Source organism: Exiguobacterium sp. s142, assembly GCF_018618455.1.
Classification (GTDB): Bacteria; Bacillota; Bacilli; order Exiguobacteriales; family Exiguobacteriaceae; genus Exiguobacterium; species Exiguobacterium aurantiacum_A.
The window spans coordinates 1-57,406 of the sequence record NZ_JACSMB010000007.1 but is presented as its reverse complement, the minus strand read 5'-3'; the positions used below and the strand labels follow the sequence as shown (position 1 = coordinate 57,406).

Here is a 57,406-nt window from a genome sequence, read left to right as displayed (position 1 = left end):
AGGGATGAAAGTCGGAGACGTCGTCGTCTCGACGGAAGTCCGCCACCACGATGTCGACGTGACAGCGTTCGGCTATGAGTACGGCCAAGTCCCGGGCATGCCTGCTGCGTATAAAGCGGACGCGCACTTGATGGACGTCTGTAAGGAAGTCATTGAGAGCTTGCACGATGTGAACGTCCACACCGGGCTGATCGTCACAGGGGACTCGTTCATCAACGATTCGAAACGGGTCGCGGAAATTTTAGGACACTTTGATGGTGTCGCAGCCGTTGAAATGGAAGCGGCCCCGATCGCCCAGACGTGCCACCAGTTCGGAGTGCCGTTCGTCGTCACACGTTCAATCTCAGACAGCGCCGACGAAGAGGCGAACTTGTCGTTCGATGAATTTTTAGAGACGGCATCGATCAACTCGGCGAAAATGGTCATGGCAGTCACGAAACGGCTCGGACAAAGTGAATAATTCGAGAGGGATGCGTTGACATCCCTTTTTCATTCCCTTATATTAGTACCAGATACTAAGAATAGGGGTTATAGCTATGAACATTGGAATCATCGGCATCGGTTCGTTCCTTCCGGATAACCGGGTCACGAACGTCGATTTGGAAAAACGTATGGATACGAGCGACGAATGGATTCGGACCCGGACCGGGATCGAGGCGCGTCATTTGGCCGATGCGGACATGTCGGTAGCGGACATGGCGACTCGGGCCGCTAAACGGGCGCTTGCGAGCGCAGGGGTTGTGATCGAGGACATCGACGCGATCGTCTGCGCGACGGCGACGGCACCATCATTCCCGGCGACAGCTTGTCTCGTCCAAGCGAACTTAGGCGCGAAACGCGCCGTCGCATTTGACGTCAGCGCCGCCTGCAGCGGCTTCATCTTCGCGATGGATACGGCGAAGAGCTTGATGCAGTCGAAAGGCTTTAAACGTACACTCGTCATCGGAGCCGAAAAGATGGGCAATTTGATCGATTGGGACGACCGCTCGACCGCCGTCTTGTTCGGTGATGGCGCAGGTGCTGTCGTATTAGGGGAAGATGACGTCGCGGCAATCGACTCGATCGTTCTTGGGAGCGATGGTACGGGTGGGAAGTTCTTATATGAGAATGCAGATGGTAAAATCGTCATGAACGGGCGCGAAGTGTTCAAGTTCGCGGTCCGGAAAATGCCGGACATCGTGTTAGAGGCGCTTCATCAAGCTGGTAAAGACATTGCCGACATGGACGTCTTAGTCCCGCATCAAGCGAACCGCCGCATCATTGACGCGGCGATTGAGCGGTTAGGGCTCGCTGAAGACAAAGTAGTCGTCACGATTCAAGACCATGCGAACACATCGGCCGCCTCGATTCCGCTCGCGCTTGCTGAAGCGGTTAAAATCGGGAAGGTCACGGCCGGACAAACGGTCGTCATTGCCGGCTTTGGTGCCGGGCTCACTTGGGGAGCGAGCTGTCTCACATGGAATAACGCTAAAATCACGGAGGAGATTTGTTCATGAAACGAGTAGTCATTACAGGGTTAGGTGTCGTATCACCGTTAGGCAATGATGTCACAGAAATGTGGGGTCGGTTATTGAACGGGGACAATGCGGTCGATACGTTGACGAAGATTGATATTAGCCAGTACCCGGCAAAAGTCGGCGCTGAAGTCAAAGAATGGAATATCGAGCATTTGGTTGAGCCAAAAGAAGCTCGGAAGATGGACTCGTTCATCCAATACTCAATTTTAGCAGCGGACGCCGCACATCGGGATAGCGGTCTAGATGTGACAGCGATGGCGGACAAAGTCGGGACGTGGATCGGGAGCGGCATCGGCGGCGTCGAGACGATCGATAAACAAGCGAGCATCTTGCATGAACGCGGACCGCGCCGAATCAGCCCGTTCTTCATTCCGATGATGATCCCGAACATGGCGAGCGGCCAAGTCTCGATCTACCTCGGGGCGAAAGGACCGAGCAACTGCTCGGTGACGGCTTGTGCTTCGGGCACGAACTCAATCGGCGAAGCGTTCCGGGTCATTCAACGCGGCGATGCGCTCGCGATGTTCGCAGGCGGGGCCGAAGCACCAATCACTCCGTTGTCGTTTTCAGGGTTCTGTGCCAATAAGGCGCTATCGACGAACCCAGATCCGGCGACGGCATGCCGTCCGTTCGATGCAAATCGTGACGGGTTCATCATGGGCGAAGGCGCAGGCGTCCTCGTTCTCGAAGAATATGAGCACGCGAAAGCGCGCGGTGCCAAAATGTATGCCGAAGTCGTCGGATACGGGATGAGCTCGGACGCCTACCATATCACGGCACCGTCACCGGAAGCGGAAGGCGGGTCGAAAGCGATGAGTGAAGCGATGCGTGACGCCGGAATCGCGCCGGAAGACGTCCAGTACATTAACGCCCACGGGACGAGCACACCACTAAACGATATGTTAGAAACGAAAGCGATCCGCAACGTGTTCGGGGAACATGCTGATCAGCTCGCCGTCAACTCGTCGAAATCGATGATCGGGCATTTGCTCGGTGCTGCGGGCGGCGTCGAAGCGGTCATCACGGCGTTGTCGATTCATGAGGGTCAGATTCATCCGACGATCAACTGTGACGAACCGGCAGAAAACTGTGACCTTGATTATGTTCGAGAAGGAAAGCGAGAACTTGATATTCAGTACGCACTGAGCAATTCACTCGGCTTCGGGGGCCATAATGCGACACTCGCATTCGCAAAAGTGACAGGCTGATTGTAGAAAAATAGGTTGAAAACGGGTAGGGTATAAGGGTTGGTCTAACAGAAGGGAGAATGCCGAATGAAACGTTTTATCATCGGTGCCGCCTTGTTGGGTTCAGTCCTTATACTTTTTTTGATCATTTGGAACGGACAACGCGAGCAGGCACGTGAACTAGTACCGCAAGAAGAACAAGTCGTGACGATCCACGGGGAGACGTTACCGGAGCAACCGAACACGTTACTCGCCATCGACCCGAGTTCCCAGACGATATTGTCTCATGTCTATGAGGGATTGTATCGCTTCGGGGCGGACGGTGAAATTGAACCGGGTCTCGTCGAGAAATTGACCCGGTCAGAGGACGGTGCGACGTACACGTTCTCGCTAAAACCGAGTCAGACGGTGGGCGGTAAGGCGGTGACCGCCGAGACGTTCGTCGACCATTTCAGAAAACTCGCGGATGACGATACGAACTCACCGTTTAGTTTCTTACTTGAAGATGTTAAAAATGGAAAAGAAATCAGTCTCGGAACAGCCGAGCCGGAGACGCTCGGTGTCAAGGCGGTCGATGCGCAGACACTCGAATTGACGCTCGAACGACCGATGGAAGGGTTCGAGGAGATTTTGGCAATGCCGGCGTTTCTTCCGCAAACAGCCATCGGGGCTTGGCCAGAACTCGATGCGAACGGACCGTTTCAAATCGAATCGATCGATGCGGCCCAAGTGACGCTGACGAAAAACGAATCTTATCACGACGCTGATAATGTCACGCTCGAGCGCATCATCATGTGGGCGGACGAAGCGCTCGGGACGGAAGCAACGGGCATTCACCCGCTTCCTTATGGGACGGAAGAAAGCGTGATCGATTCACTTGAAAGTGAAATCATCGATGTACCTCGGAGCGGTGTCTTCTATTTGAAATCGAACGTCGATGAATATCCGTTCGATGACCCTGACTTCCGCCGGTCGCTCGCGATTGCGCTCGATCGCGAGTCGTTCACCGATGCACTCGCCCGCGCCGAACAAACGACGGACCGGTTGCTAGTCACAGACGGCAGTGCGCAAGACGTCTCGTTTGAAGAAGATGCGTCTTCGTTGTTCGAGTCGGTCAAAGAGCGCTACGAAGAAGAAACGATTGACATCGAATTACTCAGCTTTGTCGATGAAGAAGCGAGACAAATCGCCGAGACGATTGAAACCGAACTTGAAAAACTTCCGGGGCTGTCTGTTTCTATCACGGAACTGCCGCTCGGTGACAAAGTTAGGAAAGAAGTCGCAGGTGACTATGCGCTGTCGCTGTCTGGTTGGCAACCGGATTATCCGGCGTTCAGTGCTTATTTGACTCAATTTGAAACAGGAAATTATTTGAATTCGAGTGGTTATAAAGACGAGACGTTCGATCGGCTGATGGAGGAGGCACGCTCGACTGAGGTACTCGAGGCGCGGAACGAAGCGTATCGTCAAGCCGAAAAACGCTTGTTGGAAGAGGCAGTCGTTATTCCAATCTACCAAGCTGGAAGAACTTACGCGGTCGATTCCACCTATGCGGAAATTGGATTTCCGGTCATCGGTCCTTCGTACGTCCTAACTTTTTCAAAAGTTTATAAAAAATGAGCTAAAAGCCCGTCTCCCTAGGCGGGCTTTTAGCCTATGGTAAAAATTTTTTAGAAAAATCAAAATAAATACTTTGCAAAATTATCAGAATATTGTATTATTGCATCAACGGGATTGTGGTAACAAATTTTGTAAAGTTAACTTTCAGAATTTTCTACCATCGTTCATTTCGTTAAAACGAAAATAATCAGGGGGTCATCGTAATGAATAAGAAAAAAGGTTTTGCATTAGCAACGTCGGTAACGCTTCTATCTAGCGCGTTCCTAGCAGCTTGCTCGGGTGGGGAAGAAGAAACAACGACAACAAACGGAGACGGAGGTTCAGAAGGTAGTGCAGATGAAGCGCAAGTCCTCAACTTGCTCGACAGTGCAGACATTCCTTCACTTAACCCAACTCTCGCGACTGATGCAGTATCATTCAACGTCTTGAACAACGTTAACGAAGGTCTCTATCGTATGGACGAAAAAGACAACCCAACACCAGGGATGGCTGAGTCACACGAAGTTTCTGAAGACGGTAAAACGTACACGTTCAAAATCCGTGAAGGCGCAACTTGGTCTAACGGTGAGCCTGTAACGGCAAACGACTTCGAATATGCTTGGAAAGAAGTTCTTAATCCGGACAACGGATCACAATATGCTTACGTGTTTTCAATCATCGAAGGTGCTGAAGCTTATAATACGGGCGAAGGAGAGCGTGACGCGGTCGGCGTTACAGCAACTGACGATCAGACACTTGAAGTTAAATTGACAGCACCAGCTGAATACTTCCTTGGTCTCACAAGCTTCGGCGTATTTATGCCTAAACTTGAAGCGTTCGACGCAGAACAAGGCGAGAACTTCGGTACGTCTGCAGAGACGACGCTCTACAACGGACCGTTCAAACTCGAAAGCTGGGAGCGCGAGCAAGGCTGGAAAATGGTCAAAAACGACGACTACTGGGATGCTGAAGCCGTCAAACTCGACGAAATCGACGTTAAAGTCGTTAAAGAAGTTTCAACGGGCGTCAACTTGTACGAAAACGGCGACGTTGACCGCACTGGTTTGACTTCTGAACTCGTTGCTCAATACCAAGACAGCGAAGAATTCTCGACTGTCGTTGAACCGACACTCTTCTACCTCCAGTTCAACACTGAAGTTGAAGCGTTCGACAACCAAAATATCCGTAACGCGATCGACCGTGCTTACGATAAAGCAGCAATCTCTGAAACGCTTCTCGCGAACGGTTCAGTACCTGCGAACTACTTCGTACCGAAAGACTTCGTAACAGGTCCAGACGGAAAAGATTTCCGTGACGCGAACGGCGACATCGGTGGTTACAACGTTGAAGAAGCACAAAAACTTTGGGAAGCAGGACTTGAAGAGCTCGGGACAGACACTGTCGAAATCGAACTCCTCAACTACGACTCAGAGTCTGCGAAGCAAATCGGTGAGTTCATCAAAGGTGAACTTGAGAAAAACCTCCCAGGCATGACGCTTACAATCAAGCAACAACCGTTCAACAACAAACTCGACCTCGAGAACAAAGGTGACTTTGAGCTTACATTCGCAGGCTGGGGACCTGACTACCAGGATCCAATGACGTTTGTTGACCTCTTCGTAACTGACGGACCATACAACCGTGGTAAGTGGTCGAACGAAGAATTCGATGCCCTCATCGAATCTGCGAAAGCGAACACAGACGCTGAAGCACGTTGGAAAGAGCTTCAAGATGCAGAGAAAATCATTCTTGAAGAAAGTGTTGTCTCACCAGTTTATCAACGCGGAACAGCTCGTCTCACGAAGCCGTACGTTAAAGGAATCGTTGAACACGGATTCGGCGCTGACTACTCGTACAAGTGGGCATTCATCGAAGGCAAAGAGCAATAAGCAACATTCACCAGAAAGAGACAGGGACGCCTGTTTCTTTCTTTTTTTGTGTTCTTCCATAAAAAAGCCGCCCAACGCATGCGTTGGGCGGCTCTGGCTTATTTTTTCACTTTGGCACGTTTCCGGCTCAAGCCCATCGCTTTCTCGATCTTGGCGAGATTCTTGTTCGCGACCGCTTCGGCTTTCTCACGTCCCGAGTCAAGGATCGCATCAAGCTCTGGCGAGTCGACGAGTTCGTGATAGCGCGCTTGAATCGGTTCGAGCATAGCGACGACCGCTTCGGCGACGTCTTGCTTGAACGTTCCGTAGTTCGAGTCTGCGTATTGAGTCACGAGATCTGTTATCGAAGTACCAGTCGATAACGAGTAAATCTCGAGTAAGTTCGAGATGCCCGGCTTATTCTCCCGGTCGAAGCTGATGACGCCGCTCGAGTCCGTGACGGCGCTCTTGATTTTTTTACGGATGACGTTCGGTTCGTCAAGCATCGAGATGAAGCCTTTAATGTTCGCGTCCGATTTCGACATCTTCTTCTCGGGGTTCGTCAAACTCATGATCCGAGCCCCTTCTTTTTGAATGAGCGGCTCAGGAATCTTGAACGTCTCATAATAGCGTTTGTTGAATCGTTCGGCCAAGTCGCGCGTCAGTTCGATATGTTGTTTTTGATCGTCACCGACCGGCACGAGCTCTGTCCCATAAAGTAGAATGTCCGCCGCCATGAGTGTCGGATAGATGAACAGCCCGGCCCCGACGTTATCGCTGCCTTGCGATTTATCTTTGTACTGCGTCATCCGACCGAGTTCGCCCATCCCAGCGATACACGTCAACATCCATCCGAGTTGGGCGTGCGCTTTTACTTCTGACTGGACGAAGATCGTTGCCTTCTCAGGATCAAGTCCGCAGGCGAGATAGAGCGCCGCCAGCTTGCGAGTGTTGTCCATCAGCTCGACGCGGTCAAGTTGGACCGTGATCGAGTGAAGATCGACGATACAATAGTACGCGTCATGTTCTTCTTGAAGATCGACGAATTGTTTCATCGCCCCTAAGTAGTTACCGAGCGTCACGACGCCGGTCGGTTTAATGCCTGAAAATATCGTTGCCATGCCTACACCTCCATAAAATATAAAAAACCGCAGTTCTCCGCCCGAAAAATCGGGACGAATAACCGCGGTGCCACCCAAATTTGCATGAAATCATGCCACTTGATCGCGTTAACGGGCGTAACCGTCTCACCGTACTACCATTCAGGTGAGCCACTCTGAAGTCCATTCGCTTGAACGCTCTCCGTCTACTCGCAGCAACGTAGACTCTCTGGGGGAGAGGGAGTTCGAGGTACTTGTCTTCTTCCTTGTGTTTCCTATGTTCTGCATTTAGTTTAGCATATTGGTGGAAAAACAAAAAGGTCAAACGAGGGTGATGACGTATGACAGGATGACACTACCGACCCCGACGTATACCCAACGCCAAGCCGACTGTTTACGGGCGGAACGTTCTTCTTTCATCTCGTCGTCGTCTTTTTCGTCTTCTTCATAATCGGAATCGATTTCCTTTAGTTTGGCGCGGCGATTTCGTTTAAACCCGTACATGATCCCGTCGAACAATCCTGAAGCGCTCATCTGTGAGAACATCCCGTACGCGAAGACGATCATGCCGGCGACGAACAAGCCGCCACTCAAATGAAACGCGAACGATTCCGCGCGGTAATACGATACGTACGACCAAACCGTATAGGCAATTGTGACAATTCCCCAAACGATTAATATACTTCTAAAATTTTTCAATGTGACAAACTCCTTTCAACGTGATGACGCCAATTTATCACGTTTGCTTATGGTTCTATGATACGCGTAGTCCCGCTATTATGGCGAGAAGGAAGTTTTTTTAAATGACAGCGGTTTATTCCATAGTTGACAGTTTGATTAAAAATTTTTTACAATAGCCCTAACGTTCTTTCGTCGGATACTTTATGTAATATTCAGAAAATTAAAGAAAAAGAGTAAGATGTTAGTCCGACGGAATGCTAAGCTTCACGAGATTAGAAAGGGGACATCGCAATGAAGAAAAAATCGATTTTGCTAATGATGACACTCATCTTAGCGCTCGGTTCAGTGCTCGCCGCTTGCTCGACTGGCGGAGACTCTGACGGCGGTTCGTCTTCGAACGGAGAGAAAGTACTTCGTTTGACGGACACGTCTGACATTACTACAGCCGACCCGGCGCTCGCAACGGACGCAGTCGCGTTCAACTTGATCGCCAACACAATGGAAGGTCTTTACCGTCTTGATCAAGAAGGGCAAGCCGTTCCAGCCATCGCTGAAGGAGAGCCGGAATTGAACGAAGACGAAACTGTCTACACGTTCACGCTTCGTGACGCCGAATGGTCGAACGGTGAGCCGGTCACAGCGAATGACTTCGTTTACGCTTGGCAACGTGCCGTGGACCCAGAAACTGGTTCGCAATATGCGTATATCATGAACACGGTAAAAAATGCCGAAGCGATCAACACGGGTGACCTTCCTAAAGAAGAACTCGGTGTGAAAGCAATCGATGAGAAAACGCTAGAAGTTACACTCGAGCGTCCGGACCCATCGTTCGTCTCACTCACATCGTTCGGTACGTTCACACCGATCAATGAAGCGTTCGCAACTGAGCAAGGAGCGGACTTCGCAAAAAACACAGAGAACCTTCTCTACAACGGTCCGTTCACATGGTCAGAGTGGGATCGTGAACAAGGCTATGTCTTGACGAAAAACGATACGTACTGGGATGCCGACAACGTCGCTCTCAACAAAGTCGACGTTCGCGTCGTCAAAGATACGTCAACGGTCGTCAACTTGTATGAAGCAGGCGATGTTGATTACGCAGGCCTCGCGTCTGAGCAAGTCGCTGCTTTCCAAGAAGACGAAGACTACAACACAGGACTTCGTTCAACGGTCGGTTACTTCAAGTTCAATCATGAAGATGAAGTATTCGCTGATGTGAACGCACGTAAAGCAATCGCTCGTGCCGTTGACCCGGCCGGTATTGTCGACCAACTGTTGAACAACGGTTCAATCGCAACGACTTCGTTCATCCCGAAAGAATTCATCAAGTATGAAGACGGAACGGATTATACGGAAGGCGTCCAACACTTCGAGACGAATGCTGACGAAGCAGCAACGCTTTGGGAAGAAGCAACTGGTGGCGAAGCGATCACAATCGAATTGCTTTCATTCGATAGTGAAGTTTCAAAACAAATCTCAGAGTACATGAAAGGCCAAATCGAGTCGAACTTGCCGAACGTAACGGTCAACATCTCGCAACAACCGTTCAACAACAAGCTCGAACGCGAAGCGAACGGGGACTACCAAATGTCATTCGCCCTTTGGGGACCTGACTATCAAGACCCGCTCACAAACCTTGGCATCTTCACGTCAGACAACGGTCAAAACGATATCAAGTACAAGTCGGCAGCTTACGACAAGTTGATCGATGAAGCTTCGGCTGAAACAGAAATCGATGCTCGTTACGACAAATTCAAAGAAGCGGAAACGCTCTTGATCGAACAAGATCAAGCGATCATGCCGATCTATCAGGCCGGTGTCGCTTACTTGATCCGTCCGAACGTTGAGAACTTCAACCGTCAACTTTTCGGTGCTGATTACCAGTACAAATACGTTGATATCAACTAAATAGGCGAGGGGACATGCGCAAGCATGTCCCCACTTTTCTAAAAAAAATATCGAATTGAGAGAAAATACTATTCAAATGTTTTGTTGGTAAAGTATAATGGAGTAACAGTGAAAATTCAGAATACTTCAGAAACTGAGGGTTTTGTGATTTTCATATGCTGTGCTAAGAGCCTTGAGATGACGTTTGACCTATTCTTTCAGAAAATTCCTTTCATTTTGTGAATTCAAGAAAAGGGAAATATGTCATAGTGACGCTGTTGGTGCAAGCATAGACACAATTAGAAAAACAGGGGGTTTTTATTATGGGACGTTATATTCTTCAGCGGCTGGTTTACGGCCTCATCACGTTCTTCTTGATTGCGACGTTCACATTTTTCCTGATGGACCTGCTTCCAGGTTCACCGTATCAGAACCAGGAAAAATTGACGGACACGCAAATTCAGATCTTGAACGATCGTTACGGACTCAATGATCCGCTTCCAGTTCGTTATGCGACTTACTTAGGGAACCTTGTCCAAGGCGACCTCGGCGTATCGTTCCGTACGGCCAACCGGCCAGTGACGGAGTTGATCATGGAACGAATCGGACCATCGGCCCAGTTAGGTATTCAGGCATTAGTGCTTGGTACGCTGACAGGACTATTGCTCGGGATCGTTGCAGCGATTCGCCATAACACGTACATCGATTATGGTTCAATGTTCGTGTCGGTAATCGGGATCTCTGTCCCGTCGTTCGTCTTTGCGGCCCTCCTTCAATACTACGTTGGGGTAAAATGGGGCGTATTGCCTGTCGCGTTCTGGGACTCGCCGGCGCATACGATCCTTCCGACCATCTCGTTGTCGCTCGGGGTCACCGCGTCGATCGCCCGTTTCGTACGGACCGAGATGCTAGAAGTGACCGGACAAGACTATGTCACGCTCGCGAAAGCGAAAGGATTAACCGGGAATGCAATCGTGTGGAAACATATGGTGCGTAACGCGATGATTCCGGCAATCACAATCCTTGGACCGATGACGGCTGCGCTACTCACAGGTACGTTCGTTATCGAGAAAATCTTTGCTGTTCCAGGACTTGGTGAATTGTTTGTAACGTCGATTACGTTGAATGACTATTCAGTCATCATGGGTACGACGCTCTTCTTCTCGGCTCTGTTCATTTTAATTATTTTACTTGTTGACTTGCTCTACGGAGTCGTTGACCCACGTATTCGTCTTGGGGGGGATAACTGATGATTGAAAATAAAAAAGATTTCGAGCAGTTCGACCAAGACATGTTCCAACGTGTCGAGATGAACGAACAGCTCGGTGAACGAATTGCCGGGAAAAGTTTGAACTTCTGGCAAGATGCATGGCTTCGTCTCAAGAAAAACAAAGCAGCCATCTTCTCGCTGTCTATTATTTTGATTCTCGTATTGCTCGCGTTGTTCGGTCCGATGCTTTCAGCCCGTGACGCCTATGAACAAAATATCTCACAAGCGAAACTACCGCCTAAAGTCACAGGACTTGAGTGGGCCGGATTTGACGGCATGGCCAACCTCGGTGGGCGTGACATCAACTTCTATGAACAGAAAAACGTCGAAGAGAATTTCTGGTTCGGTACCGATTACCTCGGGCGTGATCTTTGGTCGCGTGTTTGGGAAGGAACTCGTATCTCGCTCTTCATCGGTTTGATGGCCGCAATCATCGATACGGTCATCGGTGTCGCTTACGGCGGCGTCTCGGCTTACTTCGGTGGCCGCATTGACAACATCATGCAACGGATCGTCGAGATTTTGACTGGCGTTCCTAACTTGATCTTGATCATCTTGTTCATCTTGATCTTTGACCCAGGTGTCTTCACCATTATCTTGGCGATGGCCATCACCGGCTGGATCGGGATGAGTCGACTCGTCCGCGGTCAGATTTTGAAACTGAAAAACCAAGAGTTTGTGTTGGCTGCCCGTACGCTCGGTGCTTCAAGTAACCGTTTGATTTTCAAACACTTGATCCCGAACACGCTCGGTGCGATCATCATCACACTCATGTTCACGATTCCATCTGCCATCTTCTTCGAGGCGTTCCTCAGCTTCATCGGGATCGGACTTCAACCGCCACAAGCGTCACTTGGTACGTTGATCAACGACGGATACAAAGAGCTACGGACGTTCCCGTACTTGCTCGTCATTCCGTCAATCATCATCGTCTTGCTCATGGTCAGCTTCAACTTGCTCGCCGATGGCTTGCGTGATGCGTTCGACCCGAAAATGCGTAAATAATTTAAACAGAGGGGGACTCGTGCATGGAAACGATTTTATCTGTCCGAGACTTAGCGGTCTCGTTCCATACGTATGCCGGAACGGTACAAGCCGTCCGCAACGTATCGTTTGATTTGAAAAAAGGCGAGACGCTCGCAATCGTTGGTGAATCGGGTTCTGGTAAATCCGTCACATCGAAAGCGATCATGCGTCTCATTCCGAACCCGCCAGGTGAGATCACGAACGGAGAAATTTTGTTCGAAGGAAAAGACTTGGCGAAGTTGTCAGAAAAAGAAATGTTGAAAATCCGCGGGCGCGACATCGCGATGATCTTCCAAGATCCAATGACGTCACTCAACCCGACGATGACAATCTTCAAACAGATTGCCGAAGGATTGAAGCAACACCAAGGATTGACGGGTGAAGATGCGAAGAAGCGTACGCTCGAATTGCTCACACTCGTCGGGATTCCGAACCCAGAGGCACGTCTTAAGCAATATCCGCACCAACTTTCAGGCGGTATGCGTCAACGGATCGTCATCGCGATCGCGCTCGCATGTAACCCGAAAGTGTTGATTGCCGATGAGCCGACGACGGCACTCGACGTGACGATCCAAGCCCAAATTTTAGAATTGTTGAAAGACATTCAGCAAAAAACGGGTACTGCTATCATCTTCATCACGCACGACCTCGGTGTCGTCGCGAACATGGCTGACCGTGTCGCCGTCATGTACGCCGGTAAAATCGTCGAAAGAGGAACGGTCGATGAGATCTTCTATGAGCCGCGTCACCCGTACGCTTGGGGACTGCTCGGGTCGATGCCGCGTCCGACCGATGATCCGAACGAAGCGCTCCCGGCCATCCCGGGCACGCCGCCTAACTTGCTTGACCCGCCGAAAGGTGACGCGTTCGCACCGCGTAATCCGTATGCGATGAAGATTGATTTCGAGAAAGAACCGCCGATGTTCCAAATTAGCGATACACACTATGCAGCGAGCTGGCTCTTGCACCCACAAGCACCGCAAGTGACGCCGCCGCGAGCGATCCGTGATCTCGCGCTCAAGTATCGTCCTGACAGCGCGTTCGCGAAATCGATTTTGAAAGGTGGTGCTGAATAATGGAACGTGAGAAATTATTAGAAGTACGAGACCTGAAGCAGCACTTTAACATTGGCCGAGGCCGCGTCGTCAAAGCGGTCGACGGCATCTCGTTCGATATTTACAAAGGTGAAGTGCTCGGTCTCGTTGGAGAGTCGGGTTGCGGTAAATCGACGACAGGTCGTACGATCATCGGCCTTTACGATGCAACCGACGGCGATGTTCTTTTCAAAGGTGAGAACGTCCACGGGAAAAAAAATAAGGCTGAGAAGTTGAAATTCAACCGGGCTATGCAGATGATCTTCCAAGATCCGTATGCGTCGCTCAACCCGCGGATGACGGTCGCTGACATCATCGCTGAAGGCATCGATATCCACAGCCTTGCCAAGACGAAAGAAGACCGGATGAACCGTGTGTACGACCTTCTCGAGACGGTCGGCCTCACGAAAGAGCATGCGAGCCGTTACCCGCACGAATTCTCAGGCGGACAGCGTCAGCGGATCGGGATTGCCCGGGCGCTCGCTGTTGAACCGGACTTCATCATCGCCGATGAGCCGATCTCAGCACTCGACGTGTCGATCCAAGCTCAAGTCGTCAACTTGATGAAAGAGTTGCAACGTGACCGTGATCTCACGTACTTGTTCATCGCCCACGATTTGTCGATGGTCAAGTATATCTCGGACAGGATCGGCGTTATGTACCAAGGTCACCTCGTCGAGCTTGCACCGGCAGAGCGCCTGTACGAGAACCCGATTCACGCTTATACGAAATCGCTCCTGTCTGCAATCCCGCTTCCGGATCCAGAACATGAACGGACACGTAAGCGGATCGTCTACGAGTCTGGCTCACTTGGTGCTGTCGGACGGTCGGATGAAGATTCGAGCATCCCTGCGCTTCGCGAAGTCGAACCAGGTCACTATGTTTCGCTCACAGACGCAGAATATGAGGCGTATAAAGCCCAGCTCGTCTAATACGAAAAGCCCCAAAAATCCAATTGGATTTTGGGGCTTTTTTGCTCAAACGAAAACACCGTGGGAGACCCGGACGGTGTTAGGCGTTTGAGATGCGCGGCAAGTTCGAGAGACGCTCGACGACGGCATCGATTAAACGGACGCGAGCGAGCGCGTCTTCAATCTCCATCGTCTCGTAGTGGTGGAGGCCGCCCGGCTGTTCGACGAACGTATCGGCGTCATGGACGAGCTGTTGGAGCGGGGTCCGTTGGATGCGGTTAGGCGGAAGGTAAGAATCCGTATGAAGCAGGATCATGACGGAAATTTCCTTGGCCCGAGCCGGATCTTCTCCGAGCCGGATCAACAGTTTATGTGCTCGTTCCGCGCCTTTGATGGCGTGGATATCGTTTTGGCGATACAAGTCGTAGTTCCACTTGCCTTCGGTGTACCATTCGTAATGACCGATGTCGTGGAGCAGTGCAGCCTTCGTTGCTAGATCGGTGTCGAGCCCTCGTCGTGTCGCCAATTCGAGAGCGCGTTCACAGACGTCAACGGCATGTTTTAATCCAGATCGTGTCAAGTATTTCTGGGTGACGTGATGCTGCATGATCGTTTCTAACGTGATTCTCATTCGTGCTCTCCTCCTTGGTGATTTCAAAGATTATTTCTATTAACTATACGGGAATGGATAAGTAAATGCAAATTTGGAACATGTGAAATCATGATTTTTTACGAGATTGTTCAACATTTTTCAATAGGATGTGCTATAATTTAACTATAGATTAATGCAACTTTAAGATTTTCAGATACAGTAATGGTTGGTTTTTTCCTTTCGTCCATGGGGGTGAGAGACCATGAAAGAGCGTGACAAAGTACTGCAACAGAAAAAGAAACTGTTAAAAGAAGTGCTCAAGAAGAAATTGAAAGACTTGCAAGTGAAGCCAGGGAAGGAAACGGTGTCACAACCGGTTTCTCGGATTCCAGCTTCGTAGAACGGTCGATCAAGGTCGCATTCTTCTGAATGCGTCCTCTTTTCTTACCCGGATGAGAAAGAATATCATTGAAGTTTCAATAAATAAGAATTATTATAATTACGTGAACGAGATTTTGGGTATACAAGAAGAGTCACTAAAAAAATGGACGAACATTTGATCAGGGAGGAACGAAAATGGTCACACTTTATACGTCTCCGAGCTGTACATCGTGCCGAAAAGCACGAGCTTGGCTCGAAGAGCATGATATCCCATTTACAGAACGAAACATATTCTCAGAACCACTCTCACTCAATGAGATTAAACAGATTTTACGCATGACAGAAGACGGCACAGATGAGATCATCTCGACCCGCTCAAAAGTTTTCTCGAAAATCGATGTATCGGTCGACGCACTTTCGCTTCAGCAGTTGTACGATTTGATTCAAGAATATCCGGGCCTCCTTCGCCGTCCGATTTTGATTGATGAAAAACGCCTTCAAGTCGGATATAACGAAGATGAGATTCGTCGATTCTTGCCTCGCAAAGTTCGTACGTTCCAACTTCAAGAAGCGCAGCGACTCGTCAACGAGTGAGGAAGCATACTGTCTAAGCAGTGTGCTTTTTATTATCTCGTTTTTCCGATAAAATAGTGGTACACACCCCATCATCAATAGATTGACAGGTCAAAAAAAGGGTACTATGATAACAAGACAATTTCCCCTCTCCTCCTTAAGAAGTAGGAGTGAGGTCAGAAGGGAGTGGACAATCGTGAAAATTGAGCGCATCAATGACAATACCGTCAAGTTTTTCATCACTTATGTCGATATCGAGAAACGCGGATTCGCCCGGGATGAAATTTGGTACAACCGAGAACGTGGTGAGCAGCTGTTCTGGCAGATGATGGACGAAGCGCACGAACGGGAAGATATCTCGTTCGATGGTCCACTATGGATACAAGTACAAGCGTTTGAAAAAGGACTTGAAGTGACCGTCACGATCGCGAAAAATGTGATCGACACAGAAGACGACGCAGAACTCGGGTCGCTCTTGCGCAACGCAATCGACGAAGCGCGTGATCAACAGTCTGTCCTCGACCAGTTGAGTGAACTCGATGAAGTCGAAGCTGAACCGGAGGCGTGGGCTCCGTTAGCTATGGATACGGATGACTTTGAGGCGATTATCGCTCTGAGCAAACGGGCCGGTGATACGCTGAGTAACGTGACCCTCAAGTTATTCCATTATGAAAACCGTTACTACTTGTGGATCGACTTCCCGGACGAGATGGAGCCGGAAGAAGAAGAGAACGTCCTCAGTCTTTTAGCCGAATATTTGTCGTTCAGTACGCAAACCCTCGCTATGCTCGAGGAGTACGGTAAACCGATTCTCGACGGCGACGTGTTCTCTAAAGTACGTCACTATTTTTAAACTCGAATCGCCTGTTCAAGCGGACAGGCGATTTTTTTACTAATCTATACATATTGAAGAGGTGACTTGATGCTCAAACGTTTACAATTGACGTTGTCAGACAGTACGTGGTTCGTCCCGTTTTTGTATGGGACCGGCGGTATCGTATTAACGTTTCTGACGCAGTATTTCGGTAGTTTTTTCCGCGAACTGTTGCCAGAAATCATTTATTTGGATCAGGATTCAGCCGCTTCCGTCCTTTCGTCGTCGTTCACGAGTCTCATGACGATGATGACGTTCAGTTTTTCGACGATTTTAGTCGTGCTGACGACGTATTCATCTCAATTCTCGCCCCGTACGATCAATAACTTTTTAACGAACTCGGCTTCGAAACATACGCTCGGTATTTTCATCATGGCGACCGTGTACGGCATCACGAATTTATTTCTCATTCGGACTTCGGAAGAGGACGCCGTCCTCGCCTCAGGTGTCAGCGTCGTATTGGTCGTCAGTTCGATTTGGGCGTTCGTCAAGTTCATTCAGACGATCAGCGTCTCGATTCAAGCTGAACGCCTGTTATCGTCCTTACATCGAGAGGCACTGTCCGTCATCGAAAAACAGAAGCAAGCGGTCGAAGATGGGAAGGTGAGCATCGTGCTGAAGCGATCGGTCCATACGTTCGAAGCAGGGCAGGCGGTGTACGCCTCACGGACCGGCTATGTTCAACTGTTCTCGAGCGAGAAACAAGAAGATCACGACATCAGTTTCGAATCGGTCGTCGCGGTCGGCGACTTTGTGGCGGAAGGAGATATTCTCGGGTATTGGCTAGGGGATGACGCTCTCGACAAAGACGTGTTTCAAATCGGCGAGATCCGTTCATCGATTCAAGACCCGGCCTTCGTCATCGAAAAATTGAGTGAGATCGCCCTTAAAGGAGTGTCACCGGGAATTAATGACCCGAATACGGCGATTCATGCGATTCACTATATCGGGGACATCTTACGGGAATTAAGTGAACTTCCGGAAGGGGATTTCGTCTTCTCAAACGGCAAGAGTGATTGGCACATCAAACGGAAAGCGATGGAAGCGACGTTGTTCGAGGCGTTAGCACCGATCAAGACGTACGCGAGCCATGACATTTTCGTGATGGCGTCGATTTTCGAGGCGATCCGAATCGGACGCCTGCGCGCTCATCCAACGCATCACGACACGTTTGAAGAGTTCGTCGATTACATTGAAGACGTGCTCGCATGGGACGACTTACATCCGCGCGAAAAGGCGTTCTTGACGACCCAGATGATGCAAGCGAGGAAGATCAAGGCATAATATACAGCTGTTCGCACAAAAGTGAAAAGGGGGCCGTCTAATTCGTAGACGACCCCCTTTTCGCGTTCAAGATAGGCTGTAGCCACCGTCGATGGTGATGGCTTGGCCGTTAATATAGCTCGACGCATCACTCAATAAAAACGTGACGACCGGTGCGACTTCTTCCGGTGAAGCGGCATTCCCACGGAAATGATGGCTCATCGCGTCTTTGAATTTTGCCTCGCCGCCGTACAGCTTATGGCTGAGCGGCGTATCGACCGGTCCGAAACAGACGGCGTTGAAACGAATCTTTCCTTTCATCCGATGGGCGAACGTCTTCGTCAACGCGATGACGGCCGCTTTCGAAGCGGCGTATGGACCGAGCATCGGCGGGAACTTGACGTGTCCGACGATCGCTGCGTTGTTGACCACGCTTGAACCGGTCGCGAGGAGCGGAATCGCGCGTTGAATGAGGCGGTTTGTCGCCAACACGTTCAGTTCGAACACTTCGTCAAAAGCAGAGGCCGGCAACCGTTCAGGCGTACCGGGACGACCGAACGTCGCGGCGTTATTGAATACTCCGTGCAGGACGACTTGATCGGCTACGAGGCGGTCCATGAGCGCCTCGACCTCGTCAGCTTGAGATAAATCACATTTCAGGAACGTGATCGTGTTATCCGATTCGAGTTCGAGTGCCGCACCTCTCGTCTCATCACGTCCGACGCCTAAGACGTCGTGTCCTTCTTCCGTTAACCGTAAGGCGACCGCACGACCGATGCCGCTCGTCGCCCCCGTCACTAGAAAAGTCCCCATATTTTCTCCACTCCCCTCAAAAAGATATCGTTCCGATGTATAATTAATGATAATACATGACAGAAACGGGGTCAGCTTATAATATGTTGCGACGCATACAAGTACTATTATCCCTTCTTTTGCTCGCAGGGCTCATTGCCGTATTATCTTATTACTGGAGCTCGCAAGTGATTGGGCTGTTCACGATCCTCGTCTTTCTGACGACGTTTAGCATCCTGCTCGTCATCTTGCTCGAGAACCGTAATCCGCAACGAACGCTCATCTGGGCAATCGTCATGCTCGGATTTCCGGTCGTCGGTTTATTCGCATACTTCGTCTTCGGTCAAAACTATCGGCGGAGACGCATGTTCAATGAGAAGGCGATGTTGGATGAAGAAACGTATCTCGCTTATCGGCAAAAAGCGATGACACTTTCGCCATCGCTCATGTTTCCGCACGATGATTATGAGAAGTTGCTCCACTTAACGTCTTCATTGAATCAATTACCCGTCTCGTCGAACACGTATACACAAATCCTCACGAACGGAAAAGAAAAGTTTTCGAAACTATTGCCAGCCTTGAACGGGGCGACGCGTCACATTCACCTCGAGTACTACATTTTCCGGGAAGATCGTATTTCTCGGGAAATTCAACGGATTTTGATTGAAAAAGCGCGGTCAGGGGTCGAGGTCCGGTTTTTGTACGATGCGGTCGGGTCGATCCATACGAGCAGTTCTTTTTTCGAAGAGATGCGACAAGCTGGTGTCCACGTCCAGGCGTTCTTTCCCGTCGTCTTACCGCTCGTCTCGAGCAAGACGAACTACCGGAACCACCGGAAGATTGTCGTCATCGACGGGACCGAAGCGTTCACAGGCGGTTTGAACGTCGGGGACGAGTATTTAGGAGAGCATACGAAGTTCGGATTTTGGCGTGACACGCATCTATACGTCAGAGGGGAAGGGGTATCGGAACTGCAGCTGATCTTCCTGCAAGACTGGTACTATATGACGGGTGAGCGCTTGTTCACGCCGTTCTACCTAGAGCCGCTCGAGACGGTACGGAGCGCGAGCGGCGGTGTCCAAATCGTCGCCAGCGGACCGGACGAGCCGTACGAGACGATGAAGTCGATTTATTTCGCACTTATCAATGCCGCCAAAAAATCGGTGTACATCTCGTCACCGTACTTGATTCCTGACGAGGATATTATGAGTGCGTTGAAGACAGCTTCTTTGTCGGGGATCGACGTCCGCATCGTCTTACCGAGCTTCCCGGACCATAAAATCGTCTTCTATGCGAGCCGATCTTATTATGAGGAGTTGCTCAGCTCTGGCGTCAAGATTTATTTGTACGAGGAAGGATTCATGCACTCGAAAGTCATCGTCATCGATGACGGCCTGGCGACGATCGGGACGGCGAACATGGACTTCCGCAGTTTTCATCTCAATTTTGAAGTGAACGCACTGCTGTACAACACGAACTCGGTTCATCAACTCAAGCAAGACATCTACAAAGATTTTGAAGGGTCTCATGAGTTGGAGTTGGGCGCGTTCGCAGAACGATCTTATTTCATCAAACTCGTTGAATCTTTGGCACGAATGTTTTCACCATTATTATGAGGGGGAAGCGGGATGCGATTCGCAATCGATCAGACAGGGGAGTACGTCGATGCCCATACGTTGAGTCGGAGGCAAATCGAACCGGCTGCCCCTTTTTCATGTCCACAGTGCGGAGAACGGGTCATTGTAAAACGAGGAGCGAAACGACGGCTCCATTTTTCTCACGTTCAAACGTGTGGGCGCGGAGAGTCGGCTGGTCACCGAACCGATAAATGGGGCGTCAGACAATGGCTGCAGGCGAGCGGATATGATGTCGAGCAAGAAGTGGATCTGAACGGGAGACGGGCTGACTTGGTCGCGACAAAAGCCGGGGCGTCGTTCGTCGTCGAAATACAGGCCTCACCGTTAGCAGTCGATTCTTACGTAGAACGGACGAGACACTATGAGCAAAACGGTTTTGCCGTCATCTGGATCGCGAGCGGATTACGTCTTGAACCGGTGCCGTCCTTCTCACCGTGGATGAGGTACGAGATCGCACGGCGGCGTACGTTGATCGTTCCGGTCAAGAACGCGTTGTACCGGTTCGTCGGGTGTCCAATCTCGCTCAGACGGGCACAAGGCGCGTGGGTGCCAGCGACATCTTTTGACGTCTCGCCGTTTGAGCCGTTTTATCGGTTTGATGCGCACCGATGGATTCAACTCGTGCGGCGTAAGCGCATGACGCCGCCTTATCCGACGCCGCTCTACAGACGGCTGATCTTGAATCGTCTCTATCCGCTCGGCATGTTACCGTCACTGTTGCCGACGGTCTGTTATTTGCCGCTCCCGGCGCTGTGGGGTGTTCATGTTCATCCGTTCGAATTTCAAACGGTCTTGTATTTAAATCGATGGGAAGCGCCCAAGGATTCGCTCGCTTTTAGCATCGAGAAGACATGCCGCCAGTTCAACGCGACCCCGACAAGCGACTTTGTTTCTTCGTTTCAGTTACAATGGAGACAACTCTTGAACGTATTCGGCTTGTCAGAGTATGTCATCGATTGGCAAGTCCCGGTCACGCTCGAAGCAGCACTTCGTGACGATATTCGTTTGTTTCAAGGGTTTCAGCGATTCATGGCGAAATCGTATATAAACTGAGAAAAGGAAGTGGACATATGTCAGAAGTACTAACACGACAACAAGTACCCGTCGAGGAGACGTGGAACTTAGAAACCATCTATGCAGACGACAAAGCGTGGGAGCAAGACTTTGAGACACTCAAAGCCCGAATCCCTGAACTCGTTGAATTCAAAGGGAAACTCGGGGAGTCGGCCGAGACACTTTACGCGGCGCTGCAGCTCCGTGACGAGATCTCGCGTCAACTGCATAAGCTGTATACATACGCCCATATGCGCTATGACGAAGATACGGCCAACAGCCATTATCAGGCGCTGAACGACCGTGCCGGGTCACTCGCCGCTCAAATTTCGGCTCAACTCGCCTTCATGACACCAGAACTGCTCGCCATCGACGAAAGTGAGATCATAGCGTTCATGGGCGGCCACGAAGGGTTGACCGTCTACCGTCATGCGTTCGATGAGTTGGCGCAAGAGCGGCCCCACGTCTTGACGGAAGCGGAAGAAGCGATTCTCGCCCAAGCCGGCGACGTGCTCGGGCAATCGAGCTCGACGTTCGGCATGCTCAACAACGCCGATTTGAAATTCCCTAAAGTAAAGAATGAGCAAGGAGAAGAAGTCGAACTGACGCACGGTCGTTACATTACGTTTTTAGAGTCGGCAGACCGCAGCGTGCGTGAGACGGCTTTTAAAGCGATGTATGGGACGTACAAACAATACTTGAACACGTTCGCGTCTACTCTGTCTGGGAGCGTGAAGAAGGACAACTTTTATGCGACGGTGCGCAAGTTTGAGAGTGCGCGTCAATCGGCACTCCACAACAACTCGATTCCTGAATCGGTATACGATGGACTCGTTGAAGCGGTGAATGAACGGCTCGATCTGTTGCACCGTTATGTCGCGCTTCGTAAACGAGCGCTCGGTGTAGACGAGGTGCACATGTATGACCTGTACACGCCACTCGTCAAAGACGTCGAGATGAAAGTGCCTTATGAAGAAGCGAAAGAGCTCATGGTCCAAGGTCTGGCTCCACTCGGAGACGAGTACGTCCAAATCGTCAAAGACGGTCTCGACTCACGTTGGGTCGACGTCCGGGAGACTCGCGGCAAACGTAGCGGTGCCTATTCGTCTGGCGCGTACGACACGCAACCGTTTATCTTGATGAACTGGCAAGACAACGTGAACAACTTGTTCACACTCGCCCACGAGTTCGGTCATTCGGTACACAGTCACTACACGCGTGCCACGCAACCGTACCCGTATGGGGACTATTCGATTTTCGTGGCAGAAGTCGCCTCGACGACGAATGAGGCGCTCTTGAACGACTATTTGTTGAAGACACGGACGGACAAAGCCGAGCGTCTTTACTTGCTCAACAATCAACTCGAGACGTTCCGGGGGACGCTGTTCCGTCAGACGATGTTCGCCGAGTTCGAACATAAGATCCATCAAGCGGCCCAAGATGGCATCTCGCTCACACCAGAATACTTGAACGAGACGTATCTTGAGTTGAACAAGCGTTACTTCGGCGACGACATCGTCATCGACGAAGAGATCGCGTTCGAGTGGGCCCGTATCCCGCACTTCTACTACAACTACTATGTATATCAGTATGCGACAGGAATTTCGGCGTCAGCGGCGTTGTCGCAACAAATCATGGACGAAGGCGCGCCTGCCGTTAAACGTTATATCGATAAGTTCTTAAAAGCCGGGTCGAGCGATTACCCGATCGAGGTGTTGAAGGCGGCCGGCGTTGACATGACGACGAAAGCACCTGTGTTAGCGGCGCTTGATCAGTTTGAATCCGTCCTCGATGAGATGGAATCACTCCTGTTTTCGTAAGCGAGCATGTGCGTGAACATTATGTGACAATATGAACAAAGTGCTTGTCAACAGGCGAGGCTATGGTTATATTATAAGTGTGAAATCAATCACAAACCCCTTTATTGACCGTAAACTTTCTCCCGTCTTGACACCTTCCCCGGGTGTTAAGATCGGCGTCTCTTGTCCCCGCTTGAGACGTCAAAAACCCACGGCTCCCCGGCCGTGGGTTTCTTTTTGTATCCGTTTATTTTTGTGTGGCCCATGCTTGACCGCTGCAGCCGGGAACAGGGCGGCAACGTTGCTGGAGCGACAGTTTTTTCAGTTCCCGTTCGATGACCGGCTTGTCGAGCTCTAAGATGAACGCGAGCTCAGTGATTGTCGAGGCGTCGTAGTGACGTAACACTTTTTCAACGTTCCAACCCGTTTGCCGATTCGGTACGTATCCGAGCAGTTCACTCATAACGGCTTGGTACACGTCGTAAGGATAGACGCCTTCGATCTTGAGCGCCTCGTCACGGGTGACGAACGTCATGGCGGGAAGTGATTCGATTTCCCAGTCTTTTAATATTTGATGGTCGACAGCGAGGGCGCTCAAGAGTTGATTCGACTGCATATCTGCCGCCAACTCATCGATGTCGAGTCCGTATCCAGCGTAAGAGCGCGCGATCTCCCACAGGTCGGCATCGTTAGAAGCATCCTTCGTAAAGGCGTCGTTAATATGAAGGTGACGCAAAAAACGCATCGCATGGCGTTTCCCTTGTAATTCCATAGCCTTGATCATCGTGAGAAGGCGAACCTCTTCCTGACATCCGCCAACACAACTAGGAACCGTCGAGACCATCCGAAAACGAATCAAGTGCCCGTATTCGAGCTCGAGTTTTTTAATGAGTGTCATCACGTGAAAACCGTCGGGATCAGAGATGTCCATGAAATAGAATAACTCTAATGGCTTATATGTTACTTGGATAGAAGATTCTTCCAGTGAACAGGATGACTCATTACATTGTTCAAGTTCCATTGTGTCGCCTCCTCTCGTAAACAAAATCAAATATATCGTATGCTCATTGTAGCAACGAAAAAAAAAGGTTGGCAACGTATCTGCTCAACCTTCACTCCGTCCCATCTTTTCTTCCATGAATCGGACGATTTTATTTTTGGCCGGACGTAACGGGATATTGTGGCTCGAGAGCAGCTTTTCAAACGCGATTCGGCCTGCCGCTTCGTCCGTCACTTCGAATTCTATTTCGTAATCACAAATCTCCAAATAATGACTTTCATCGAGCACGAGCAGACCGTCTGCCGTCTCGATTTCAGCACGCTTCGTCTCGAGGCGGCCCAAATGTTCGAGCGGTCCGGTCAAATTGAACGTGGCGAGGGCTTGTTTCATCTGTTCGTCGTGGACGATGCCGTACTTGAACAAATTTTCCGCCGCTTCTTCATTGATTGGTGCATGCGTCTCAAGCAGTCCGACATCGTGCGGTTGTTTGAGCGTCAAAACTTGACCGGTCTTCTTCTCGCGGATGCGCAAGGCCGCGCCTTGGCTACGCAGTTCAAACGTGGGCGTATCGAAATAATCGTTGGCTTGCCATTTGACTTGGTCGGATAACTGATACGATTCGAGCAACGTCTCATACTCATCTTTCGTCAGCATCGATTTAAACTCAATTTCCACTTCTTGGGTCATTCATCATCGCTCCATTCTATGAACAATTGTTGGTTTATGATACCATACAATCGGATACATACGGAAAAAAGCAAGGTTTTCCGAAACGAACGAAAGTGGTGACAGCATATGCAATCAGTGGACTGGGATCAATTTTTAGTGCCGTATCAAATTGCGGTCGATGAGCTGAAAGTGAAGTTTAAAGCGATCCGTAAGCAATACAACTCGCAAAATGACCATTCTCCGATCGAGTTCGTCACCGGCAGGGTCAAGCCGGTCGGTAGCATTCTCGAGAAAGCGAAACGCAAACAGATCGCCTATGATCACTTGTCGACCGAGATGCAAGACATCGCCGGGCTTCGAATCATGTGTCAATTTGTGGACGATATCGTGCAGGTCCTCGAGCTGTTGCACCACCGGACCGACTTTAAAATCGTAGAGGAACGGAACTACATCACGAATCAAAAAGAATCGGGTTATCGGTCGTATCACATCATCATCGAATACCCGGTCCAGACGATCCACGGGGAATTCCCGACGCTCGTCGAAGTCCAAGTTCGGACGCTCGCAATGAACTTTTGGGCGACAATCGAGCACTCGTTAAACTATAAATACGATGGCGACATGCCGCAAGAAGTCCAAGAACGGCTGCGTCGGGCCGCGGAGGCGGCGTTTCTGCTCGATGCTGAGATGAGTCAGCTCCGCGTCGAGATTCAAGATGCGCAGCAAGTGTTTCGTGATAAAGAAATGAACGTCCAAACGGACCAAGACTAGGGGGGTAAGTGTATGCAGTTTGCGATTGTGTCAAGGGGAGATGCGCGTTCCGCGGAGATCGCGCGTGAGTTGACAGACAAGTTGACCGAGGCGGGACATTCCGTCTCGGAACAACCTCGGATCGTCGTTTCGGTCGGTGGGGACGGGACGATGCTACAGGCGTTCCATGAATATGTCGACCGGTTAGACGACACCCTTCTCGTCGGCATCCATACGGGCCATCTCGGTTTTTACGCCGACTGGCAACCGGACGAGCTCGATGAATTGACAGAGATGATCACGAGCGAGTCGTTTGAACCGGTATCTTATCCGCTCGTCGAAGTGTTGATCGACTATGAGGACGGGACGACGGAGCGGCAGTTGGCGATGAACGAGTGTACGATTAAAAATTACAAGCGCACGCTCGTGTGTGACTTGTCGATCCGTGACGATTACTTTGAAACGTTCCGCGGAGACGGGCTTTGCATCTCGACACCTTCCGGCTCGACCGCCTATAATAAAGCGCTCGGCGGTGCGATCGTCCATCCATCGATCGAGGCGATCCAAGTGACCGAGATGGCGTCAATCAATAATCTCGTCTACCGGACGATCGGCTCACCACTGTTGTTGCCGAAGCACCACCAAGTCAAAATCAAACCGCATACGAAAACGGAGTTTGAGCTCGCGTTCGACCATCAGGAAGCACTGTCGTGGTCGAACGTCCAGTCGATCCGTTGCGCGGTCGCGAGAGAAAAAGTGACGTTCGCCCGGTTCCGCCCGTTCCCGTTTTGGCGTCGGGTGCGCGAATCGTTCATCGAGGAAGGGAAGTAACATATGTACGGTTTTACATTACGTCGTGTCGCGGAGACGAACGTCCCGCTGCGCGACTTTTTGATGGGGGATTGTGGCATCTCACGCAAGATGTTGACGCAAGTCAAACACGGTGGCCTCATCTTAGTGAACGGGGAGCCGCGGACTGTTCGCTTTGATGTGTCGAGCGGCGATGAAGTGACGGTTCATTTTCCGCTTGAGCAGCCAGCGGAAACGATGGTCCGTTCACGGCGTCCGCTCACGGTCATCTACGAGGACGACTATTTGCTTGCCGTCGATAAGCCGGCAGGCATCGCGACGATCCCGTCTCGGCTTCATCCTGACGACACGCTTGCGAACGCTGTGCTCTGTTACTATGAACGAATTGGATTGCACTCGGCGATTCATGTGATCAATCGGCTCGATCGGGATACGTCTGGTGTCGTCTTGTTCGCTAAATATGCGTACGTGCACCATCGTTTCAGCGAACTTCAAAAGCGAGGTGGTTTGTCCCGGACGTATATCGCCCTCGTCGAAGGACTGGTCGAACGACAGACGATTGATGCGCCGATCGGTCGGGCCGAACACTCGATCATGGAACGTGTCGTCACAGACGACGGGCAACGAGCCGTCACACACGTCCGTCACGTCGAGTCGCACGGTGACTATGCGGCGTTGACGATCCAACTCGAGACCGGACGGACCCATCAGATACGCGTCCACATGCGCCATATTGGTCATCCGTTACTCGGGGATACGATGTATGGCGGACGTCCCGTGCTCGCCCGTCACGCGCTTCACAGCTCGTCTGCCGCGTTCAATCATCCGTTGACAGGGGAGAGTATCGTAATCGAAGCGGCTTACCCCGTCGACTTTCAACTCGAACACGAGTGAACAAAACATAGCCCCGCGCTCAAATGAGTGCGGGGCTATGTTTAATCGTCGTCAAACATATACGTTTTTGATTTTGAGGCGACGTTCATGACGAGCCCGATGGCAATCATGTTCATGATGATCCCGGTACCCCCGTAACTGATGAACGGCAAGGTTAGGCCGGTGATCGGGAGGACACCGATTGTCATTCCGATATTTTGGAAGATCTGGAACGTGAACATGGCGATGACGGCGGTCACGATGTAACTTCCGAACGGACTGCTCGCTTCGAGCGCGATATGAATCATCCGGTACAAGAACAAGAAGAAGACGATAATCACGATTGCTGCACCGATAAAACCATAATGCTCAGCGATGACGGCGAAAATAAAATCGGTTTGCGACTCTGGTAGATAGACTAAACCTTGACCATAGCCAGTTCCGAACATTTGACCAGAACCGATGGCTTGAAGCGATTTGATCAACTGGAACGCTAAATCGTCAGAGTACTCATATGGGTAAATCCATGCTTGAAAGCGATTCAAGGCGTGGCCCGGAACGAAGCTTTGAAGCACCTCGAAATGCGAGAAAAACAAGTACATGAACCCACCGATCGTCACGGCGGCAGCGCTAAATAGACCGAGCAACCACTTCCAACCGATTCCTGACACAATGATGATGGCACCGAGCATCGTGATTAAAACAAGCCCGGTCCCTAAGTCTGGTTGCGTGACAATCAGCCCAAGAGGCGGGATAGCGAGTAATACTAGTTTCATTAACAGCCACGCGTCCTGTTGAGACGAACCGTAACGTTTATTGTGGTCGTAGACGATTGTGGCCATGGAAATAAGTAAAAACAACTTCATAAATTCAGCTGGTTGAAAACTGAAACCAGGCACATTATACCATCCATACGCCCCATTAATATTTGGAACGAGTGTGGTATCCCGGAGCGGAATTAAGCCAACTAAAAGCAATAAACCAAAGGAGTAGAGATACCAATGAATTTTTCGCAACTGCTCGTATTCGATTGTCATGATGGCAAACATGGCGACGAATCCAATGATGTAACGGATTCCTTGATCGAAGGCGAAGTTAATATGTTGTAATCGTGTTGGCAACATCGGTTGTGCCGTGTAAATGGCGCCTAGGCTAATGACCATCAAGAAGAAGACGATTGTCAGAAGTGTCGTGTCTAAACTTTTTAAATAAGATTGAATGCGGTTCATGATGAAGTCGTCTCACCCTTTCTATACGTAGTTTATCTTACCGTAACTATAAAAAATCGCAATACGTTACGAGGCGGTTGACAAAACAGACACCATTCTGTAATCTGATAACAGATGTTATAACCAGGTACTAAAAAGGGGAGTTCACAATGTCAATTTATCCAACGTTAACGAACAAGACGTACGTCGTCATGGGGATTGCCAATAAACGCTCGATCGCTTGGGCGATCGCGAAAACGCTCGACGCGGCAGGAGCGAAGCTCGTGCTCACTTATGCGTCTGAACGTTTCAAGTCAGGTCTCGAATCACTCGCTGCTGAATTGAGCCAAGAAGCACTGTTGCTTGAGTGTGATGTGACGAACGATGAAGCGATCGACACGACGTTCCGTTCGATCCATGAGCAAGTCGGTCTGATTCAAGGGATTGCGCATTCAATCGCTTTCGCGGATAAAGAAGCGTTGCGCGGTGAATTCTCGGAGATGACGCGCGGTCAGTTCGCACAAGCGCTCGATATTTCGGCGTACAGTTTGACGGCGGTCGTCAAGGCGGCAAAACCTTACTTCGCAGAGAACGCTTCGGTCATCACGCTCACGTATCTCGGCGGGGAACGGGTCGTACCGAACTACAACTTGATGGGTGTCGCTAAGGCCGCGCTCGATTCGAGCGTCAAATATTTGGCGAACGAATACGGCCCACAAGGCGTACAAGTCAACGCGATTTCGGCTGGACCGATTCGGACGTTGTCGGCGAAAGGCGTCGGCGACTTTAACAGCATCTTGTCTGAGCTCGAGCAAAAGGCACCACTGCGCCGGAACGTCTCGGCTGAAGAAGTGGCCTCGACCGGTCTATTCTTGTTATCGGGCATGGGGAGTGGCATCACGGGAGAAGTCATCCACGTCGACAGCGGCTACCATATTTTATAAGTTTGGGAAAGGGCGCGTAAATGCGCTCTTTTTGTATTATAGCGTAACCGTTTGGGGTAAGGACTTGTGAGGGAGGGAAGATCATGGGTCCTTATCAGATTGATTTTACGGTCGTCCAATATGGGAATCGCCAGGTCCAACCGACAGAACGGGCGAACATCGAACCGGTCACTCGCATCCAGCGGGTCCAGCGGATTATTCCGCGTCAAGAAGAATGGTTAGAAGCTGAACAAGAAAAAAGCCCCGGTCGTTTCGTCGACCGGAGCGTATAATATTAACCTCGGAACCGGAACGTCTCATAGACGTTCCATGTTTCGTTTTCGAGCTCGTACATGACGGCCATACGGTTGATCGTCTCTTCAAAATGGACTTGTTCCATCCGCATCCGTTCGAGCACATCGAACAGCTCGGCGTCGGTCAGATCTTGTCCGATCGTGATGTGCGGGAGGAACTCGTACTTCGGAGGCTGATCGAGTGCACCTTCGTGTAAGCGAGTTTGTAGCGCAGCGAGTTCGCGCGTCGGCAACACTTTTAAGTAAAGGACGTTGTTCGTCGGCGCGAACGAGCGGGCACCGTCGATCTTCAACTGAATCGGCTTCGTCGTTTCAGCGATTTGTTGTAAATACTCGAGCACTTTTGGTAACTCGGCTTCGTCGACTTCGGTACGTTCTTTGATCGTCACGTGTGGCGAAATCAAAGCGTACTTCGTATCGTACCGTTTTCGATACGAGTTGGCGAAGTCTTGAACTTGTTTTGATGGAAATAAGACTACCCCAATCTTCATTCCAGTTCCCCCTTTATGAATGGTCTACTAGTTTATGATGACCGATTTATCGAATGAAGTCAAAGTGGGCTTAGTGTTTTTTTTAAAGTTTTCAGTATAATAGAGAATGAGTACTTCGAGACATGCTGTTCTCGAGATGAAGGGATGTGACGCGGGTAATTGCCCGCAACAATTATGAAACAAGTACCACACTCACGAGACGTAACAGAGGCTGCACGGGCCCGTTTGATTGAACGGGGCGTATCGATCGAATCGATCGCAGAGATCGTCTACCAAATGCAGGCGCCTTATTCACCGCACTTATCATTAAAAGACTGCATCGAGTCGGTTGAGGCCGTCCTTGAGAAACGCGAACTCCAACACGCGATTCTCGTCGGCTCAGAGCTCGATATGTTAGCCGAAAAAGGGCAGTTGTCAGAACCGCTCCTTTCAATCGTCGCTTCAGATGAAGGCCTATTCGGAGTCGATGAGACGATCGCGATCGGGGCCGTCAACACGTACGGATCGATTGCCGTCACGACGTTCGGTTACTTAGATAAAGCGAAGATCGGGATCATCAAGCAGCTCGATACGAAGATGGACGATGGTCAAGTTCATACGTTCATGGACGACCTTGTCGGTGCGATCGCGGCTAACGCATCGGGCCGTCTCGCGCACCGGTTGCGCGACATGAACGATTTCGGTGAAGACGAGATGCGTGAACGCAAAGGATTATATTGATGCATCGCGCAAAAACACTGACAATCGCCGGGACGCTTGGCTTCGCCATCGTCTCGGTGATTGTCATTTTAGGTGGGGCGGTTTCGCTCGACGGGTTCGTCTATCGGATTGTCGCGCCGTTGTCTGGCCCGCTGTTCGTCTATGTGACGGAACTCGGCAGTGTGAAGGTGTTGATCGCCCTCTCCTTTGTCGGTATGCTTTATTGGTTATGGCGCGGGGATAAACTTGAAGCGTTTCGATTACCGCTCGTCGTCATCGGGACGTTAGTTTTGACTCAACTATTGAAGCGCGTGTACGGGATCGACCGGCCGCTCATCGATGCCGCTCTCGATGCGACGACGTATAGTTTTCCGAGCGGGCACGCCTCGGGTTCGCTCGCCTTGTACGGTTTGCTCGCTTTTAGTTTATACCGGCGAAAGTACTCGCCCGTTTGGGTCGCGGTACTCGTCGTGCTGCTCGTAGCCGTCTCGTTCAGCCGGGTCATTTTGAACGTTCACTATTTCAGTGACGTCGTGGGCGGATGGCTCGTCGCGTTCACGGTGATTGCCGGATCAGAATGGATTATAGGGAGGAAGAATCGTTGATACTCGTGTCTGAAGTTGAAAGTTGGTTGTTTATGGGAAGGGATCAAGCGGACGCGGCGAGTTCGCCGACGATATTGGTCGAAAAAGATGCGACTGGCGCGAAGTCATTTGCGTCGATGCGGACGTTGTTTCAATTGAAGAAATGGACGGGACAACGCCGCTTCGTTCCGCTCCTATCATGTGATGAAACGGGCTATCGCGCCTATGAGGTGTTTCACGTCGACGCGAAGCCACCGTTCGCGCTGCTCGAGCACGGACGTGTTCTGTTGAAAGATAATGAGATGGACGCGGCCTATGCAGCGGCTCTTGCGAACGAGGGAACAATGTCTGCGGATGAAGTGATCACGTTTGCTTCCGACTACATCGAAGCAGCACTCGGCGAACCGGTCGTGCTCGCAATCAATCGAGAGATTCCGTCGCATGCACACGTGCCGATGGAACTGTTCGTACCGGGCGACGCGATTCAAACGGGTGCGTACTTATTTGCCTGGGCGAACGAAGCACAGAAGGAAAGGAATGAAGCAAAATGAACGAGTGGGAACAAAAGGTCAAAGCGTTACTCGACGGCTCAATCGATGAGTTGCTCGTACCGAAAGACGACTTTTTGACAGTACGGTCACTGTTGATCGAGAAAGAGTGGTTGTTCCAAGTCGTGGGCGCCGCCAAACATGGGGGCGTCACCATCTATCGGAGGAATGAACAAAGCGCGCCCTCATGAGGACGCGCTTTTATTAAGCGTTTGAAGCCAATTTGATTTTTTGTCGTTTTAATTTGTGAAGCAGCCATGCATATAACACTTCACAAGAATGGTGAGGAAGGGTCAGTTCCACGAGTGGGCGCGACTGACCGAATATAGTGAAGCGCGAATGGTCCTCGTCGAGCATCGAGACTTGTATATCGGTCGCTTCTTGAAGCGAAATCCGCTGCTCGCCGGCAATTGCGTCTTTTAATTTCAGCATGTTTCCATTCGTCGCAAACTTGGTGAACGAAGAAATTCCCTGTACTTTCAGTTGTTCCATTTCGTAGATCTATCCATCGACAGATGAATAGATTTTCACCTCGCTTTCTCTATATTGCCTTCCGTCCCTCCAGAAGGTTATTCCTAGTATACCGTCCTATCGTTAAAAGAAAAGACTTAATTTAACGAAAAATTAAGACAATTTGTTATCAATTTTTAAAAATAACGATAAAGTCGTTAGACAAAGCGATTTGGAACGAAATAAAGACGAGCACGATAGCAAAAAAGAGCCTGAATTTTCCAGGCTCTTTTGACTTTCATACACGTATGAACTTAAAATCGTTCGATTTCCCATGCTCGGCGGCGATAGGTCAATTGCCCTTTTAAGGCGATCGATTCCTTCTTGGCGTCAAAGTCTTCTTCAAGCACAGACATGTCCTCGTATCGTCCGGCGACGTAAAACGAGATGGCGACTTGTCGATTGAACAGACTGCGTTTCGTATGGTCGAAATCGATAATCAGCCCTTGTGGGGATAAAGCCAAGATTTCATCGATGACAGGCAGTGGGATCGGGACGAAGCTGATATTACGGATGTCACGGTCGAGTTTACTTTGAAGCACGCTTTGCAGGAACTGATTGATCGTCGACCAGTCTTTTATGTAGAGGCTACTGTGACGATCGTTCGACTCGTTGAAATAAGCGATCTCATTTTGGATCGAGTTGAGGAACGGCGCTTTCAGCCCTCGTTCCATGTGGCTCAAAAACAAGATTTCCGCAATCTCATGGTCTGATAATGATTCGAGTAAATTATAGTCGGGAAAGTCGATGGCGGTGAAACTCGTCTGGTTGTTCAAGTATTTCGTCGAGAACGTTGAGAGTTCGTGTGCCTCGATATAGCGAAACCTCGTCCGGGATGATTGTCTCATCCCTTTAATGTCTGTTCGACAGATGATCATCGGTCGGGCGAGTGATAACGCTTCGACGACATCCGTCAGTGTCACCCCATGAAGGGTAAAACGTTGTAGTTCCCGGTCTTGTTTAATGTAGAACAACTGTTTTGACATATTAATCCCCTCAGTTCGAAGTCACTACAATTTGATTTTAGCAAATCCGTCTCGAGTGTGCCATGTTGGAGCGGTCGAGATGATTGAGATGATGGTTTTTGAGGAAAACTAGGTATAATTAGAGAAAAGGTAGAAGAAAGGCGGGTTCAGCATGTGGGGGTTGAAGAAGAGTTTTCCAGAGCTCGCTACAGATCGTTTTATCCTGAGAGAACTCGAGCCTAGGGACGCGCGGGCACTCTACGTGATCCTCTCGACCGAGGAAGTCATGCGCTATTACGGATCTGATCCGTTGCTTGCCGTGTATGAGGCGAAGAACGTCATCGCCTATTTTAAAGATCAATTTCAACAAGGGAAAGCGATTCGATGGGCGATATGTGACCGTGTGACCGATGAGCTCGTCGGGACGATCGGCTTTCATAACTGGACGCCCCAATATTTCAGGGCTGAAATCGGATTTGAAGTCGCGCCTAGTCATTGGCGCAGAGGTGTCGCCTATGAAGCGGCGACAGCCGTCATCGGGTACGGGTTCGACGAGTTCAAGTTTCACCGGATCTCGGCGCTCGTCGCACCAGAGAACGATGGGTCAAATCGGTTGGTGCGAAAGCTCGGCTTCACCGAGGAAGGCTTGCTGCACGACTATGCTTACAGTCACGGCCGTTTTATGGACTTGACGATGTACCGTCTACTAAAAGACGAATGGCCACAGAGAGGGAGATGACGATGAGACAAGTTGTATTGCTTCACGGCCTATGTGGGTCACCGGATTATTTTGACGAGCTCGTCCCGATGCTTGAAGCGGATGTGTACGCGTTGACGCTTCCAGGACATGATGACACCGAATCGGGTCCCGAGACGATCGATCAATTCGCGGATTGGGTGATCAGAGAGATTCGTTTGCGCGAGCTCGATCGTCCGGTCGTACTGGGACATTCGTTCGGCGGTTACATCACGACGAACCTTGTTCGACGCTATCCGGATGAATTATCTGGCTTCGGGTTGATTCATTCGACGGCCGGCGCGGATTCGGATCAAGCGAAGGCGAAACGAAACGCCGCGATTGAGAAAGTGATCGAAGAAGGTGTCCATCCGTTCATCGACGAGATGATCCCAGGCGTGTTCGCCCCGGATTCTGATCACACACTCATCGAACGTGCTAAACGAATCGGCTTCAACATGTCGAAAGAAGGAATCATCTCAGCTCAAGAAGCGATTCGGGACCGGAATGATGAGACAGGAACGGTGCGCGAGACGAACTTGCCCGGATTGTTTATTTACGGCTCGAAAGACCCGAACATGGACGCGGAACGAGCTTTCATAGGGGCGGAGCGTCATACAAAACAGACGGTGCAAGCCAGTCATATGGGGATGATGGAGGCGCCTGAAACCGAAGCGCAACTCATTAACGCTTGGCTCGACGCGGAAGTGCGCTCGGTGCATAAGTTCAAACTGATCGCCGTATCAGGCAGTTTGCGTAAAGCATCGTTCAATACGGCGCTACTTCATTCAATCATCGAACTCGGTCGTGATCGGTTTGACGTGGAGGTCGCATCAATCGAATTGCCGCTCTATAATGACGACTTGATTGACCCGGATGAACCGGACGTCGTTGTCGCGTTCAAGCAAGTGGTCAGAGAAGCGGACGGTCTGCTCGTCGTTACCCCGGAGTACAATCACAGCATACCCGGCGTCTTAAAGAATGCGATCGACTGGCTATCGCTCGAACCGGGAACGCCACTTCGTGATAAACCGGTCATGATTGCCGGCGCCTCACCCGGCATGCTCGGGACGGTAAGGTGCCAAGTCCACCTCCGACAAGTATTTGCCACAAATCGGGCAAACGTTTTACCAGGAAACGAAATCTTTATCACGCATTGCAAAGAGAAGATTGGTGCTAAAGGACTTGAACATGAACCATCAATCCAACAAATCGATAGAGTGTTATCTGAGTATTACAATTGGATTGATTTTTGGAAGCGTAACGCAAAAAAATAACTTGAAGTCACGACCTTTGTCTGATAGAAATGAATTGTGAAAACAAACACAAAGGGAGCGACAACACATGGAAACGTATATCGAACTGTACAACGGCGGCGAGTTAGGGGACCAGGCAGTCATCAATGACGGGATGACGTTCGGCCGGGTCACGATTGTGGAATTATTTTATCAGACGAACCACATCTTCGGTTACGTGAAAGCGGACGGGGAGAAACGCTTCTTCCTAGAACCGATTGCTGGAGATGACACGTTCGACGTCGAAGGAGAGCGCTATTCCCTCCAACAGTTCATCGCCCTATTTTGATGTTCACGACGCAAGCGACTCGCTTGCGTTTTTTTGTTGTTTTCGTCACGATTGGTGTGAGGTGATGAAGATGAAACTTGTAGCAATTGAACCAACACCAAGTCCGAACAATTTAAAGATCATTGTCGAACCGGCTTTTTCTGGCCGCGGGATCACATATGACAAGGCGAGTCAGGACGTCCCGGAGACGATCCGAGACATCATCGCGTTACGAGGCGTCAAATCGGTATACGCCGTCTCTGATTTTTTAGCGGTCGAACGGCATCCGAAACACGATTGGCACGACGTCATGAACGACATCCGTCGCGCGTTCGGCGAAGACGTCGCTGAAGGAGAAGCGAGCCAGTTGACGGCAGACTATGAGCCGGTCCACGTATCGGTCCAGTTCGTATTAGACGTCCCGATGCAGTTGAAACTCGTCAAAGGCGACGAGGAGAAACGGGTCGGTTTGTCTAAACGCTTTGTCGACGCAGCGATGCAGGTACAGCAGCAAGTGAAAAACGTCATTCAAGATCGCCGCTGGGTCGAACAAGCTCCGCGTTACGGGGAACTCGAAGACGTGAGTGCTGTCGCTCAAGAAGAGCTTGAAGCGGCCTATCCAGAAGATCGCGTCGCTCGGATTGTCGCCCGTGCTTTCGGGCGCGAGGCGGATTACGAGGCCAACGTGTCGCAACTCCAGTCGGAGGACTGGAAAGCACGGATGGCATTCTTGGATGAACTGCAAATCGAACCGGAGAACATGAATTACTTCCGCCGGGCACTCGAGGACAAGGTGATGGCGATCCGGCGTCAAGCAGTCGTCATGATTGGTATGTTTGAAGAAAATCGGGAGGATTACGTCACCTATATCGAGCAGGCACTCGTCGATCCGTCACCGATCGTGAGACGGACCGCGGGGGACACCGTCTCTGATTGGGCGTTGTCAAAATCTCAGCCATCGATGATCGAGGCGCTCAAAGATAAAAGTAAGCTTGTCCGTTGGCGGGCTGCACGCTTCTTGTTCGACTGTGGTGATGAGCAGGCCGTACCGGCTTTGAAAATCGCCGAGGACGACCGTGAGTTCGAGGTTTCTCTCCAAGCACGTCTCGCCAAAGAGCGAATTACGAGCGGAGAAACGGCACTCGGAACGGTATGGCAACAAATCTCGAACCGTTCGAAATAAACCATTCGACAAGTCAGGTTTGTTCAAATTTACAATTATAGGAAGTGAGAGGAGTTCGCTTGGCGAATTGCCTCTCTTTTTCGTTTGTCCTTACATAATTCAACCAATCGGTTAACAATCGGTGCCAGTTATTCGACAGACAAGTCGAGCTCGGAGCGGGACTGTCGAACGATAGGACGTTTTTATTTGAATAACGTTGGTACACTGAAAGTATCTTATTTGGACAAAGGAGCAACACTCATGATTCTTTTTGCAGAAACAACTGAACTCGTAGCTTACAAAGAAGTGGTCGATGGCATGATCACCGTCATTTTTGAGACGATTCATAGTGAGACGTTCTCAATCTCTGCACAAGTTCGTTCTGACATCGACGTCGCTGACTCGTTGTTCGTGACCGGTTGGCAGCAATACGTGGAAAACCTACAAGTTTCTTAAAAAAGGTAAATAATATAGGGAAATCCATTACAAACGTCTGCACGAACGTATACACTAGTGCTATAGACGTTTTTTTATTTTGTTGAGGAGAGTGGAATACGTGAAAAAAACTTGGTTGCTAGTCGTGGTCGCTGCGATGATGCTCGTGGTAGCGGCGTGTGGTAAAGAAGAAGCAACTCCGAGCGATGTGGACGGGAACTCGTCGGCAGCTCCAGCTTTATTGACGCTTGAGACGGACGCGAGCTACAATGCCGACACAAAACAATTATCGGCGACGGTTTCGATGACGAACCCGAATGAAGGACCGGTCAAGGTGACCTTCAATTCATCGCAACGTTTTCAGTTGACGGTCATGAACGGAGAAACGACCGTTTTTGATTACGGCAGCGAATATATGTTCACTGAATCAATTATCGAAGAGACGTGGGAACCGGGTGAGACGAAAGTGTTTGACGAAGTGTTCCCGCTCACACTCGAGAGCGGAGAGTATACGGTTGATTTCGTCAGTCTCGCTCAAGTCGAAGGCGCACCAGAGATGGCAGCCACCGATCAAAAAACGTTATCAGTTGAAGCGGTAGAGGCGCCGCCTGCGGAAGAACCGGCAGAAGAGCCTTCTGAAGAGCCTTCTGAAGAGCCAACGGATGAGCCGAGCGAGCAGCCGGCCCAAACGGACGGTGCGTTCAGCGATGTCTCGATTAAGAGAAACGGGAATTTGATTGAAGTGGCTGGGTACACGAACGTCGAGGAGTTCGAATGGAGCGTCTCGGACGGGCATAACGTGTTTGCGCAAGGGGCGTCGCAACCGACGGCCGGCGGCTTCACGTTCGGCGTGTTATTAGATGAGGAACCGACATCAGGACAGTCGCTCTTCCTAGAGATGACACCGATCGGCGGAGACGTCGCATCGTTCCGCGTTCAATAACCGTTAGACGGAAACTCACGTTTCCGTCTTTTTTTTGGAATCCAAACGTATTGACGACAAAACCAGATTGTCAGACAATAAGGCAAACCGACTTACAAACAAGGAGGAAACGAAAGATGCAACAACACATCATCGAATCGACTCATGTGAAATCGCACATCGATCCAGTTCAAGAAGTCCGTCGACGAATCGACTTTTTAAAAACGTACGTCAAACGTGTGGGGGCGAAAGGACTCGTCCTCGGTATTTCAGGTGGACAAGACTCGACACTCGCGGGCAAGTTATGCCAACACGCGATGGAAGAGTTGCGGGCTGAGACCGGCGGCGACTATACGTTTTATGCGGTGCGCCTCCCATACGGCGAACAACATGACGAAGACGACGCCAAGCGGGCGCTTGATTTCATCCGGCCTGACAAGACGTTCACCGTCAACATCAAGCCGGCCGTCGATGCTTCGGTCGAGGCGTTCAAACAAGCAACGACGCTCGAACTCGGCGATTTCCATAAAGGGAACACGAAAGCGCGTGAACGGATGAAAGTCCAATATGACATCGCGGCGACGTTCGGGGCGCTTGTCGTCGGGACTGACCATGCGGCAGAGTATGTGACTGGATTTTATACGAAGCACGGGGACGGGGCAGCCGATTTGACGCCACTCACGGGACTGAGCAAGCGCCAAGGAAAAGCGTTGCTCCATGAGCTCGAAGCGCACGAGAGTCTGATTTATAAAGTGCCGACGGCTGACCTCGAGGACGACAAACCGGGTCTTCCCGATGAAGTCGCACTGGGGATGACGTATGACCAACTCGACGATTATTTAGAAGGGAAAGCCGTCGACCCGGCTATCGCCGAGCGGATCGAGACGATCTTTAAACGGTCGCGCCATAAGCACCATATGCCGGCGTCGCTCTATGACGAGTGGTGGCAATAAGCTAAATAAAGAGGAGACGCGGTCAATTTCGACCGTGTCTCCTCTTTCCATTCAACGAACAGTACGTTTTGGAACGAATTGAATAGCTAAAATCAGCGTGAACGCGATGAAGCTCAAGAGCGGGATCGTGACGAACCCGAAGTAGTTCACCCAACGGATGAGACAGTCGTTGCTGCAAAACGCATCCCCGTTCGGAATCCGTTCGAGCACGACGTGGTATAGGCTGATCAGCCAGCCGGCACCGGCCATCAGTCCGATGAAGAGACGGTTGACTTCACGGTTCGTTAACATGATAGTCAAGTAATAAATCGCGAGCGGGTACATGAATATGCGCTGAAACCAGCACAGCTTGCAGGGCAGATAAAGCATGACTTCGGAGAAGTACAAACTTCCAAGCGTCGCGACGGTCGCGACAATAAAGGCAAAATGATGACGTTGCATACGATTTCCTCCTGACGACTCAAAAATTGCGAATGAACATGATATGATACAGGTTAGCAACAATGAATTTAGTATACAGTCTTAGAAACGATATAGAAATAGGTGACGTCATGCAAGTATCAGAAGTGGAAGTGTTGATCGTCCTCGCCGAAGAGTTGAATATGAGAAAAGCCGCCGAGCGGTTGTTCGTCTCCCAACCGGCTTTAAGCCAACGCCTCGTCACAATCGAGCATCAGTGGGGCAAAAAGATTTTCGTCCGCTCGACGCGAGGCCTCGCCCTCACCCCGGACGGTGAGAAAATCATCGACTTCGCGAAAAAGATGTATAGCGAAGAGCAAGAACTTCGGGGAGAGTTGACGGCCAAGCAAGGCGAAGTGTATGGGACGCTCAAAATCGCGGTCGCCTCGATCATGGGACAGTATTGGTTGCCCCGCGTCTTGAAACGATTCATGGAACGGTATCCGTCCGTCCGAGTCAAACTCGTGACGGGCTGGTCGAGCGAGATGATGCGCTATATGCTCGAAGAGAGTTTCCATATCGGGATCATTCGCGGTAATCCGGACTGGCGCGGAGAAAAGATGAAACTGTTCTCAGATTCGCTTCACCTCGTTGATATGCGGATGACCGATTTAAAGCAGTTGAAAAATAACGAGCGCTCGTTCATTCAGTTTAAGAGTGACTCGACCTATTATCAAGAAATCCTTGAATGGTGGCAAGAGCGGTTCTCGAGTCCGCCGCTCACGACACTCGTCGTCGATCAGATCGAGACGTGCAAACAGATGGCGCTGCATGGGATTGGTTTTGCCATCTTGCCGGAGTCGACGATTCGCGATGTCGAGGCGATCAATAAGATCCCGCTCACGTCGTCGAACGGGACACCGCTCGTGCGTGACACGTGGATGTTGTCGACCGACTCGATGCTCGAGCTCGCGCAAGTGAAAGCGTTTTGGGAAATCGTTGAAGAAGTGACAAAGGAGAGTGTGGAATGAGTTGGGCCATAGAAGCTAGAAGACAGTTACATTTGATTCCAGAACCGGGTTACAAAGAGTTTAAAACACAAGCGACGCTTGAGGAGTTGATTCGTTCGTTTAACTCGTCACGGGTCCACATCTCGCATTGGCGCACCGGACTGTTCGTACGTGTCGACGGTCTTGTCGGCGACAAGACGATCGGGTATCGGGCCGATATGGACGGATTGCCGATCACGGAAGAGACAGGACTGGAGTTCGCCTCGGTCCATGAAGGCATGATGCATGCCTGTGGACATGACGTCCATATGGCGATCGCGCTCGGCTTGATCAAACGCGCGATCGAAGAGCCGCTCGATCATCATCTCGTCGTCTTTTTCCAACCGGCCGAAGAAGGGCCGGGCGGTGCGGAACCGATGGCGATGTCGGAGTTGTTCTATCATTTCCGTCCTGACGCGATGTTCGGTCTCCACGTGGCGCCGGAATATCCGGTCGGCACGATTGCCTCACGACCGGGCGTCTTGTTCGCGAGTGCGCGTGAGCTCCACCTCACGATTCACGGCAAGGGTGGGCACGGCGCTTTCCCGCATGCCGGGATTGACGCTGTCATCGTTCAGGCGGCATTGATCATGCAGCTGCAGACGATCATCTCTCGCAACATCGACCCGATGGGGAGCGCCGTGATCAGTATCGGTAAAGTCGCTGCCGGCACGAAAGAGAACATCATCGCCGAGACGGCCAAGCTCGATGGGACGATCCGGGCCTTGTCGGATAAAGAAATGGTCGTCCTTGAGCGCCGGATCCGTCAAGTCATCGCCGGTGTCGAGATGACGTATAACGTCCATATCGACCTCGAGTTCGGCAACCGGTACCATGAAGTAGTGAACGACGAACGGTATTTGTTCCAGTTCGAGGAAGCGGTCGAAGACGTCGGCTATTCGTATAAGACGTGCGTTCCGGCCATGACCGGTGAGGATTTCGGCTATATGTTGAAACAAGTGCCGGGGTTCATGGTGTGGCTCGGGGTGAACGACATGGGTTCAGGTCTTCACCAAGCGACGCTCAATCCAGATGAGCGGGCGATCGATGTCGCGGTCGAACTGTTCGACCATTTCTTTAGAACGGTCATTGTGAAGTGAACGAAGCGGACACGTTGCTGTCCGCTTTTTTTGTTGAAATGTGTTGAATTGTGCTTCCGATGTGAGGAAAAAGGGAATTTATTATGATTGTAAAGCGTCAATATTGTTAAGCTTGTTCAAATGTGAACATTTTGCGAACTCAAGCATTGAGACATTACAGCGCTATATAAAATCATTATGATAGGGGTATCCAAAGGAAATTATCTATGATGTTTCGTTTCACGCATCGGTGTGAAGCGCTAGAGAGAGATAGGAGGTAATCAATAGATGTTTCAAGATCCGGTCCTGATGAGTCGGGCGTTAACGGCACTCACGTTAGGTTTTCATGTGATTTTTGCCACAATCGGCGTCGGGGTTCCACTTTTAATTTTATTGGCAGAGTTTTTAGGTATTAAAAAGAAAGATCCGAAATACACCTTGATGGCTCGTCGGTGGTCGCGGGGCTATGTCGTGACCGTCGCGGTCGGTGTCGTCACCGGTACAGCCATCGGGCTGCAGTTATCACTGCTTTGGCCAAACTTGATGCGCGTCGCCGGTCAGACGATCGCGCTGCCGTTGTTCATGGAAACGTTCGCGTTCTTCTTTGAAGCGATCTTCCTCGGCATTTATTTGTACACGTGGGATCGGTTTAAAAACCCGTGGCACCATATGCTGATCGGGATTCCAGTCGCCGTTGGTGCACTGTTCTCAGGCTTCTTCATTACGACAGTCAACAGCTTTATGAACCAGCCTGTCGGATTTGATATCGTCGATGGGAAACTTGCGAACGTGAGTCCGCTCGAGGCGATGTTCAGCCCGGCGATGCCGACAAAGATGGCGCACGTATTAACGTCTGCCATTTTGACATCGGCATTCATCTTAGCGGCGATTGCGGCCGTGCAGTTATTGCGCCAACGCCGTAACCAGCTCGACAAATTGTCTATCGAGTATCACAAAAAAGGTCTTCGTTTAACGATGACCGTCGCGCTCATCTTTGCGATTGCGACTGCGCTCGTCGGAGACTTCTCAGGTAAATACTTGGCGAAGTATCAGCCAGATAAGTTGGCGGCGGCAGAGTGGCATTTTGACACCTCCTCCGAAGCCGAACTCATCTTGGGCGGATGGCTCGAAGACGATGGTGCAGGTGGTTACGAAGTACGCGGGGCCATTAAAATCCCTTATGCGTTGTCAATCTTAGCGGGCGGTGTCCCAAACTATGAAGTGACGGGTCTTGATGAATTTGCGAAAGAGGACCAACCGCCACTGTTCATCCACTATCTGTTTGATGCGATGGTCGGAATCGGGATGCTTCTTGCGCTCATCTCATTCCTGTTCGTCCTCGGACGCTACATTAAGCGATTGCCTCAATTCAGCAAACCGATGCTGATTGCGATTGCGGCGGGAGGCCCTCTCGCCATGATGGCAATCGAGTTCGGGTGGTTCTTCGCCGAGTTTGGCCGTCAGCCATGGGCGCTCTATGATTTGATGCGCACGAGTGAGGCAGCGACGACGTCGGCTAACGTAGGTTGGATGCTCATCGCCTTCGCGATCCTATATGCGGTTCTTGGCGTGGTCACAGTGCTCGTCTTGACACGTCTGTTCAAGGACAACCCAGTCGGGAAAGAACTAAAACAATCGGAACATCGCGGCGAAGCGATGTTTGCGGATGAAGTGTGATCGGAGGATATGACATGCAAATTCAAGAATTAGGGATTGCCGTATTATGGACGTTTTTATACGGCTATCTCATCGTTGCATCGATTGATTTCGGTGCCGGCTTCTTCGCTTTCTATAGTAAGTACACGAAGCGAGACCAAAAAATCAATCGCTTGATTCAACGGTATTTGTCACCGACATGGGAAGTGACGAACGTCTTCTTCGTCTTCTTCTTCGTCGGAATCGTCGGGTTCTTCCCGGATACGGCTTACTATTATGGAACGGCCTTGTTAGTACCGGCCTCTGTCGTGTTGATCTTGCTCGCGATTCGCGGAAGTTTTTATGCGTTCGCGAACTACGGTTCGAAAGAGAGTACGTTTTACGTGTTCTTGTACGGGGCGACAGGTTTATTGATTCCGGCGGCGATGTCGACCGTGCTCACGGTCAGTCAAGGCGGATTCATTAACGAGACAGAGTCGGGTGTGTTCTTTGACGGATTGAAGTTGTTCACAAACTTCTACTCATGGACAGTCGTTATCCTTGCGATCGTGTCGGTGCTCTATATTAGTGCGATGTTCCTCTTGTTCTATGCGGACAAGGCACGTGATGTCGAAGCAGTCGGCCTCGTGCGCAAGTGGGCGCTCTTCTGGAGTGTTCCGACGATCCTCGCTTCGGGCCTCGTCTTCTTCGGCTTAAAGTCACAGGCGGCATGGCACTATGAAAACATTTTGGCGGGTAACTGGTGGTGGTTCGCCGCGAGTTTCGTCTTCTTCATCATCGCCGTATCGTTCGTCTACTTGAAACGCAACTACGGACTCGCTTTCTTAATGGTCATGGGTCAGTTCTTCATGGCGTGGTTCGGATATGGTTATACGCATTTGCCGTACATTCTCTATCCGTATATCGACATTAACGGAAGCGTCGTCAACGAGTCGATGGCGATCGCGCTCGTCATCGTGTTCATTCTAGGATTGCTCTTACTCGTACCAGCGTTGTATTTATTGCTTCGTCTGTTCTTGTTCGACAATGACTATGTGCGTGGAACACGTTCAAGCGGTAAAGCATAAGACCGGGATTTCCCGGTCTTTTTTGTATAGTTTTTTTAGGGCGAATCGGTTACACTGTACGAAGAATCGGGAACAGAAACCGCTGTATGGAAAGGGATGTTTTGAATATGACAGGTGAATTTGCAGTCATCGGCTTAGGTCGGTTTGGTGGGTCGATCGTGCGGGAGCTGTCGTCGAACGGATATGACGTGCTCGCCATCGACGTGGATGAAGAACGCGTCAATGAGTTCATGGGTCTAGCCACGCATGCGGTCATCGCCGATACGACCGATGAGAACGTCTTAAAGAGTCTTGGGATTCGTAACTTCGAACATGTGATCGTGGCAATCGGAGAAAACATTCAAGCCTCGATTTTGACGACGTTGATTTTGAAAGAGCTCGGTGTCCAAATCATCACGGTAAAAGCGACGAACGACTACCACGAAAAAGTCCTACGTCGAATCGGTGCGGATAACATCGTCCACCCGGAACGCGATATGGGCGTCCGGATCGCCAACGGATTGATGAGCCAAAGTATCTTGGACTACCTCGAACTTTCAAATGAACATTCGATCGTCGAGATCAAGGCTTCTGATAAACTATCGAATAAATCACTGATCGATTTGGACCTTCGTGCCAAATACGGAGTCAACATCGTCGCCATCCGTCGTGGTGACGACGTCTTGATTTCTCCTCAAGCCGACGAGATGATCCTGCCGGAAGATATCTTGATCATCATCGGAAAAGATACCGACCTCGACCGGCTCGAACGCTCGCTTCGGTCAAGATAAAAACGAGAGGCGCGAGCCTCTCGTTGTTTTTAGATTAGCTTCATAGTTTTTAGTCCGTACTCGATCCCGTCTTCAAGTATCGATTTCGTCTTCAAGTATCGATTTCGTCACAAAGTCGGCCGCTTCTTTTGCCTCGGCTCGTCCGTTGCCCATCGCGATGCCTGTACCGACGTATCGGAGCATCGCCAAATCGTTCAACGCGTCACCGAAGGCGTATGTGTTCTCGAGGCGATAGCCGTTCGTCTCGATGAAGTGGCGAATGCCGTCCGCCTTGCTCGCCCCGCGATTGATGACGTCCATCGCATGCGGGTGCCACCGGATAAAATCGAATTCGCTATAAGCGTCGAGATAATGATGCTCTTCTTCAGGCGTGCAGTAGAGCAACGTCTGATAAACGTCCTGTTCAATGTGGAAGTTTGGCGCGTACGTCGGGATCGGCATATCGAGTTCACCGAGCGACTGTTCGACGACGTGGTCGTTCGGTTTCGTCGCGCCGCCACGGTCTTGTCCGAGATAGACGAGTGTGTGGTCAAACGTTCCCGCATGGTCCGTCAAACGGCTGAGCGCATGAGTCGGTAGCGTGTTCCGATAGACGATTTCCCCACGGTGGACGACGATTTGGCCGTTGTAGCACACCATGCTCTCGATTCCAAGTTGCTGCGGGATGTCTGAGAGCATCGCCGGGCCTCGTCCCGTCGCGATGAACGTCTCGACTCCGTTCGCACGAAGTTGTTCGATCGCCGCAATCGTCGAAGGCGGAATATACGTCCCTTCGTGGAGAAGCGTGCCGTCAATGTCAAAAAAGACTACTTTTTTATCTTCCATTCGAATCACCATGCTTTCTCTGTCTTGTTTAGGGTATTTCTATACAGAAAAGCATACCACGAAATCAAGAAACCGCCCTCAATCTGACGTCATTAGTGAAATTTTGTCACAATATGAGCTATAATGAAGAAAGAATCTTACGGAGACATAACTTTATCACGAGAATCACTTATGTATCACATAGATGAAAATCAACTAACTAGAAGTAAGGAGAGATTAAATGAAGTTTGTAAAGAACCATCAAACCGCTGTGTTCGCATTAGGCGGACTCGGAGAAATCGGGAAGAATACGTATGTCGCTCAATTTCAAGATGAGATCATTGTCATCGACGCCGGGATTATGTTCCCAGAGGATGACTTGCTTGGGATCGACTACGTCATTCCAGATTACTCATACTTGATCAAAAACAAAGAAAAAGTAAAAGGGGTGTTCATCACCCACGGTCACGAAGACCATATCGGTGGAATCCCGTTCTTGTTGAAACAAGTCAAACTGCCGATCTATGCGACAAAGCTCGCCCTCGGGTTGATCAAAGTGAAACTTGAGGAGCACGGCTTGCTTCGCGAGGCCGAATTGCATGAAATCGATGAAGATACGATCGTCAAGTTCAGAAAGACGAGTATCTCGTTCTTCCGGACGACCCACTCGATTCCGAACTCGCTCGGTGTCGTCGTCAAGACGCCACAAGGCAACATCGTCCATACTGGCGACTTCAAGTTCGACTTCACACCGGTCGGCGAGCCGGCTGATATCGCCAAAATGGCTGAGATCGGGAAAGAAGGCGTCCTTTGTCTCTTGTCAGACTCGACGAACGCAGAAATCGAAGGGTTCACGATGAGTGAAAAAGTCGTCGGCGGGACGATCAGTGAGACGTTCCGTAAAGCGGAAGGGCGCATCATCTTCGCGACGTTCGCCTCGAATATCTATCGTCTGCAACAAGTCATCGACTCTTGTGCTGAGACGGGCCGCCACTTGCTCATCTTCGGTCGCTCGATGGAAAAAGTCATGACGATCGGACAAGATCTCGGCTTTATCAACGTACCAAAAGGAATGATTATCGAGACGAACCAGATGCGCAACTTCCAACCACATGAAGTGGCGATTCTCTGTACCGGATCACAAGGTGAACCGATGGCTGCGCTCAGCCGGATTGCGAACGGGACACACCGTCAAGTTTCGATCATCCCTGGCGACACGGTCATCTTCTCATCGTCACCGATTCCTGGTAACGCCGTGTCGGTCGGTAAAACGATCAACCAACTGTACAAAGCGGGCGCTGACGTCGTCTACGGTAAACTCACGAACATCCATACGTCAGGTCACGGATCGCAACAAGAGCAGCTGCTCATGATCCGGTTGCTCAACCCGAAATTCTTCATGCCGATTCACGGAGAGTACCGCATGTTAGTGAAACATGCCGAGCTCGCGCAATCGGTCGGGATCCCGAAAGAGAACACGTTCGTAATGGACAACGGCGAAGTGCTCGCCGTCGATGCCGATTCGGCTGCCATTACAGGCAAAATTTCGGCGAACGCCGTCTATGTTGACGGAAACGGCATCGGTGACATCGGCAATATCGTCTTACGCGATCGCCGGATCTTGTCAGAAGATGGACTTGTCGTCGTCGTCATCAGCATCGACGGCAAGACGCGAAAACTCGTCTCCGGACCCGATATCATCTCGCGCGGATTCGTGTACATGCGTGAATCGGGCAGCCTGATTCGTGACGGTGAGCGCTTGCTCAAGAAGACGGTCGAACAAGGCTTGTCGAACAAGCAGATGAAATGGTCAGAGATGAAGCAACTTGTCTCGGATACACTCACGCCATACTTGGCTCAAAAAACACGAAGACACCCAATGGTTCTTCCGATCATTATGGAAGTATAAACGAACGGGCTGTAGGTGACTACAGCCCGTTTTTTAGAGAATGAAAAAAGGGACGGTGCGTATGGAACGGAAGAAGCATAAGACAGGTTGGCTCAAGTGGGGACTTGCCGCATTTGCGATCTTATTTTTAGTCACGATGATTTATCATCAAGTAAAACCGCTGCCAGAAGGGGTGTCTCGAGCATCCGAACCGGTAAACATCTCGGATGACCAAATCGATTTTTTGTCTGATTTGACATACCAAGGGGAAGATACGGAAGTGACCGAGCAAGAGATCTTCCAAGATGTCGAGCGATCGATCCGCGAGGCCCGGGAGTATATCGTCATGGACTTTTTCTTATTCAATCCATATTCAAATGAAGATCGACAGTATCCGGACATCACGGCCCGCCTGTCGTCAGCACTCATAGAACAGATGGAGCTATATCCGGACTTGAACGTCGTGTTGATCACAGACGAGATCAACACGACGTATAACGGTCACGCGTCTGACCATTTAGACGTGCTCAAGGAAGCCGGCGCGGAGATTGTCTACACGAACCTCGACGCGTTACGTGACCCGAATATCTTGTACTCGACGTTGTATCGCATCGGATTCCAATGGTTCGGGGACAGCCAAAACGGTTGGCTCCCGAACCCGATGGCGAAATCGGCACCGGACATCACGATTCGTTCTTATTTACGGTTACTGAACGTGAAAGCGAACCATCGCAAAATCATGGTGACGGAGAACGACGGGTTCGTCCTCTCGGCTAATCCGCATGATGCGTCCGGTTACCATTCAAATGTCGGCGTCCGCCTCGACGGTCCGATCCTAGCTGACATTCTTGAAGGGGAAGAGGCGATCGCCCGGTTCTCGAAAGGGGACGCGAGCCGTTTCCCGAGTGAAGAAGCGCTCGCCGCCTTACGTGACGAGGATTCGGACGGACCGATGCAGGTTCGTTACGTCACCGAGTCGAAAATTCAAGAAGCCGTCGTGAAAGCGATGGACGAGGCGGAAGCGGGCGAGACGATTTGGATCGGGATGTTCTATTTGGCCGATCGGAACATCATCCAAGCAATCCACGATGCCGGCGAGCGCGGCGTGTTCGTCAAGCTCATCCTTGACCCGAACACGAACGCGTTCGGGCGTGATAAGTCGGGTCTCCCGAACTTGCCAGTCACGGCTGAGCTCGTCGAAGTCAACCCGGAACAGATCGAGGTCCGCTGGTACGAAGTCGGGAAAGAACAATATCATCCGAAGATGCTATACGTCGAAGGCGAGCAGCGTGTCGTCGTGATGGGGTCTGGCAACTATACGACCCGGAATATGAACGACTATAACCTCGAGGCGGACGTTGAAGTGACGACTGCGACCGAGACCGAGTTCATGCGCGAAGTCGATAGCTATTTCAAACGACTTTGGAACAACGAGGACGGGACGTACACCGTCGCTTATGATGAGATTCAGACCGACTTGCCGATCGGCAAGTACTTGCTCTACTGGGTACAGAAGTTGACGTGGACGATGACCTACTGACCTAAAAACAAGCCCGTCCTCATCAGAGGGCGGGCTTCAGCTTGTTGACTAACGTGATTGCTATCGCTCGTCCTTTCGGCGCCCACGCTTTCCGCAGGCAATCTCGGAGCCGCATCGCGACTCGGGTCGCTGCTGGGTCTCCGTTGGATTGCTATCCTGCAGGAGTCGCGGCGCCGTCGGACGAGCAACGCACACGGTCCCATCTGGCGGCGGTCACCGCACAAAACATGAAGAAGCTGACCAGTTTATTGGCCTGGAGAGACCGTATACATACCATTTTTTCAATCTTGTGCCGGGCAGAGTGACTCGAGGTCATCGAACATAAAAAAGCGAATTGTTTCGTCAACAGCCCAAGCCCGTCCTCATCAGAGGGCGGGCTTGTTTTATTGCGTTTCGACTGGATTGAACTCATTTGAATACTCGTATAAGAACTCGCCCGTCTCACGGAGCACGTCCGTCTTCCGATGAAGTGAGAAGTGATCGTATGGGACGGTCTCGGTACCGATATTGTTCGTGTATTCCTCGAGCAAGAGCGAGCTCGACGGTTCGATCAAGTTGAACTCGCCGCCTCGTCCTGAGAACGAATACACTTGGACGGAGCGGGGCCACGTCTCAAGCTTGGCCTGGAACGACTTGAGCCCATCAGAACTCGGCGACAAGTCGCGGATGGCCGGACTGCCCGTGTTCACACCGAAGTTGCTGGCGGATAAACCGAAGTTGGCGAGGCGCGTCCCGGCGAACGGGCTATCAAACGTAACGAGCTTATCGACGATATACTCGTCTTGGTTCAAAATGTAGTTGGCTGCGGCGACACCGCCCATACTGTGACCAATTACATACATGCGGTCGAACGAACGGTTTCGTTCCGCTTTGTACTCTTCGATGGCGAGGTTCAACCATTTCGTCTGGTTGTTCAAGGACGCTTCAGCATCCTCATATTCAATCCGGACGATCGGTCGGTTCGAACTGTAATCATTGATGACGCAGTCGACCGCTCCTTTCGCTGTCACCGTACAAAGCGCACCGTCTTTGGCAAGTCCGCGCTGCTCCATGTATTGGGAGAAGCGGAGGAACGTCCGGTCGGTCCCGAGCAGGCCGTGGACGGCGAACGTCGGGATGAACTCATCGGTTTGAGCGGCTTGACGGATGGCTTCGACTTTTCGATCGTTCGTCAGTTCTTCACGTACGGTCACGATAATGATGGCTAACGCTAACAGGATGATCAACATACCGAGCACGCGCGAACGGATTGATGTCCGGTCGGGGTTTCCGACATTTTTCCGAGATCTCCGCCAAACGAAGAAAGCAGTCACACTAGCAATGATGGCAACGACGATCGTGATGATCCACGCTTTGACGTTCGGTACGTGCGCGACAAGCATCATATTGTTTTGGCGTCCGCCGTACACTTGCCACTCGACTTGTTTCATCGAACGAGGGTCAAGGCCGGTCCCGTCCTCGACGAACACACCGGTCGGTACCGTCAAATTGAAACGGATGTCGGCTTGGCGGATATAACGCTCGGCGAGTTCTTTCGGGGAACCGCTCAAGTTGACACCAGGCAAGTCGACGCGATCGAGACGTAAATCCAAGTTCGTCTTCAATACGTATGAATCGAACCAAATGCCGTCTTCCTTTTGAACGTCAAATTTCACGTCGGGGGGAACGAGGACACCGGCCGGTCCGGTCTTCCATTCCTGTTTAATGTTTTGCAGCTCATCGACGTTTTTGAACGTCTTCTTTAACACCATACCTTCGTAATCGTCTTCGCTCGAATAGTCTCGAGTCGCATAGCCGTTATCGTTCGCTTGTTGTTTCCACGTTTCCCAGTCGAGCCGTAAGTTTAATAGCTTCATGACCGGGTGATCGCGGAACGCATACGTCGTCTCGAGCGTGACAGACTGATCGTAGTGGACGGTGGCGTCATATTCGATCCGGACGCATCCACCGATTAAAAGAAACAAGAATGGGAATAGGAACAACAGTGTCTTTTTTTTCACGCTCGTCACCTCAGATCGGTTCACCGTATGTTTCTAGCGGATTGGTCGTATTAATGCGGTCATAAAACAGGACGCCGTCCAAGTGGTCGAGTTCGTGTTGGCAGACGATGGCTCGCATCCCACGAAGACGTAACTTGATCGGATTGCCGTCACGGTCAAATCCTTCGAGGGTGATGCGACGGTGACGGGGTACGTTGCCTTTGACGATGCGATCGACAGATAAGCAGCCTTCACCGCCGTTCAAATACGTCTGTTCGAGCGAGTGACTCGTGATTTTCGGATTGAAGATCGACAGCTTGAACGTCTCTTCTTCCTCTTTTAGCAGGACGGTGAAGAACCGGCGATTGACACCGAGTTGTGGTGCAGCAATTCCGACTCCGCCGCGAAGCTCATATTTCTCACTGATCTCAGGGTCTTGGCTGTTGACGAGGAACGTTTCCATCTCGTCGAGCAGGGCGAGGTCTTCTGCCGTAGGTGGAAGCGAGACTTCACTTGAACGGTTACGGAGCCGCTCATCTCCTTCACGAATCACGTCTTTCATTGTTAACATGGGTAAACTTCCTTTCCAATTGCGATATGTCCAATTATATCATATTTAATGAGCGAATCGCTCAGATGGTACAGAAGGTGAAATGAAAATGATACAGAGCGTAAAACATTCGAAAAATGTGTTCATGTAAGCGTTTTTATGGAGTGAGCATATTTTTTGCGTTATTGTAACAACCCGTTTTATACTGACAAGGAAACGGCAGGAGAAGTCATACTTTCCTGAATCACGTTAATACAGATTGCTTTTTTGGACAGATACACTTAAGATTTGAGGTAGTGTTTGATCACAAAAAAAGACAATTGTCTCATAGTTGAAAGGATGAGGTGAAACGAATGAACAACGTTCAGGTACTTCAAAACGTGGAAGAAAACTTCCAAACGTTCCGTATTCTCGACGAGAAGGGCGAGGTCGTCAACCAAGACGCAATGCCAGATGTAACGGACGAGCAACTTCAGGAGCTTATGCGCCGCATGGTCTATACTCGAATTTGGGATCAGCGTGCCATCTCGCTTAACCGTCAAGGACGCCTAGGTTTCTACGCGCCAGTGGCAGGGCAAGAAGCAACGATGATCGGGACGCAATACGCGCTCGACAAGCAAGACTGGATTCTTCCGGGTTACCGCGATATCCCGCAACTCGTATTCCACGGACTTCCGCTTTATCAAGCGTTCTTGTTCTCACGTGGTCACGTGGCAGGAAACCGCATCCCAGAAGACGTTAACGTCTTAATGCCACAAATCATTATCGGTGCACAAATCATTCAAACAGCGGGTGTGGCCATGGGCCTCAAACGCAACGGCAACACGAACGTCGCCATTACTTACACGGGTGACGGCGGATCGTCACAAGGTGACTTCTACGAAGGTATGAACTTCGCAGGTGCATTCAAATCACCAGCTATCTTCGTCGTTCAAAACAACCGCTTCGCAATCTCGACACCTGTTGAGAAGCAGACGGCAGCTAAAACGATCGCGCAAAAAGCTGTAGCAGCGGGCATCAACGGAATCCAAGTTGACGGTATGGACGTACTTGCTGTCTTCGCCGCAACACAACAAGCGCGTAAAGACGCACTTGATGGGACACCGACGCTCATCGAAGCACTCACATACCGTTACGGACCACATACGCTCGCTGGGGATGACCCAACACGTTACCGTACGAAAGAACTCGATTCAGAGTACCAAGAAAAAGATCCACTCGTACGTTTCCGTCTTTTCCTCGAAGGCAAAAAGCTTTGGAGCGAAGACATGGAGAACGAAGTGATCGAACAAGCGAAAGCAGACGTGAAAGAAGCGATCAGCCTCGCGGACAAAGAACCAAAACAAAAAGTTTCGGACTTCATCAACAACATGTTCGAAACACTCCCTTCAAACTTGAAAGAGCAGCTTGAAGAATATACAGCAAAGGAGTCGAAGTAAGTTATGGCTCAAATGACAATGATCCAAGCGATTACTGATGCGATGCGCGTTGAAATGAAGCGCGACGAGAAAGTACTTCTTTTCGGAGAAGACGTTGGTAAAAACGGTGGGGTCTTCCGTGCAACGGAAGGTCTCCAAGACGAGTTAGGCGAAGACCGCGTCTTCGATACGCCACTCGCTGAGTCTGGTATCGGCGGTCTCGCGATCGGTCTTGCACTCACAGGCTTCCGTCCAATCATGGAAGTTCAATTCTTCGGATTCGTATTCGAAGTGTTTGACTCAGTTGCTGCCCAAATGGCACGTATGCGTTACCGTTCAGGCGGCGCTTACAGCCAGCCGGTTACAATCCGTTCACCGTTCGGTGGCGGCGTTAAAACACCAGAACTTCACGCGGACAGCCTTGAAGGATTGATGGCTCAGACACCTGGTCTTAAAGTCGTCATCCCGTCAACACCATACGATGCAAAAGGTCTTTTGATCGCGTCAATCCGTGACAACGACCCAGTCGTATTCCTCGAGCACATGAAACTTTACCGTTCGTTCCGTGGCGAAGTACCAGAAGGCGACTACACGATCGAGCTTGGAAAAGCAGACGTGAAACGCGAAGGTACTGACGTTTCGATCATCACATACGGTGCGATGGTTCATACTTCACTCAAAGCAGCTGAAGAGCTCGAAAAAGAAAACATCAACGTCGAAGTAATCGACCTCATGACAATCAGCCCGCTTGATATCGACACAATCGTCGAGTCAGTTAAAAAGACTGGCCGCGCGATCGTCGTTCAAGAGGCACAGCGTCAAGCAGGGATTGCGGCGAACGTCGTAACTGAAATTCAAGAACGCGCGATTCTTCACCTCGAAGCACCAGTGCTTCGTGTAACTGCACCAGACACGGTCTTCGCTTTCGCACAAGGTGAAGATGCATGGTTACCTGACCATAAAGATGTCGTTGCAAAAGTTAAAGAAGTTATCAACTTCTGATCGTGTTCATTTAACGATGAGGGAGAATTGTCTCCCTTGTCGTGTTTACATGATTATTCGATAGGAGGAAAAACCAGTGGCAGTATTTGAATTTAAATTACCAGACATCGGTGAAGGAATTCACGAAGGTGAGATCGTCAAGTGGTTCGTCAAAGCAGGGGATACAGTGAAAGAGGATGACATCCTCCTCGAAGTTCAAAACGACAAAGCCGTCGTTGAGATTCCTGCTCCGGTCGACGGAACAGTCAAGGAAGTTAAAGTCTCTGAAGGAACAGTTGCCATCGTCGGCGACGTCCTCATCACGTTCGATATCGAAGGTGACGCACCAGCCGGTGAAGAAGAGGCAGCTCCTGAACAGCCAAAAGCTGAAGAGAAGACAGAAGAGATTCAAGAAGACGTGAAAGAAGACGGTCCACGTGAAGTTCAACTTCACAAGTCTGAGCGTGTCATCGCCATGCCTTCGATTCGCAAGTACGCTCGTGAAAAAGGCGTCGACATCCGTGAAGTCAAAGGAACTGGCGACAACGGTCGCGTTCTTAAAGAAGACATCGACGCGTTCGCAAACGGTGAAGCACCGACAGCGGAAGCTACAACAGAGAAAACAGAATCTGTAGCGACGGCCTCGGCTGCGAAGACGGAAATCAAGCCTTACGAGTCAGCTACACCTGAACTCGAAACGCGCGAGAAAATCCGTGGTATCCGTAAAGCGATCTCGAAAGCGATGGTCAACTCGAAACATACGGCTCCGCACGTAACACTCATGGACGAAGTCGATGTCACGAAACTTGTCGCACTCCGTAAAGAGTTCAAACAAGTCGCGGCTGACCAAGGCGTGAAACTCACGTACTTGCCATTCGTCGTCAAAGCATTGACAGCGGCAGCGAAAGCTTACCCAACAATCAACGCGTCAATCGACGATGTAAACGAAGAAATCGTCTACAAAAACTACTACAACATCGGTATCGCAGCTGACACGGATAACGGCCTCGTCGTTCCTGTCGTCAAAGATGCGGACCGTAAATCAGTCTACGCACTTGCAAACAACATCAATGAGCTTGCTGGCAAAGCCCGTGAAGGCAAACTTGCTGGGGACGACATGAAAGGCGGATCGATCACAATCACGAACATCGGTTCAGCTGGTGGACAATGGTTCACACCTGTCATCAACCACCCGGAAGTTGCAATTCTCGGTATCGGCCGCATCGCTGAAAAAGCTGTCGTCAAAGACGGCGAGATCGTCGCAGCACCAGTGCTCGCACTTTCATTCAGCTTTGACCACCGTCTCATCGATGGTGCGACTGCTCAAAACGCGCTCAACATGGTCAAACGCTTGCTTCAAGATCCAGCACTTCTAATGATGGAGGGATAATAACATGGTAGTAGGAGAATTCGCACAAGAAACTGATTTACTTGTCATCGGCGCCGGTCCTGGTGGATACGTCGCAGCAATCCGCGGCGCACAACTCGGACTCAAAGTTACAATCGTTGAAAAAGGCAACTTTGGCGGTGTCTGCTTGAACGTCGGTTGTATCCCATCAAAAGCGTTGATCACGGCTGGGCACAACTTCCAGCACGCTAAAGGTCACTCGTCAATGGGAATCACATCTGACAACGTGTCAGTTGACTTCACGAAAGTCCAAGACTGGAAACAGTCGGTCGTCAACAAATTGACTGGCGGCGTCAAAGGTCTTTTGAAAGGCAACAAGATCGAGATCGTTCAAGGTGAAGCGTTCTTCGCAGCTGAAGACACAGTTCGTGTCATCACAGAAGATAGCTCAACTCCTTACAAGTTCAAGAAAGCGATCATCGCGACTGGTTCGACACCAATCGAGATCCCATCGTTCAAATGGTCAAAACGCGTTCTTTCTTCAACTGGCGCATTGGCTCTTCCAGAAGTTCCGAAAAAGCTCGTCGTCATCGGTGGCGGCTACATCGGAATGGAACTTGGGACAGCGTATGCGAACTTCGATACTGAAGTCGTAGTCGTTGAAGGCGCAAGCGACATCTTGTCTGGCTTCGAGCCACAAATGACGCAAATCGTCAAAAAGAAACTCAAACAAAAAGGCAACGTCACGATCCACACGAACGCTCTTGCAAAAGGCGTCGAGGAAACGGAAGACGGCGTTATCGTGAAGTTTGAAGTGAACGGCGAAGAACAGACTGTTGAAGCGGACTACGTCCTCGTCACAGTCGGACGCCGTCCGAACACTGGCGACATCGGCCTCGAGAATGCTGAAGTTAAAATCAGCGATCGCGGCATCATCGAGATTGACGACCAGTGCAAGACGTCGAACGAAAACATTTTTGCAATCGGCGACATCGTACCAGGACCACCGCTCGCACACAAAGCTTCTTACGAAGCAAAAGTTGCAGCGGAGGCAGCTGCAGGTAAGCCGGCTTACCTCGACTACTCAGCAATCCCAGCGGTCGTCTTCACTGACCCTGAACTTGCGACAGTTGGTTACACAGAACCGCTCGCTAAAGAAGAAGGACTCGATTTCACAGTATCGAAATTCCCATTCGCAGCGAACGGTCGTGCCCTCGCTCTCGACGAGCCAGACGGCTTCATGAAGCTCATCACGCGTAAAGAGGACGGTCTTTTGATCGGTGCTCAAATCGCGGGTACAGGCGCTTCTGATATGATTGCCGAGCTTGGTCTCGCCATCGAAGCAGGCATGACAGCTGAAGATATCGCGCTCACAATCCACGCTCACCCATCACTCGGTGAGATGGCAATGGAAGCGGCAGAAATCGCAATGGGTATGCCAATCCACGTCGTTAAGTAATACAAAAACTCTCTCGCTACTCGCGGAGGGCACTGAAAAACTTCAAATAATTTTGAGCAGAGGAGCGTCATCCCGGATGGGATGGCGCTCCTCTGCTTTCATTGCCCTTCAAGCCGCCCTGTCCGGCACGCCGCTTTCCTGGGGGCGGTCAGCGAGCCGCATCGCGACGATGTCGCTGCTGGGTCTCGCCTTGCCCGCTG

Annotated in this window: 58 protein-coding genes and 1 other annotated feature (1 of these 59 cut by a window edge); of the genes, 44 read left to right on the top strand and 14 right to left on the bottom strand. The window is 50.6% G+C overall.

The window, feature by feature from the left end; genetic code table 11:
* The 5 genes from mtnN to KNP77_RS08340 form a co-directional block, all read left to right on the top strand.
* A protein-coding gene (gene mtnN / locus KNP77_RS08360) for a 5'-methylthioadenosine/S-adenosylhomocysteine nucleosidase (RefSeq protein ID WP_070327645.1) crosses the window boundary here: on the top strand, positions 1–460 show its 3' portion. It extends 245 nt beyond the left edge of the window; 460 of the gene's 705 nt are visible here — the last part of the coding sequence; its start codon lies off the left edge, out of view; its stop codon occupies positions 458–460.
* 76 nt (positions 461–536) lie between these two features.
* Entirely contained in the window at positions 537–1,496 is a 960-nt protein-coding gene (locus KNP77_RS08355) for a beta-ketoacyl-ACP synthase III (protein WP_131465417.1), read from the top strand.
* A complete protein-coding gene (gene fabF / locus KNP77_RS08350) occupies positions 1,493–2,725 on the top strand; it encodes a beta-ketoacyl-ACP synthase II (protein ID WP_483297951.1) in 1,233 nt (410 codons plus the stop codon). Before KNP77_RS08355 ends, fabF begins: the two co-directional genes overlap by 4 nt.
* Before the next feature lie 66 nt (positions 2,726–2,791).
* The gene (locus KNP77_RS08345; protein ID WP_214890031.1) at positions 2,792–4,324 is read left to right on the top strand and encodes a peptide ABC transporter substrate-binding protein; all 1,533 of its coding nucleotides are present in this window, start codon (positions 2,792–2,794) and stop codon (positions 4,322–4,324) included.
* A 203-nt stretch (positions 4,325–4,527) separates the two neighbouring features.
* Positions 4,528–6,192: a peptide ABC transporter substrate-binding protein gene (locus tag KNP77_RS08340; protein ID WP_214890028.1), complete on the top strand. Its 1,665-nt coding sequence runs from the start codon at positions 4,528–4,530 to the stop codon at positions 6,190–6,192.
* Between the two features lie 98 nt (positions 6,193–6,290).
* On the opposite strand, the gene trpS is transcribed toward KNP77_RS08340, so the two are convergent.
* Both trpS and KNP77_RS08330 read right to left on the bottom strand, forming a co-directional pair.
* Entirely contained in the window at positions 6,291–7,292 is a 1,002-nt protein-coding gene (trpS, locus tag KNP77_RS08335; protein WP_214890025.1) for a tryptophan--tRNA ligase, read from the bottom strand.
* 47 nt (positions 7,293–7,339) lie between these two features.
* Positions 7,340–7,547: a binding site (T-box leader), on the bottom strand.
* A 45-nt stretch (positions 7,548–7,592) separates the two neighbouring features.
* Positions 7,593–7,970: a DUF3899 domain-containing protein gene (locus KNP77_RS08330; protein ID WP_131489877.1), complete on the bottom strand. Its 378-nt coding sequence runs from the start codon at positions 7,968–7,970 to the stop codon at positions 7,593–7,595.
* A 273-nt stretch (positions 7,971–8,243) separates the two neighbouring features.
* Here KNP77_RS08330 and KNP77_RS08325 point away from each other — a divergent pair, with 273 nt between their 5' ends.
* From KNP77_RS08325 to KNP77_RS08305, 5 genes are all read left to right on the top strand, one after another.
* A complete protein-coding gene (locus KNP77_RS08325) occupies positions 8,244–9,860 on the top strand; it encodes a peptide ABC transporter substrate-binding protein (RefSeq protein ID WP_214890022.1) in 1,617 nt (538 codons plus the stop codon).
* A gap of 302 nt (positions 9,861–10,162) precedes the next feature.
* Positions 10,163–11,089 (top strand): oligopeptide ABC transporter permease, encoded by a 927-nt coding sequence (gene opp3b / locus KNP77_RS08320; protein WP_131469629.1) that lies wholly within the window; start codon positions 10,163–10,165, stop codon positions 11,087–11,089.
* Positions 11,089–12,114 (top strand): oligopeptide ABC transporter permease, encoded by a 1,026-nt coding sequence (gene opp3C, locus KNP77_RS08315; RefSeq protein WP_070327636.1) that lies wholly within the window; start codon positions 11,089–11,091, stop codon positions 12,112–12,114. The genes opp3b and opp3C overlap by 1 nt, the downstream gene beginning before the upstream one ends.
* Before the next feature lie 23 nt (positions 12,115–12,137).
* On the top strand, positions 12,138–13,211 hold the full coding sequence (locus KNP77_RS08310; protein ID WP_131440849.1) for an ABC transporter ATP-binding protein: 1,074 nt from the start codon (positions 12,138–12,140) through the stop codon (positions 13,209–13,211).
* Complete coding sequence (locus tag KNP77_RS08305) at positions 13,211–14,161, top strand: ABC transporter ATP-binding protein (RefSeq protein ID WP_214890019.1); 951 nt, start codon at positions 13,211–13,213, stop codon at positions 14,159–14,161. Before KNP77_RS08310 ends, KNP77_RS08305 begins: the two co-directional genes overlap by 1 nt.
* A gap of 79 nt (positions 14,162–14,240) precedes the next feature.
* Here the strand turns inward: KNP77_RS08305 and KNP77_RS08300 are convergent, their stop codons facing one another.
* Positions 14,241–14,771, bottom strand: coding sequence for an HD domain-containing protein (locus KNP77_RS08300; protein ID WP_070327633.1), 531 nt, complete (start codon positions 14,769–14,771; stop codon positions 14,241–14,243).
* A gap of 223 nt (positions 14,772–14,994) precedes the next feature.
* On the opposite strand from KNP77_RS08300, the gene KNP77_RS08295 reads away from it, so the two are divergent.
* The 4 genes from KNP77_RS08295 (at position 14,995) to KNP77_RS08280 (ending at position 17,844) form a co-directional block, all read left to right on the top strand.
* Complete coding sequence (locus KNP77_RS08295; RefSeq protein ID WP_167331259.1) at positions 14,995–15,132, top strand: hypothetical protein; 138 nt, start codon at positions 14,995–14,997, stop codon at positions 15,130–15,132.
* 176 nt (positions 15,133–15,308) lie between these two features.
* The gene (gene spxA / locus KNP77_RS08290; protein WP_015881217.1) at positions 15,309–15,707 is read left to right on the top strand and encodes a transcriptional regulator SpxA; all 399 of its coding nucleotides are present in this window, start codon (positions 15,309–15,311) and stop codon (positions 15,705–15,707) included.
* A 175-nt stretch (positions 15,708–15,882) separates the two neighbouring features.
* Positions 15,883–16,539 carry an adaptor protein MecA gene (mecA, locus tag KNP77_RS08285; RefSeq protein WP_071399493.1) on the top strand — a complete coding sequence of 219 codons (657 nt, stop codon included), beginning with the start codon at positions 15,883–15,885 and terminating at the stop codon, positions 16,537–16,539.
* A 69-nt stretch (positions 16,540–16,608) separates the two neighbouring features.
* Entirely contained in the window at positions 16,609–17,844 is a 1,236-nt protein-coding gene (locus KNP77_RS08280; RefSeq protein ID WP_214890016.1) for a DUF2254 domain-containing protein, read from the top strand.
* 66 nt (positions 17,845–17,910) lie between these two features.
* Here the strand turns inward: KNP77_RS08280 and KNP77_RS08275 are convergent, their stop codons facing one another.
* Positions 17,911–18,636 carry an SDR family NAD(P)-dependent oxidoreductase gene (locus KNP77_RS08275; protein WP_070327630.1) on the bottom strand — a complete coding sequence of 242 codons (726 nt, stop codon included), beginning with the start codon at positions 18,634–18,636 and terminating at the stop codon, positions 17,911–17,913.
* An 83-nt stretch (positions 18,637–18,719) separates the two neighbouring features.
* Here KNP77_RS08275 and cls point away from each other — a divergent pair, with 83 nt between their 5' ends.
* The 3 genes from cls to pepF are packed head-to-tail and all read left to right on the top strand — an operon-like array spanning position 18,720 to position 23,125.
* A complete protein-coding gene (cls, locus tag KNP77_RS08270; protein WP_070327629.1) occupies positions 18,720–20,231 on the top strand; it encodes a cardiolipin synthase in 1,512 nt (503 codons plus the stop codon).
* A gap of 12 nt (positions 20,232–20,243) precedes the next feature.
* Positions 20,244–21,305: a competence protein CoiA gene (locus KNP77_RS08265; RefSeq protein WP_214890012.1), complete on the top strand. Its 1,062-nt coding sequence runs from the start codon at positions 20,244–20,246 to the stop codon at positions 21,303–21,305.
* A gap of 17 nt (positions 21,306–21,322) precedes the next feature.
* The gene (pepF, locus tag KNP77_RS08260) at positions 21,323–23,125 is read left to right on the top strand and encodes an oligoendopeptidase F (RefSeq protein ID WP_214890008.1); all 1,803 of its coding nucleotides are present in this window, start codon (positions 21,323–21,325) and stop codon (positions 23,123–23,125) included.
* A gap of 226 nt (positions 23,126–23,351) precedes the next feature.
* On the opposite strand, the gene KNP77_RS08255 is transcribed toward pepF, so the two are convergent.
* On the bottom strand, positions 23,352–24,035 hold the full coding sequence (locus KNP77_RS08255) for a DsbA family protein (RefSeq protein WP_251138997.1): 684 nt from the start codon (positions 24,033–24,035) through the stop codon (positions 23,352–23,354).
* Positions 24,036–24,209: 174 nt separating this feature from the next.
* Positions 24,210–24,791 (bottom strand): CYTH domain-containing protein, encoded by a 582-nt coding sequence (locus tag KNP77_RS08250; RefSeq protein ID WP_174545507.1) that lies wholly within the window; start codon positions 24,789–24,791, stop codon positions 24,210–24,212.
* A gap of 108 nt (positions 24,792–24,899) precedes the next feature.
* On the opposite strand from KNP77_RS08250, the gene yjbM reads away from it, so the two are divergent.
* The 3 genes from yjbM to KNP77_RS08235 are packed head-to-tail and all read left to right on the top strand — an operon-like array spanning position 24,900 to position 27,227.
* Positions 24,900–25,544, top strand: coding sequence for a GTP diphosphokinase (gene yjbM / locus KNP77_RS08245; RefSeq protein ID WP_070327625.1), 645 nt, complete (start codon positions 24,900–24,902; stop codon positions 25,542–25,544).
* 12 nt (positions 25,545–25,556) lie between these two features.
* Positions 25,557–26,354, top strand: coding sequence for an NAD kinase (locus tag KNP77_RS08240; RefSeq protein ID WP_070327624.1), 798 nt, complete (start codon positions 25,557–25,559; stop codon positions 26,352–26,354).
* Positions 26,355–26,357: 3 nt separating this feature from the next.
* On the top strand, positions 26,358–27,227 hold the full coding sequence (locus KNP77_RS08235; RefSeq protein ID WP_214890002.1) for an RluA family pseudouridine synthase: 870 nt from the start codon (positions 26,358–26,360) through the stop codon (positions 27,225–27,227).
* 41 nt (positions 27,228–27,268) lie between these two features.
* Here KNP77_RS08235 and KNP77_RS08230 read toward each other — a convergent pair whose 3' ends face one another.
* Positions 27,269–28,435 carry an FtsW/RodA/SpoVE family cell cycle protein gene (locus tag KNP77_RS08230; protein WP_071399502.1) on the bottom strand — a complete coding sequence of 389 codons (1,167 nt, stop codon included), beginning with the start codon at positions 28,433–28,435 and terminating at the stop codon, positions 27,269–27,271.
* A gap of 149 nt (positions 28,436–28,584) precedes the next feature.
* Between KNP77_RS08230 and fabI the strand changes: the two genes are divergently transcribed.
* Positions 28,585–29,358 carry an enoyl-ACP reductase FabI gene (fabI, locus tag KNP77_RS08225; protein ID WP_071399503.1) on the top strand — a complete coding sequence of 258 codons (774 nt, stop codon included), beginning with the start codon at positions 28,585–28,587 and terminating at the stop codon, positions 29,356–29,358.
* 83 nt (positions 29,359–29,441) lie between these two features.
* Positions 29,442–29,630: a hypothetical protein gene (locus KNP77_RS08220; RefSeq protein WP_016510315.1), complete on the top strand. Its 189-nt coding sequence runs from the start codon at positions 29,442–29,444 to the stop codon at positions 29,628–29,630.
* 2 nt (positions 29,631–29,632) lie between these two features.
* Here the strand turns inward: KNP77_RS08220 and KNP77_RS08215 are convergent, their stop codons facing one another.
* Complete coding sequence (locus KNP77_RS08215; RefSeq protein WP_070327620.1) at positions 29,633–30,142, bottom strand: YjcG family protein; 510 nt, start codon at positions 30,140–30,142, stop codon at positions 29,633–29,635.
* A gap of 174 nt (positions 30,143–30,316) precedes the next feature.
* Here KNP77_RS08215 and KNP77_RS08210 point away from each other — a divergent pair, with 174 nt between their 5' ends.
* From KNP77_RS08210 to KNP77_RS08195, 4 genes are read left to right on the top strand one after another with little or no spacing between them, the layout of a single operon-like run.
* A complete protein-coding gene (locus tag KNP77_RS08210) occupies positions 30,317–30,862 on the top strand; it encodes a phosphatidylglycerophosphatase A family protein (RefSeq protein ID WP_070327619.1) in 546 nt (181 codons plus the stop codon).
* The gene (locus KNP77_RS08205) at positions 30,862–31,446 is read left to right on the top strand and encodes a phosphatase PAP2 family protein (RefSeq protein ID WP_070327618.1); all 585 of its coding nucleotides are present in this window, start codon (positions 30,862–30,864) and stop codon (positions 31,444–31,446) included. Before KNP77_RS08210 ends, KNP77_RS08205 begins: the two co-directional genes overlap by 1 nt.
* 5 nt (positions 31,447–31,451) lie before the next feature.
* Complete coding sequence (locus tag KNP77_RS08200) at positions 31,452–31,976, top strand: hypothetical protein (RefSeq protein WP_214889999.1); 525 nt, start codon at positions 31,452–31,454, stop codon at positions 31,974–31,976.
* Entirely contained in the window at positions 31,973–32,164 is a 192-nt protein-coding gene (locus tag KNP77_RS08195) for a hypothetical protein (RefSeq protein ID WP_070327616.1), read from the top strand. Before KNP77_RS08200 ends, KNP77_RS08195 begins: the two co-directional genes overlap by 4 nt.
* Positions 32,165–32,177: 13 nt before the next feature.
* On the opposite strand, the gene KNP77_RS08190 is transcribed toward KNP77_RS08195, so the two are convergent.
* Positions 32,178–32,465, bottom strand: a complete 288-nt coding sequence (locus KNP77_RS08190) for a hypothetical protein (protein WP_070327615.1) — start codon at positions 32,463–32,465, stop codon at positions 32,178–32,180.
* A 272-nt stretch (positions 32,466–32,737) separates the two neighbouring features.
* Entirely contained in the window at positions 32,738–33,469 is a 732-nt protein-coding gene (locus KNP77_RS08185; protein WP_131440409.1) for a hypothetical protein, read from the bottom strand.
* A gap of 151 nt (positions 33,470–33,620) precedes the next feature.
* On the opposite strand from KNP77_RS08185, the gene KNP77_RS08180 reads away from it, so the two are divergent.
* The 7 genes from KNP77_RS08180 to nadE all read left to right on the top strand — a co-directional run bounded on the left by KNP77_RS08180 (position 33,621) and on the right by nadE (position 39,219).
* On the top strand, positions 33,621–34,187 hold the full coding sequence (locus KNP77_RS08180) for a GNAT family N-acetyltransferase (protein WP_131489868.1): 567 nt from the start codon (positions 33,621–33,623) through the stop codon (positions 34,185–34,187).
* A gap of 2 nt (positions 34,188–34,189) precedes the next feature.
* Positions 34,190–35,461, top strand: coding sequence for an alpha/beta fold hydrolase (locus KNP77_RS08175; protein WP_214889996.1), 1,272 nt, complete (start codon positions 34,190–34,192; stop codon positions 35,459–35,461).
* Positions 35,462–35,528: 67 nt separating this feature from the next.
* Positions 35,529–35,768, top strand: a complete 240-nt coding sequence (locus KNP77_RS08170; protein ID WP_070327611.1) for a hypothetical protein — start codon at positions 35,529–35,531, stop codon at positions 35,766–35,768.
* A 70-nt stretch (positions 35,769–35,838) separates the two neighbouring features.
* Entirely contained in the window at positions 35,839–36,930 is a 1,092-nt protein-coding gene (locus KNP77_RS08165; RefSeq protein ID WP_201738982.1) for a virulence factor, read from the top strand.
* A 240-nt stretch (positions 36,931–37,170) separates the two neighbouring features.
* A complete protein-coding gene (locus tag KNP77_RS08160) occupies positions 37,171–37,365 on the top strand; it encodes a hypothetical protein (protein WP_070327609.1) in 195 nt (64 codons plus the stop codon).
* Between the two features lie 100 nt (positions 37,366–37,465).
* Positions 37,466–38,287 carry a BsuPI-related putative proteinase inhibitor gene (locus tag KNP77_RS08155; protein ID WP_236633407.1) on the top strand — a complete coding sequence of 274 codons (822 nt, stop codon included), beginning with the start codon at positions 37,466–37,468 and terminating at the stop codon, positions 38,285–38,287.
* A gap of 116 nt (positions 38,288–38,403) precedes the next feature.
* Positions 38,404–39,219 (top strand): ammonia-dependent NAD(+) synthetase, encoded by an 816-nt coding sequence (nadE, locus tag KNP77_RS08150; RefSeq protein WP_070327608.1) that lies wholly within the window; start codon positions 38,404–38,406, stop codon positions 39,217–39,219.
* Positions 39,220–39,270: 51 nt separating this feature from the next.
* Here nadE and KNP77_RS08145 read toward each other — a convergent pair whose 3' ends face one another.
* Positions 39,271–39,660, bottom strand: coding sequence for a disulfide bond formation protein B (locus tag KNP77_RS08145; RefSeq protein ID WP_070327607.1), 390 nt, complete (start codon positions 39,658–39,660; stop codon positions 39,271–39,273).
* 110 nt (positions 39,661–39,770) lie between these two features.
* On the opposite strand from KNP77_RS08145, the gene KNP77_RS08140 reads away from it, so the two are divergent.
* The 5 genes from KNP77_RS08140 (at position 39,771) to KNP77_RS08120 (ending at position 45,239) form a co-directional block, all read left to right on the top strand.
* Positions 39,771–40,649, top strand: coding sequence for a transcriptional regulator CcpC (locus tag KNP77_RS08140; RefSeq protein WP_070327606.1), 879 nt, complete (start codon positions 39,771–39,773; stop codon positions 40,647–40,649).
* Complete coding sequence (locus KNP77_RS08135) at positions 40,646–41,767, top strand: N-acetyldiaminopimelate deacetylase (protein ID WP_070327605.1); 1,122 nt, start codon at positions 40,646–40,648, stop codon at positions 41,765–41,767. The genes KNP77_RS08140 and KNP77_RS08135 overlap by 4 nt, the downstream gene beginning before the upstream one ends.
* Positions 41,768–42,034: 267 nt before the next feature.
* Positions 42,035–43,423 (top strand): cytochrome ubiquinol oxidase subunit I, encoded by a 1,389-nt coding sequence (locus KNP77_RS08130; RefSeq protein WP_214889993.1) that lies wholly within the window; start codon positions 42,035–42,037, stop codon positions 43,421–43,423.
* A 14-nt stretch (positions 43,424–43,437) separates the two neighbouring features.
* Positions 43,438–44,469 (top strand): cytochrome d ubiquinol oxidase subunit II, encoded by a 1,032-nt coding sequence (locus KNP77_RS08125; protein WP_131465383.1) that lies wholly within the window; start codon positions 43,438–43,440, stop codon positions 44,467–44,469.
* Positions 44,470–44,576: 107 nt separating this feature from the next.
* Positions 44,577–45,239 carry a potassium channel family protein gene (locus tag KNP77_RS08120; protein ID WP_071399517.1) on the top strand — a complete coding sequence of 221 codons (663 nt, stop codon included), beginning with the start codon at positions 44,577–44,579 and terminating at the stop codon, positions 45,237–45,239.
* Between the two features lie 72 nt (positions 45,240–45,311).
* Here KNP77_RS08120 and KNP77_RS08115 read toward each other — a convergent pair whose 3' ends face one another.
* Positions 45,312–46,076, bottom strand: coding sequence for a Cof-type HAD-IIB family hydrolase (locus KNP77_RS08115; protein WP_251138996.1), 765 nt, complete (start codon positions 46,074–46,076; stop codon positions 45,312–45,314).
* 208 nt (positions 46,077–46,284) lie between these two features.
* On the opposite strand from KNP77_RS08115, the gene rnjA reads away from it, so the two are divergent.
* Both rnjA and KNP77_RS08105 read left to right on the top strand, forming a co-directional pair.
* Positions 46,285–47,952 (top strand): ribonuclease J1, encoded by a 1,668-nt coding sequence (gene rnjA / locus KNP77_RS08110; RefSeq protein ID WP_070327600.1) that lies wholly within the window; start codon positions 46,285–46,287, stop codon positions 47,950–47,952.
* Between the two features lie 40 nt (positions 47,953–47,992).
* On the top strand, positions 47,993–49,471 hold the full coding sequence (locus tag KNP77_RS08105) for a phospholipase D family protein (protein WP_251138995.1): 1,479 nt from the start codon (positions 47,993–47,995) through the stop codon (positions 49,469–49,471).
* A gap of 383 nt (positions 49,472–49,854) precedes the next feature.
* Here the strand turns inward: KNP77_RS08105 and KNP77_RS08100 are convergent, their stop codons facing one another.
* Both KNP77_RS08100 and def read right to left on the bottom strand, forming a co-directional pair.
* Entirely contained in the window at positions 49,855–51,480 is a 1,626-nt protein-coding gene (locus KNP77_RS08100; protein WP_214890116.1) for an alpha/beta hydrolase, read from the bottom strand.
* 1 nt (position 51,481) lies between these two features.
* A complete protein-coding gene (gene def / locus KNP77_RS08095) occupies positions 51,482–52,021 on the bottom strand; it encodes a peptide deformylase (protein WP_131440389.1) in 540 nt (179 codons plus the stop codon).
* Between the two features lie 332 nt (positions 52,022–52,353).
* Here def and pdhA point away from each other — a divergent pair, with 332 nt between their 5' ends.
* The 4 genes from pdhA (at position 52,354) to lpdA (ending at position 57,206) form a co-directional block, all read left to right on the top strand.
* Positions 52,354–53,439 carry a pyruvate dehydrogenase (acetyl-transferring) E1 component subunit alpha gene (gene pdhA / locus KNP77_RS08090; RefSeq protein ID WP_070327597.1) on the top strand — a complete coding sequence of 362 codons (1,086 nt, stop codon included), beginning with the start codon at positions 52,354–52,356 and terminating at the stop codon, positions 53,437–53,439.
* Between the two features lie 3 nt (positions 53,440–53,442).
* Positions 53,443–54,420: an alpha-ketoacid dehydrogenase subunit beta gene (locus tag KNP77_RS08085; protein ID WP_070327596.1), complete on the top strand. Its 978-nt coding sequence runs from the start codon at positions 53,443–53,445 to the stop codon at positions 54,418–54,420.
* Positions 54,421–54,496: 76 nt separating this feature from the next.
* Positions 54,497–55,789, top strand: coding sequence for a dihydrolipoamide acetyltransferase family protein (locus tag KNP77_RS08080; protein ID WP_070327595.1), 1,293 nt, complete (start codon positions 54,497–54,499; stop codon positions 55,787–55,789).
* A gap of 4 nt (positions 55,790–55,793) precedes the next feature.
* Positions 55,794–57,206 carry a dihydrolipoyl dehydrogenase gene (gene lpdA / locus KNP77_RS08075; RefSeq protein WP_070327594.1) on the top strand — a complete coding sequence of 471 codons (1,413 nt, stop codon included), beginning with the start codon at positions 55,794–55,796 and terminating at the stop codon, positions 57,204–57,206.
* Positions 57,207–57,406 lie beyond the last annotated feature (200 nt).

Coding starts and splice junctions, on each gene's coding strand:
- KNP77_RS08135 (WP_070327605.1), top strand. CDS start 40,646: ATGAGTTGGGCCATAGAAGCTAGAAGACAGTTACATTTGATTCCAGAA.
- KNP77_RS08160 (WP_070327609.1), top strand. CDS start 37,171: ATGATTCTTTTTGCAGAAACAACTGAACTCGTAGCTTACAAAGAAGTG.
- KNP77_RS08165 (WP_201738982.1), top strand. CDS start 35,839: ATGAAACTTGTAGCAATTGAACCAACACCAAGTCCGAACAATTTAAAG.
- KNP77_RS08170 (WP_070327611.1), top strand. CDS start 35,529: ATGGAAACGTATATCGAACTGTACAACGGCGGCGAGTTAGGGGACCAG.
- KNP77_RS08340 (WP_214890028.1), top strand. CDS start 4,528: ATGAATAAGAAAAAAGGTTTTGCATTAGCAACGTCGGTAACGCTTCTA.
- pdhA (WP_070327597.1), top strand. CDS start 52,354: ATGAACAACGTTCAGGTACTTCAAAACGTGGAAGAAAACTTCCAAACG.
- KNP77_RS08120 (WP_071399517.1), top strand. CDS start 44,577: ATGACAGGTGAATTTGCAGTCATCGGCTTAGGTCGGTTTGGTGGGTCG.
- KNP77_RS08130 (WP_214889993.1), top strand. CDS start 42,035: ATGTTTCAAGATCCGGTCCTGATGAGTCGGGCGTTAACGGCACTCACG.
- spxA (WP_015881217.1), top strand. CDS start 15,309: ATGGTCACACTTTATACGTCTCCGAGCTGTACATCGTGCCGAAAAGCA.
- KNP77_RS08255 (WP_251138997.1), bottom strand. CDS start 24,035: ATGGACATCTCTGATCCCGACGGTTTTCACGTGATGACACTCATTAAA.
- lpdA (WP_070327594.1), top strand. CDS start 55,794: ATGGTAGTAGGAGAATTCGCACAAGAAACTGATTTACTTGTCATCGGC.
- KNP77_RS08190 (WP_070327615.1), bottom strand. CDS start 32,465: ATGGAACAACTGAAAGTACAGGGAATTTCTTCGTTCACCAAGTTTGCG.
- KNP77_RS08215 (WP_070327620.1), bottom strand. CDS start 30,142: ATGAAGATTGGGGTAGTCTTATTTCCATCAAAACAAGTTCAAGACTTC.
- KNP77_RS08355 (WP_131465417.1), top strand. CDS start 537: ATGAACATTGGAATCATCGGCATCGGTTCGTTCCTTCCGGATAACCGG.
- def (WP_131440389.1), bottom strand. CDS start 52,021: ATGTTAACAATGAAAGACGTGATTCGTGAAGGAGATGAGCGGCTCCGT.
- KNP77_RS08300 (WP_070327633.1), bottom strand. CDS start 14,771: ATGAGAATCACGTTAGAAACGATCATGCAGCATCACGTCACCCAGAAA.
- KNP77_RS08265 (WP_214890012.1), top strand. CDS start 20,244: ATGCGATTCGCAATCGATCAGACAGGGGAGTACGTCGATGCCCATACG.
- opp3b (WP_131469629.1), top strand. CDS start 10,163: ATGGGACGTTATATTCTTCAGCGGCTGGTTTACGGCCTCATCACGTTC.
- pepF (WP_214890008.1), top strand. CDS start 21,323: ATGTCAGAAGTACTAACACGACAACAAGTACCCGTCGAGGAGACGTGG.
- KNP77_RS08125 (WP_131465383.1), top strand. CDS start 43,438: ATGCAAATTCAAGAATTAGGGATTGCCGTATTATGGACGTTTTTATAC.
- rnjA (WP_070327600.1), top strand. CDS start 46,285: ATGAAGTTTGTAAAGAACCATCAAACCGCTGTGTTCGCATTAGGCGGA.
- yjbM (WP_070327625.1), top strand. CDS start 24,900: ATGCAATCAGTGGACTGGGATCAATTTTTAGTGCCGTATCAAATTGCG.
- opp3C (WP_070327636.1), top strand. CDS start 11,089: ATGATTGAAAATAAAAAAGATTTCGAGCAGTTCGACCAAGACATGTTC.
- KNP77_RS08250 (WP_174545507.1), bottom strand. CDS start 24,791: ATGACCCAAGAAGTGGAAATTGAGTTTAAATCGATGCTGACGAAAGAT.
- KNP77_RS08240 (WP_070327624.1), top strand. CDS start 25,557: ATGCAGTTTGCGATTGTGTCAAGGGGAGATGCGCGTTCCGCGGAGATC.
- nadE (WP_070327608.1), top strand. CDS start 38,404: ATGCAACAACACATCATCGAATCGACTCATGTGAAATCGCACATCGAT.
- cls (WP_070327629.1), top strand. CDS start 18,720: ATGTTGCGACGCATACAAGTACTATTATCCCTTCTTTTGCTCGCAGGG.
- KNP77_RS08115 (WP_251138996.1), bottom strand. CDS start 46,076: ATGGTGATTCGAATGGAAGATAAAAAAGTAGTCTTTTTTGACATTGAC.
- KNP77_RS08220 (WP_016510315.1), top strand. CDS start 29,442: ATGGGTCCTTATCAGATTGATTTTACGGTCGTCCAATATGGGAATCGC.
- KNP77_RS08180 (WP_131489868.1), top strand. CDS start 33,621: ATGTGGGGGTTGAAGAAGAGTTTTCCAGAGCTCGCTACAGATCGTTTT.
- KNP77_RS08345 (WP_214890031.1), top strand. CDS start 2,792: ATGAAACGTTTTATCATCGGTGCCGCCTTGTTGGGTTCAGTCCTTATA.
- trpS (WP_214890025.1), bottom strand. CDS start 7,292: ATGGCAACGATATTTTCAGGCATTAAACCGACCGGCGTCGTGACGCTC.
- KNP77_RS08210 (WP_070327619.1), top strand. CDS start 30,317: ATGAAACAAGTACCACACTCACGAGACGTAACAGAGGCTGCACGGGCC.
- KNP77_RS08295 (WP_167331259.1), top strand. CDS start 14,995: ATGAAAGAGCGTGACAAAGTACTGCAACAGAAAAAGAAACTGTTAAAA.
- KNP77_RS08305 (WP_214890019.1), top strand. CDS start 13,211: ATGGAACGTGAGAAATTATTAGAAGTACGAGACCTGAAGCAGCACTTT.
- KNP77_RS08140 (WP_070327606.1), top strand. CDS start 39,771: ATGCAAGTATCAGAAGTGGAAGTGTTGATCGTCCTCGCCGAAGAGTTG.
- fabF (WP_483297951.1), top strand. CDS start 1,493: ATGAAACGAGTAGTCATTACAGGGTTAGGTGTCGTATCACCGTTAGGC.
- KNP77_RS08325 (WP_214890022.1), top strand. CDS start 8,244: ATGAAGAAAAAATCGATTTTGCTAATGATGACACTCATCTTAGCGCTC.
- KNP77_RS08205 (WP_070327618.1), top strand. CDS start 30,862: ATGCATCGCGCAAAAACACTGACAATCGCCGGGACGCTTGGCTTCGCC.
- fabI (WP_071399503.1), top strand. CDS start 28,585: ATGTCAATTTATCCAACGTTAACGAACAAGACGTACGTCGTCATGGGG.
- KNP77_RS08235 (WP_214890002.1), top strand. CDS start 26,358: ATGTACGGTTTTACATTACGTCGTGTCGCGGAGACGAACGTCCCGCTG.
- KNP77_RS08105 (WP_251138995.1), top strand. CDS start 47,993: ATGAAAAAAGGGACGGTGCGTATGGAACGGAAGAAGCATAAGACAGGT.
- KNP77_RS08230 (WP_071399502.1), bottom strand. CDS start 28,435: ATGAACCGCATTCAATCTTATTTAAAAAGTTTAGACACGACACTTCTG.
- KNP77_RS08145 (WP_070327607.1), bottom strand. CDS start 39,660: ATGCAACGTCATCATTTTGCCTTTATTGTCGCGACCGTCGCGACGCTT.
- KNP77_RS08275 (WP_070327630.1), bottom strand. CDS start 18,636: ATGGGGACTTTTCTAGTGACGGGGGCGACGAGCGGCATCGGTCGTGCG.
- KNP77_RS08185 (WP_131440409.1), bottom strand. CDS start 33,469: ATGTCAAAACAGTTGTTCTACATTAAACAAGACCGGGAACTACAACGT.
- KNP77_RS08195 (WP_070327616.1), top strand. CDS start 31,973: ATGAACGAGTGGGAACAAAAGGTCAAAGCGTTACTCGACGGCTCAATC.
- KNP77_RS08085 (WP_070327596.1), top strand. CDS start 53,443: ATGGCTCAAATGACAATGATCCAAGCGATTACTGATGCGATGCGCGTT.
- KNP77_RS08280 (WP_214890016.1), top strand. CDS start 16,609: ATGCTCAAACGTTTACAATTGACGTTGTCAGACAGTACGTGGTTCGTC.
- KNP77_RS08175 (WP_214889996.1), top strand. CDS start 34,190: ATGAGACAAGTTGTATTGCTTCACGGCCTATGTGGGTCACCGGATTAT.
- KNP77_RS08310 (WP_131440849.1), top strand. CDS start 12,138: ATGGAAACGATTTTATCTGTCCGAGACTTAGCGGTCTCGTTCCATACG.